Origin of the sequence: Nocardioides albus, from assembly GCF_014648255.1 — a bacterium.
In the GTDB taxonomy this organism is placed as follows: Bacteria; Actinomycetota; Actinomycetes; order Propionibacteriales; family Nocardioidaceae; genus Nocardioides; species Nocardioides albus.
Genome location: NZ_BMQT01000004.1, coordinates 286,632 through 343,010, shown reverse-complemented (window position 1 = coordinate 343,010; position 56,379 = coordinate 286,632). Strand labels below are relative to the sequence as shown.

Below are 56,379 nucleotides of genomic sequence, written 5' to 3'. Positions count from 1 at the left end.
GCACGTCGAACTCGCGGGCGAGGTCGATCGCCACGTCGGCCGTGCGGACCGGGATGTTGCCCTCGACGAGCACACCGCGAGCGCTTTTGACCAGGTCGCGGGCCGCCTCCACGACCAGCGGGGAGAACTCGTCGGTCGCGGCCATGTCGGCCACCGCGACCACCAGCTCACCGGAGGAGTCGAGCACGGCGTTGTAGGTGCCGGTGCGTACGTCTGCTCGGCGGCGGACGTAGGTGCAGTCGACGCCGACGTCCTCGGTGTAGGCGATCACCTCGTCGCCGATCGGGTCGTCGCCGACGACCGAGACCAGCGCCACCGAGTCACCCAGCCGGGCGAGGTTCTCCGCGACGTTGCGGCCCACTCCACCGGGCGAGAGGCCGGCCGATCCGGACATGCTCGAACCCATCACCACCTGCTCGTGCGCCCGAGCGTGGAGATCCATGTTGGAGCCGCCGATCACGACGATGTCTGGCGGTAGGTGCAGGTTCATCACTTGCATCGTAAGCGGGGTGCTCGGATCGCGCCCCCTCATAAAGTATGAACTTGGTGCGCTCAGCCGAGGAGCTCGCGACCGATCTCTTCGACGGAGCGGCAGCCGACCAGCCCCAAGGAGAGGTCGAGCTCGGCGATCATGTGCTCCAGGACTGCCTGGACGCCGGCGGCACCGGCGAGGGCGAGGCCGTAGACGTACGGGCGGCCGAGGAGCACGGCGTCGGCACCCAGAGCCAGGGCCTTGAGGATGTCGGCGCCGGAGCGGATGCCGGAGTCGAAGAGCACCGGGATGCGGCCGTCGACCTCGTCGACGATGCTCGGCAGGGCGTCGATGGAGGCGATGGCGCCGTCGACCTGGCGGCCACCGTGGTTGGAGACGATGATCCCGTCGACGCCGTGCTCGAGCGCGCGCCGGGCGTCCTCGGGCGCCTGGAGGCCCTTCAGCACGATCGGCATATCGGTCATCTCCCGCAGCCGGTCGAGGTCGTCCCAGATCAGGTCGGAGCGGGAGAAGACGTCGAGGAAGGTCTCGACCGCGGCGCGGGCGTGACCGGAGCGAAGGTTGTCGACGAGCTTGCCGGGATGGTGCTGGGCCATCGAGGCGACCGCGGTGAGCGCCGAGGGGATCTCCCGAAGCCCGGGTCGCACGCTCGTACCGCTGCCGCCGGAGAGACGCTGCTCGACGAGGGCACGGAATGCGGGATCGGAGGTGTACTGCGCGATCCCCAGCCCCCGCGCGAAGGGCAGATAGCCCAGATCGAGATCACGCGTACGCCACCCGAGCATGTGCGTGTCGAGCGTGACGACCAGCGCGTCGGAGCCGATGGCCTCGGCGCGGCGTACGAAGGACTCGACGATCGTCTCGTCCTTCGACCAGTAGAGCTGGTAGAGCCGTGGGGTGTCGCCCAGGTCCTTTGCGACCTCCTCCATCGGGACGGAGGCCTGGGTGGAGATCACCATCGGGATGCCCGTCGCGCGGGCCGCCGCGGCGACCTCGTGCTCGGCGCGCGGGTGGGCGAGCTCGAGCACGCCGACCGGGCCGAGCATCAGCGGCGCCGGCATGTCCACACCGAACAGCGTCGTACGCAGGTCGCGGCTCTCGACGTTGGCGAGCATGCGCGGCACCAGCCGGAAGTGGTCGAAGGCGGCGGTGTTGGCGGCGACGGTGCGCTGCTGGCCGGCTCCGCCGTCGACGTACGCCCATGCCTCCTTGCTCATCGCCCGCTGGGCGGCCTCGGCGAGCGCCGCGGGCTCGGTCGGCACCACGGGACGGTGGCCGAACAGGCCCTTGCGGAAGATCGCCGACTGGAGGTCTCTGCCGATGCTCACGCGCGTAGGCTACTGCGTTCCGCCTGCCGCCGGACCCCACCTTCGGCAGGGAGTTCTGCGGGCAGCGCGGCGCCGGAGATCGCGATGATCAGCCGATGACACCGCTCGGTCATCTGGGTCGGCGTGACCCCGGGATGGTCGAGCCACCAGGTGATCAGCGCATCGACCGCACTCATCCAGACCGCGGTCAGTGCGGAGGCGTCGAGGGGATCGTCGTCGCCCACGAGCCTCATCAGCTCGCCGACACCCTCGACAGCGAGACGGGTGATCCGGTCGGTGTAGACGGCGCGGGCCGCGGCCACCTCGCCGTCGTCGGGCGCTGACGGGTCGAAGAGCAGCCGCCACAACCACGGCTGCGGCTCGAGCGTACGGAAGAGACCGTCGAGCGTGTGCAGGCCCCGCTCGACGCCGACCGAGTCGTCGGCGGCGACCCGCTCCATCTCGGCGGCGAGCGTCTCGGCACCGTAGTTGAAGCTGGCCAGGAAGAGGCCCTCCTTGGAGCCGAAGTACTGATAGACCAGCGGTTTCGAGATGCCGGCATCGGCGGCGATCCCGGCGACCGACGCCTTGGCGAACCCCATGGTGCCGAAGACCTCGCAGGCGGCTCGCAGGATCTGCAACTCGCGGTCGGCGCGCGGGACGCCCTTGGTTCCAGCGTTGGCCCGTGACATGTCCAGGAGTCTAGCGGCGGCATATGACCTTGAGGTAACTTACTCAAAGGTCATATCCCTGGAGGTCCCCCGTGAACGACATGCTCGACCCGCTGAAGAACCCGCTGACGTACGCGATCCCGTTCTTCGTGATCGCGATCCTCATCGAGCTGGCTGCGCTGAAGTGGCTCGATCACGACGACAACCTGGCCGGTTACGTCTTCAAGGACGCCCGCACCTCGATCCTGATGGGCTTCGGCTCGATCGTGACGATGACCGTGTTCAAGGTGCTGACCTTCGGGATCTACGCGGCGATCTTCGCCTACGCCTCGCTGTGGCAGATCCCCGGCACATGGTGGGGCCTGGCGGTCTCGGTCCTGGTGGTCGACCTCGCCTATTACTGGAACCACCGGTTCGTGCATCGCACCAGGGTCGGCTGGGCGGCCCACCAGGCGCACCACTCGAGCGAGTACATGACCTTCGCGACCGCGCTACGGCAGAAGTGGAACCCGTGGTTCGAGTTCTTCTTCTTCCTGCCGCTGCCGTTCCTCGGCATCTCCCCGGCGGCGATCTACATCGCCTTCTCGATCAACCTGATCTACCAGTTCTTCGTGCACACCGAGACCATCGGGCGGCTGTGGCGGCCGATCGAGCTCGTCTTCAACACCCCGAGCCACCACCGCGTCCACCACGGCTCCGACCCGGAATACCTCGATAAGAACTACGCCGGCATCCTGATCGTCTGGGACCGCCTCTTCGGCACCTTCCAACCGGAGCGCCAGCGCCCGACGTACGGCCTGACCTACCAGGTCGACACCTACAACCTGCTGCGCCTCGAGTACGGCGCGTTCCGCGAGCTGTGGAACGACGTACGCAGCGCCGACGGCTGGCGGCTCAAGCTGAGCTACGTCTTCCGGCCGCCGGGCTGGGCCCCGGAGCGCGACTGTTCGTCTAGGTATGCAGATCAGTCGTCACAGCCCTAGCGGAACTCCGCTAGGGCTGTGACGGTTCGACTGCATACCTAGACGAACATCCAGGCCGTCAGGCCGAGCGCCGTCGCCCCAGAATCATCACGATGATCAGGCCGAGCAGGCCGACGCCGACGAGTACGACACCCGGGGCCGCGACCTTGACGAGCTTCTGGCCCTCCGGGGATGCGGGCTCACTGAAGCTCACCTGCTGAGGCGCGGGAGCGATCGCCTCCGGGAACTCCTTGGCGATCTCGGCCTGGAGCTTGTCGGTGTATTCCTCCACGCGGGGCAGAGTGCCGGCGGCGAGGATCGTGTCGCCCTTCTTCTGCACGAAGAAGTAGTAGTCCTCGGTCGCGGACAGCGACTTCAGCTGGCACACACCGGGGTTGAGCGTGACCTGGAGCTTGCTCCCACCGGCGACACCCTTGAGCGCCTTGACGACGGTCACCGGATAGACCACCGGACCGTCCTTCTTGCTGGCTTTTCCGGGGCCCGTCACCCGGGCGAGGAAGACCATCGGTTCCTTGACCGCGTCACTGAGCACGAACGCGGGGCACTTCGCGGGGGCGGTCACGGGCTCGGCCGTCGCGGGAGCAGGGCTCATCGTGACGATCGCCAAGGCGACCATTGCGACAGCAAGAAGGAACGGGGGGACGCGGCGCATGGCGAAGATCAAACCAGTCACAGGCCGAAGACTCCAGCCAGGACTCGCGCGACACCGTCATCCTCGTGCCCGGGAGCGACGTGCGAGGCACACGCGGTGACGCTCGGGTGGGCGTCAGCCATCGCGTACGAGGTCCCGGCCCAGGTCAGCATCGGCAGGTCGTTGGGCATGTCGCCGAAGGCGATCACGTCCGCGGCGGAGATGCCGAGCTCGGTGCAGACCAGCTCCAGCGTGGAGGCCTTGGTGACCCCAGGAGCACTGATCTCGAGCAGCGGGAACGACGAGTGGGTCACGTTGACCCGATCCCCGACGACCGCGACGGCGGCAGCGAGCAGCTCGTCGGCGTCATCGTCCTCATGACGACGCCCGAGCAGCTTGATCAGGGACTCCTCGGCGAGCTCCTCGATCGGCGCGACCCGCTTTGCGGGCTCGAGCGTGCCGGACACGTGGGGCGCGAACGCGGGCTCGCCCGACCATCCCTCGAGCGTCTCCGTCGCGAAGACCAGCCCGGGCACGTTCGCCTTCAGCGCCGCCACCACCTCGGCGGTCAGGGTCGGCTCGATCAACCGGGTGAGCCGGGGCTGGTCGGTCGCGACGTCCCAGACCAGTGCTCCGTTGGACACGATCGCCAGCCCGACGCTGCCGATGTGCTCGAAGAGCACGCGGGTCCAGCGCAGCGGTCGACCGGTCACGAAGATGACCGGCACGCCCATCTCCTCGAGCTTCACGAGGACGTCACGGGTGAAGTCGGAGACCGAGCCGTCTGCTCTGACCAGGGTCCCGTCCAGGTCGGTGGCGACGAGCTTCGGCGTACTCATTCTGCCATTCTGCCACCGGGGACCGGCCTGGCCATCACCAGATGCCCGTCCTCGTCGGCGCCACGGAGATCGATGAAACCGCACTTGGCGAGCACCCGGAGGCTGGCGGCGTTGGTGGGCTCGACCGACGCCCGGACGCGTACGCCCTCCTCGTCCGCGCATGCCAGCAGACCCTTGAGCGCCTCGGTCGCGAAACCCCATCCGCGGGCCTCTTCGACCAGGCCGTAGCCGACCTCGGTCTCCGGGGTGCCGTCCGCGGCGGCGTCGGGCGGCCCGAAGAAGCCGATCGACCCGAGCACGGTGTGGTTGCGCACGATGTAGCGCGAGCTCCACAGATCGCCCTCGACCCACATCGTCGCCGCGTCGCGGTCGTCCTCGCGCGGGAACTGCGGGTGCCAGCCCTGCAGGCGGCCGAGCCCGCCGTTCGGATCACGGATGGCCTCGACGTCGGTGCTGGTCCACAGCGGCAGCGTGAGCCGCTCGGTGGTGACGGTGATGGGAAGGGTCACGAGCGCTGAGACTCTCAGAACCAGCGGGAGAGTTCCAGCGCCGCGCCGTCGTCGGCGACGTGGGCCGTCACGGCGTCGGCGATCGCCTGGACCTCGTCGGGGGCGTTGCCCATGGCGACCCCGCGGCCGGCCCACTCGAGCATCTCGATGTCGTTGCGGCCGTCACCGATGGCGAGCACGTCGGCAGGCTCGAGGTCGAGCTCGTCGCAGACGTACGCGAGGCCGGATGCCTTGGAGACGCCGACCGGAGTGAGGTCGAGCCACGCGGTGTAGCCGACGACGTAGTCGATGCCGTGCAGGCCGAGCTCGCGACCGAGCTCGAGGAAGTCTTCCGGGGTGGCATCGGGGTCGCGGATGATCACGCGGGAGACCGGCTCGGCGACCATCTCCTCGACCGTCGCGATGACGTTCTCGCCGCCGCCGAGCTCACCCGCGGGGAAAGGACGGTTCATCCGGTAGCCGATGCCGCGGTTCTCCACCGCGACCAGCACGTTCGGGCGCCGCTCCAGGATCTTTTCCACGGCCGTCCGAGCCTCGAAGGTCTCCTCGTGCACCACGTCGAGCGGTGGGTAGCGGAGCACCACCGCGCCGTTGGAGGCGACGACCCACAACCGCTCCGCGTCCTCAGCCGGAAGACCGAGCAGGTCGGCGATCCCGGTCATCGAGTGGGCAGAGCGGCCGGAGGAGAGCACCACGTGAGCGCCGGCCTCGTAGGCACGGCGGACTGCGTCGCGCACCTTGTCGGAGAGCTCCTCGCCGGGGACGCCGCTGACGCCTTCCGAGCCCGTCGCCGGACTGTCCATCCAACGCAGCAAGGTGCCGTCGATGTCGAGCGCGACGAGCTTCGGTTGCCAGGCTGCCTCGCCAGGCCTGGCGGTGGTGCTCTCCGTCGTGCTCACTTCTGGATCGGCTCCAGGACCTCGCGCCCGAGCCACTTCTGCAGCGCCTTCGGCACCCGCACCGACCCGTCGGCCTGCTGGTGGGTCTCCAGGACGGCGACGATGGCGCGGGTGATCGCGGTCAGGGTGCCGTTGAGCGTGGCGACCGGGGTGGTGCCATTCTCGGTGCGCTGCCGGATGTCGAGGCGACGTGCCTGGAAGGTGGTGCAGTTGGACGCCGAGGTGAGCTCGCGGTACTTCCCCTGGGTGGGGATCCACGCCTCGCAGTCGAACTTCCTCAACGCCGAAGGACCGAGGTCACCGGCGGCGACGTCAATGACCTGGTAGGCGAGCTCGAGCTTGTCCAGGAACGCCTTCTCCCACTCGAGGAGACGCTGGTGCTCTGCGTACGACTCCTCGACGGTGGTGTAGACGAACATCTCCACCTTCTCGAACTGGTGGACCCGGATGATGCCCTTGGTGTCCTTGCCCGCCGAGCCGGCCTCCTTGCGGAAGCACGACGAGAAGGCGGCGTAGCGCAGCGGGAGCTTCTCGGGGTCGAGGATCTCGTCGGAGTGGTAGGCCGCCATCGGCACCTCCGAGGTGCCGACGAGGTAGAGGTCGTCGTCCTCGATCTTGTAGACGCCGTCGTCGACCTGGTCGAGGAACCCGGTGCCCGCCATCGCCTCGGGGCGGACCAGCGCAGGGGCGATGACCTGGGTGAACCCGGCCTCACGGGCCTGCTCCATCGCCAGGTTGATCAGCGCGAACTCGAGCTCTGCGCCGACACCGGTGAGGAAGTAGAAGCGGCTGCCCGAGACCTTGGCGCCTCGCTCGAGGTCGATCGCGCCGAGCATCTTGCCGAGCTCGACGTGGTCGCGCGGCTCGAAGCCCTCGGCCTCGAAATCGCGGGGCTCGCCGACCTTCTCGATCAGGACGAAGTCGTCCTCACCACCGGCCGGCGCGTCGTCGGCGAGGTTGGGGATGGCCCGGAGAGCCTTCTTCCACTCCTCCTCGGCAACACCTTGCGCCGCCTCGGCCTCCTTGACGGCCGCTGCCAGCTCCTTGACCTCGGCGAGCAGCTGCTGCTTCTCCTCGCCCTTGGCCTGCGCGACCTTCTTGCCCATCTGCTTCTGCTCGGCCCGCTTGGCCTCGAAGTCCGCGATCGCCGCGCGCCGGGCGCTGTCCGCGGACAGCGCCCGGTCCACCACGTCAGAGGACGCGCCGCGGCGCTCCTGCGAGGCACGTACGCGGTCGGGGTCTTCGCGGAGGATGCGCGGGTCGATCATGCGGCAAGGCTAGTCGACCGGACCACCAGATCTCACTTCAGTAAACGGAGCTGAGTGGGCGTCGCGCAGGTCAGCCGCGGCGGATGACTCCCTCAGCGGACCCCGAACTACGGAATCCGTACGCGGCGCTCGACCGAGGAGCTGGCGTCCCGGCCAGTCCCTCCGTCGCCGTAGTCGCGGCCGTAGCCACCGATGAGTCGGTCGTTGCCGGAGTTCCCGTAGAGGTAGTCGTTGCCCGACAAACCCTCGAGGCGGTCTGATCCGCCGAGACCGATCAGCTTGTTGACTCCGCCGTTGCCGCGTAGGACGTCGGCGTAGTTCGTGCCGGTCAGCCGCTCGAAGGTCAGCAGGCGATCCGCGCCGGCGCGAGTCGACTGGACCGCGGACGTGTTGAGCGCGACCCTCACGCCGTTGCGTACGTTCGAGTACGAGACGGTGTCGGTGCCCGACCCGCCCTCCGCGCGATCGTTGCCGTGACCGGGGAAGATCGTGTCGTTGCCGCCGCCGCCCAGGAGTACGTTGTTGCCGCCGTCTCCGGCGAGTCGGTCGGAGTAGCTACTGCCGGTCAGGTTCTGCATCCCCGCGAGGGTGTCGCTGCCGCCACCCCCGGTGACCCTGGTCATGGTCGCTGAGACCGCGCCGGTCGCAGTGGCGTATGAAGCCGTGTCCGCCCCTGCGCCGCCGTTCAGGGAGTCGTTGCCGGCGTTGCCCGCCAGGAGGTCGTTGCCATCGTCACCACGCAGGGTGTCAGCGCTGTCGCCGCCCTCCAACGTGTCGTTCCCCGAGCCGCCCTCGAGGCGGTCGGTGCCGGCCTCGCCCTTGAGCCGATCGGTCCCACCGCCACCGAGCAGGCGGTCGGACCCGATGCCACCGAGCACGTAGTCGTCCCCGTCGCCGGCGCTGACGATGTCGTTGCCTGTGTCGCCGTAGACCTTGTCATTGCCGGAGCCGGCGTCGAGCGAATCGTTCTCCGACCCGCCGCGGATCTCGTCACCACCACCGTTCCCCACGATGGTGTCGGCCCCGGCGTCCCCGAAGAGCTTGTCGTAACCCACGTCGCCGATCAGCTTGTCGGCCCCGTTCCCGCCGCGCAGGGTGCCGGCCGCCTCAACGGTACGCAGCGTGTCGTCGCCGTCGCCGCCGGAGGCGATCGCGGGATGTCCCTGGACCTCGATCGTGTCATTGCCGGCACCGCCGTCGACCGGTGCGCCGGCGTACCGCCCACCCACCAGGACGTCGTGACCGTCTCCGCCGTCGGCAATCCCCTCGTCCCCGTAGTGCGAGGCGTGGATCGTGTCGTCGCCAGAGTCGCCGTACAGGCTGTTGCTCTCGATGGAGCCGCCGTGCCCGGACGCGTCGAGGTTGTCGTTGCCAGCGCCTCCGTGGACGACGTCGTAGCCGGAACCGTCGTCGATAGCGTCGTTACCGTCTCCTCCGTCGACCACATCGGCTCCGTATCCGGCGTTGATCCGGTCATCACCAGCACCGCCGACGATCCGATCGTCCCCGTCCTCGCCCCAGATGGTGTCCGCGCCGTCACCCGCGTCGACGGTGTCGTTGCCGTCACCCGCGTCGACGACGTCGGCGCCACCGCTGGCCTCGACGATGTCGTCGCCCTTGCCGACCTCGATCGTGTCAGCCCCGCTCGTGCCGGTGATCGTGTCGGCGTGGTCCGTCGCCGCCACCGACTCGAAGCCGGCAAGGGTGGCTCCCCACCCGGTGACGCCCGCGGCCATGTCGAACGTGATGCCGGCCGAACTCACGATGGAGATGTGGTCCTTCGCGAGGTCGTCCGAACCGCCGTCGACGACGTCGTGATCGGGAGCGACAGAGACCGAGATCGAGTCGCTCCCGAGCCCGGCCCGGACGACGTCGCTGCCGGGACCGGGAGAGAGCAGGTCGTCGCCGCCTTCACCGAAGAGCTGGTCGTCGCCGTCTCCCCCGAACACGTTATCGTCACCGGCGCCGCCGTGGAACGTGTCGTTTCCGGCCTCGCCACGGAAGCCGCCACCGTTGCCGTCCGCGTAGTAGACGTCGTCACCGTCGCCTCCGTAGGTGCTCTCGATCTGCTTGCCGCCGCGGATCAGGTCGTTGCCCGCTCCAGCACGGATGACCGAACTGTCGCCGTTGATGGTGTCGTTCCCGTCGCCGGCGTCTACACGGTTCCCGTACGCCGGGTAGAGGACATCGTTGCCCTGACCAGCAGCGATCGTCGCCATGCCCGGGCCTGCAACGCAGATGGTGTCGTCTCCGCCCAGCGCATCCACGGAGACGCCCGCCGGAACGAAGATCACGTCATCGCCCTCTGTTGGGACCTGACCCTCGACCGAGAGGTCGACGGTGACGGGTTTCCCGCCGCACTCGCCGTCCGCGGCGGCGGCGGAGCCGGCGAGGAGACCACCGACGCCGAGAGCGGCGGCGGGGACGGACAGGAGCCCGAGAAGGGCGTACGACGACACGCGAGCGCGCATGAGAGACCTCACAACAAACGAAGGACCGAGGGGTGCCGGCGCCGACCCGAATCATGCGCGGAGTGCGAACGATAGCGTTCCTCACCATCCGTTGCCCCGGGTTATGACCAGCCCGTTCATTCACTGTGTGGAAGACGTATCGCGCATACTGACTGATCGTGCTTGACCTATCCCGCCGTGCCCTGCTGCTCTGGGCGGCTTCGCTGTTCGCCCTGAGCGCCCTGATCGGGATCGCGGCGGTCAACGCCTGGCCGCTGGTCTCGACGATCGACGAGCTCGGCCGGGACGCGACGGAGGTGACCGCGGAGTACGCCTGGATGCTCGACTTCTGGCACATCGTCGAGGTCGGCACCGACTGGTACGTGATCGTCGGGGTCGCGCTCCTGGTCGCCGCGGGGCTGTTCCGCAAATATCCTCGCGCCGCGGTCTACGTGCTCGGCGTCGTGGTGGTCACCCTGGTCGTACGCCGCGGGGTGGTGCTCCTGGTCGACCGGGACCGGCCCTGGTGGCAGCTGACGCCCTGGTTCCACGACTCGCCGTCCTACCCCTCCGGCCATGCGACCGGGATCGCGGTCCTCGCGGGCGTGATCGCCGTGGTCGTGACGATGTTCGTACGCCGCCGCGGCATCCGCCGCCTCGCCTACGCGGGCCTCACGCTGATGGTGGTGCTCGTCGCCGCCGACCGGGTCTTCCTCGGCCGCCACTACCCCTCCGACGTGCTCGGCGGGATCGTCTTCGCCGCCGGGGCCGTTCTCCTCGGGATGGCCCTCTACACACCGCTGCCCGCCTCCCACGCGCTAGGACGACGGCCCCTGATGGACTCGGTGCGCGGCAACCGCAACATCGCGGTGGTCCTCAACCCGATCAAGGTCGAGTCGGTCGAGCAGTTCAAGACCATGGTGAACGCGATGGCCGAGGAGTCCGGCTGGAGGGCCCCGACCTGGCACCTGACCACGATCGAGGACCCCGGCACGGGGATGGCGCGCGCTGCCCAGGCAGAAGGCGCCGACCTGGTGCTCGTGTGCGGCGGGGATGGCACCGTACGCGAGGTCTGCTCCGCCCTGGCCGGCACCGGCATCGCGGTCGGGATCGTCCCCGGCGGCACCGGCAACCTGCTCGCCCGCAACCTCTCGATCCCCCTCTACATCCGTGCCGCGATCGACGTCGCGCTCACCGGGCAGGACCAGGCCATCGACCTGGTCGAGGTCTCCGGTGACAACCTCGAGGACACCAACTTCCTGGTCATGGCGGGGATGGGCTTCGACGCCGCGATCATGAGCGGCGTCAACGAGGACATCAAGAAGAGGATCGGCTGGATGGCCTACGTCCTGTCCGCGTTCAAGAGCCTGATGTTCCCGGCGATGCGGCTGGAGATCTCCGTCGACGGAGGCGAGTTCACCAGGCACCGGGCGCGCACGGTCGTCGTCGGCAACGTCGGTTACCTCCAGGCGAACATGCCGCTGCTGCCGGCCGCCGCGCTCGACGACGGGCTCGTGGACGTCGTGCTGCTCTATCCGCAGCGGTTCTGGTCCTGGGTCCCGCTCGCGGTCCGGGTGCTGAGCAAGCGGCCGCGCACCGACAACCTGATCAACCGGATGACCGGCGCCAGCGTCGTGATCCGGACCAACCACGACCAGCCGCGTCAGCTCGACGGAGACACGATCTCCGAAGGTCGAGAGCTGCGGATGCAGTGCCTCCCCGGTCGTCTGCTCGTACGCGTGCCACGCTGACCAGAGGTCCCTATTCGGTCCCGAATCTGGACGACACGCAGGGAGGACAAAGTCCCAAGAATACGGGTATAAAGTCCCGATTCAGGCGTGTTTTCAGCGCGTTTGTCGTCGATATCGATGCCTGATCGAAGCGACTCGCTGGCACAGATGCGTTGTTGAGAAGTAAATATTCATAAGGTGTCTGACACGACTCGGCGTGAGCCGAGTCGGCGTCTTCGCGCCCGGGCTCAAGCCAGACTCCGGCCGACGACGTGGCATGACCCACACACTGGTCGGACATCCCCCGCGACCAGTGGTCGACTCCCGGGCCGTCCCACCCGCAGCCCGGGTTTGAAAACCGGCACGCTCGGAACGGTTCCCCCGCCGCACCCGAGCGTGCCGGCGTCGTTTTGCTCGGTATCAGCTGGGTATCAGCTCCCGGGATCAGCTCCGGATCAGCTCCGGATCAGCTCCGGATCAGCTCCGGATCACCGCTGGGGCCTCGCCTGCTGGACGGCCTCGGCTTCTTCGGGCGACATCAGCTGGGACGACTCCCATCCGCTGATGCTCTTCGCGTACGACCTCGCCTCCGTGCGCCCGTGGATCGAGGTCAGCACCACCCCGTCGCCGTTGTCGTCGAGCAGCGCCAGGCACCAGCTCAGGTGGCCGCCGGCATCTCCGAACGCGTCGAAGCGCACCACGGCGAGGTGGCGCAGATCCATCGCCGACTCCGCGCGCAGGGCCGCGACCTCGGCGCGCAGACCGGCGACGTCGGTCGGCAGCGACTCGACGGCGGCAGGGTCGGGGCGGCGTACGTCCTTCGTCTTCTGCCAGGCCGCTCCGGCGAAGACCAGAGAGGCGATTGCTGTCAGCAGACTGAGAATTGCAAGAGCGAGCACATCGGGCGAATCTAGACTGTCGCTGTGTCCGAGCCACATCGCATCGCCTATCAGGGCGAACCAGGGTCCAACTCACACATGGTGTGCCAGCGGTACTACCCCGAGCTGGAGTCGGTGCCGTGCGCGTCGTTCGAGGACGTCTTTGCGGCCGTCGAGGCAGCCAGCGGTGAGCAGAGCGCGTCGCTGGCGATGATCCCGATCGACAACTCTCTCGCCGGGCGAGTGGCCGACATCCACCACTTCCTCCCCGAGTCCAACCTCCACATCATCGCCGAGCACTACCTGCGGATCCGGTTCCACCTGCTCGGCCTTCCCGGCGCGCCTCTCGACGGCATCCGTACGGTCCACTCCCACGTCCACGCGCTGGGCCAGTGCCGCAACATCATCCGGGAGCACGGGTTCACTCCGGTCGTCTCCGGTGACACCGCCGGCGCCGCCCGCGAGGTGGTCGAGGCCGGGGACCCGACGATGGCCGCGATCTCTCCGCCCCTGGCCGCCTCGATCTACGGGCTCGACGTGCTCGCCACCGACATCGAGGACGCCGACCACAACACCACCCGCTTCGTGGTGCTCTCGCCCGACTTCATCCAGGCTCCCGCGGACATGGGTCCGGTGGTGACCTCGTTCATCTTCAACGTACGCAACATCCCGGCAGCCCTCTACAAGGCGCTCGGCGGCTTCGCGACCAACGGCGTGAACATGACCAAGCTCGAGTCCTACATGGTGGATGGGAAGTTCACCGCCACGCAGTTCCTCGCCGAGGTCGACGGTCACCCCGACCAGCCGGGCCTGAAGCGGGCCCTGGAGGAGCTCGCCTTCTTCACCACCGACGTGAAGCTGCTCGGGGTCTACCCCGCCGACCCGGCACGGCTCTGAGCGGTGGCGGACAACGAGCAGACCGCTGATCTCGGGTTCGCTCGCGTCGATCTCGACCGGGAGCGACGCACCGGCGACCCCGAGGTCGTGTACGCCGAGGGCAAGGCGCCCGAGCAGGTCGTCGCGATCCTTCGTCGGCTGCATGAGGAACATCCGACGCGCGCGGTCCTGGCGACCCGGGTCTCCGCCGAAGCAGCAGACCTGGTCGCGACCAAGCTGCCCACGGCGGTCCACCACGCTGATGCCCGGGCGGTCACGCTCGGGCCGCTCCCGACTTCGCAGGGTCGGGTCTGCGTCGTCGCCGCCGGGACCACCGACGGTCCGGTCGCGGCCGAGGCCGCGCTGACGGCCCAGGTCCACGGCGCCGGGGTCGAGCGGATCACCGACGTCGGTGTCGCCGGGATCCACCGGCTGATGGCCGTACGCGACCGGCTCGAGGCCGCCGACTGCCTGATCGTCGTCGCCGGGATGGAGGGCGCGCTGCCCTCGGTCGTCGGCGGGCTGGTCGGGGTGCCGATGATCGGGGTGCCGACCTCGGTGGGCTACGGCGCTTCCTTCGGCGGGCTGGCGGCGCTGCTGGCGATGCTCAACTCGTGTGCTCCCGGGGTGACCGTGGTCAACATCGACAACGGCTACGGGGCCGGGGTCGCGGCGGCTCGGATCGCGCGGCGAGCCCGGGGAGGCGCGCAATGACCCAGTCTGCGAGCTGTCGATGAGGGTCTGGGTCGATGCATCCTCCGGGGCGTCCGGCGACATGCTGCTCGGCGCTCTGGTCGACGCGGGTGTCCCCCTGTCGGTGATCACCTCCGCTGTCGACGCGGTCGCCCCCGAGCCGGTACGCCTTGACGCAGAGCCGGTGACGCGTGGGGCGCTCGCCGCGACCCGGTGCCACGTCGAGATCGCCGACTCGGCCCATCACCGCACCTGGACGGACGTGCGCGCGCTGCTCACCGGGGCTCCGCTCGACTCCTCCGTCCGGGACCTCGCACGTCAGGTCTTCGAGAGGCTCGCGGTCGCCGAGGGCGCCGTCCACGGGATCTCGCCCGAGGAGGTGCACTTCCACGAGGTCGGCGCGCTGGATGCGATCGCGGACGTCGTGGGGGTCTGTGCCGGCTTCGCGCACCTCGGCGCCGACGAGATCGTGGTCTCTCCTGTCGCGGTCGGCTCCGGCTCGGTCCGGGCCGCGCACGGCACCCTGCCGGTGCCGCCGCCGGCGGTGGCGCGGCTGCTCACCGGCGTACCTTCCTTCGCGGGGCCTCCCGGGCATCCCGCGATGGAGCTGTGTACGCCGACCGGTGCCGCGCTGCTCACCGCGGTCGCCACCTCGTGGGGCGACCAGCCGCCGATGACGACCCGAGCGATCGGCGTCGGCGCCGGCAGCAGAAACCCGGAAGGCTGGTCGAACACCCTGCGCCTGCTGATCGGTGATCCTGCGGATCCCGTGGCCGGAGACGGCATCTTCCCGCCACGGCGGGAAAATTCACCGACCGAGCTCGTCATCGAGGCGAACATCGACGATCTCGAGCCGCGACTGATTCCCGGGGCTCTCGACGCACTTCTGGCGGCCGGCGCGCGGGACGCCTGGGTCACGCCGATCCTGATGAAGAAGGGCCGGCCGGCCTACACGCTCCACGCCCTCACCCCCGCCGCTGCCGTCGACGCGGTCCGGCGAGTGTTCTTCCACGAGACGTCGACGATCGGCGTACGCGAGCATGAGGTCCTCAAGCACGCTCTGCCCCGCGAGATGCTGACCGTCGCAGTCGGCGGACACCCGATCGCAGTCAAGGCCGCTCGCCTCGACGGCGAGACCGTCAACCTGCAGCCGGAGTGGGACGACGTCGCCCGCGCCGCCGCCGCGCTCGGTCGTCCGGCGATCGACGTACTGGCCGAGGCCAAGATAGCCGCACTCGCCGAGACGTCAGCCCCGTCGGCCGAGACGTCACGCCCGTCGGCCGAGTAGGCATCATCGTGACGCCTCGGCCAGCGCACGTGACGCCTCGGCCGACGGCAGTGACGCCTCGGCTGGCGGTCGGTGGGACGATAGGGGCCGGACGTAAAGAACTGGAACGGAAACACTGATGGACATCACCGTGGTCGCGCTGGCCTTCGCCGCGATCTTCGTCGTCGAGCTCCCGGACAAGACGTTCCTGGCAACGTTGGTGCTTTCGACGAAGTACCGGCCGTTCTTCGTATGGCTCGGCGTGGGCGCGGCGTTCGCTGTCCAGACGCTCATCGCGGTCGCGGTAGGCGGTGTGGCGACGCTGCTCCCGACCGACCTGATCCACATCATCGCCGCCCTGCTCTTCCTCGGTGGCTCGGTCCTGCTGTTCATCGAGGGGCGTCGCCACCACGGCACCGCGACCGAGGAGGACGGCAGCGAGTTCGCCGAGAAGGCCAAGGACGTACGCGGCTTCCGCCAGGTCCTGGCCAGTTTCATGGTCCTCTTCGCGGCTGAGTGGGGAGACCTCTCCCAGCTGTTGAGCGTCTCGCTCGCGGCCCGCTACCAGGAGCCGGTCTCGGTCTTCATCGGCTCGTGGGCCGCGCTGCTGGCGGTGTCGGGGCTTGCGGTGCTGCTGGGACGTACGCTGCTCCGGTTCATCAAGCTGCACGTCCTGCACTACATCGGCGCCGTGGTCTGCCTCGTCCTGGGCATCTTGACCCTGGTCGAGGTGCTCACCTGAGTCGGGTTCGCCTAGGCTGCCCGGCATGGTTGAACTTGGCGCCGACAGCGAGGTCGGACGACTGCGTACGGTCATGCTCCACCGACCCGGTCGGGAGCTCACCCGCCTGACGCCGCGCAACAACGACAAGCTGCTCTTCGACGGCATCCCGTGGGTGAAGCGGGCGCAGGACGAGCATGACGCCTTCGCGGCCGCGCTGCGGGATCGCGACGTCGAGGTGCTCTACCTGACCGACCTGCTCACCGAGACCCTCGAGGTCCCGGAGGCCAGGCAGCGGGCGCTCGACAACGTGCTGGGTTCCCTCACCCTCGGCGACACCCTGCGGGCGTACCTGGTCAATGCCCTCGCCGACGCCGGGCCCGCCGAGCTGACCGACCACCTGACCGCCGGCATCCGCAACGACGAGGTACGCGGCGGCCACGGCCTGGTCACCAGCCTGCTCGCCCATGACGACTTCCTGATCGACCCGCTCCCCAACCTGCTCTTCACCCGCGACTCGTCGGTGTGGATCCGCGACCGGGCCACGGTCACGTCGCTGGCGATGCCGGCACGCAAGCGCGAGACCGCGCTCACCGAGCTGATCTACCAGTTTCACCCGCGCTTCCGCTCCAGCCCCCGCCTGCACGGCGCCCACCTCGAGCACGTCGAAGGTGGTGACGTGCTCCTGCTGGCTCCCGGCGTCGTCGCGGTCGGGGTCGGGGAGCGTACGACCCCCGCCGGGGCCGAGCGGCTCGCGCGGCAGGTCTTCGCGGAGGGTCTCGCCCACACCGTGCTCGCCGTGCCGATCGCACAGGAGCGCGCGACGATGCACCTGGACACGATCGCCACTCTGGTGAACACCGACAAGATGGTGATCTACCCGAACGCCGTCGACTCGCTGGTGGCGTACGCCGTGACCGCCGCTGACGACGACGGCCGTCTGAACATCGCTTCCCCGCGCCCGTTCCTCGAGGTGGCTGCCGAGGCGATGGGCATCGACAAGCTCCACCACGTCGACACCGGACTCGACCCCGTGGCCGCCGAGCGCGAGCAGTGGGACGACGGCAACAACACCCTGGCGCTGGCGCCGGGCGTGGTCGTCGGCTATGAGCGCAACACCCAGACCAACGAAGCCCTCGAGGCCGCCGGGATCGAGGTCATCGCGATCGCCGGCTCCGAGCTGGGCTCCGGACGCGGCGGGCCGCGGTGCATGAGCTGCCCGATCGCTCGGGACCCGTTGCCTGCATAGGTGACTACACCCGCGGGTAACCCCTGTAGACGAACATCGTTGATCTCTGTAACCGCCGTCACCTAGCGGCAGCCACCCCACAGCCGACCGAAGGAAAACCTCGTGACCGAGTCGTTCTTCTCCACGTTCACGCCCAAGGAGATCGCGCACATCAGCGCCACCGGCACCCGCGTACATCTGCCGGAAGGCTGGTCGCCGATCTGGGAGGACACCCCGCCGGACAAGGCGTACATCATCCTCGACGGCACCGTCTCGGTCCGCCGAGACAAGGAGGAGATCGCCCAGTGCGGTCCCGGTGACATCATCGGCGAGGCGGCGATCCTGCGCGGCTCGCTGCGCACCGCCTCCATCGTCGCGCTCACCCCGCTCGACCTGATCCACCTCAGCGCCGACAAGCTGCAGCAGCTCTCCGTCGAGATGCCGTCGTTCGCGAAGGCGCTGGAGAAGGTCGCCAAGGACAGGTTCGGCTCCTGACCCAGGACGAGCAGGCCGACGAGGGCCGCAGCCGCGAGGCGGACATCGAGCTGACCGAGGCACTCGCCGTGGTCGAGGCGTTCGTCCTCGGCCAGACACCCACGCTGACCCGCACCGAGGTCGCGGCTGCTGCTGGCGTACCCATGGAGGTCACCGAGGACCTGTGGCACCACCTCGGCTTCCCCCATGCGGGCGAGGACGAGATCGCCTTCACCGAGTCCGACGTCGAGGCGTTGCGGATGACGCAGGAGCTCATCCGCCTCGGTGTCCTCAGCGAGGACCGGCAGGCGGCGCTCGTCCGGACCTGGGGACGCTCCTACGCGCGCCTGGCCGAGTGGCAGACCTCGCTGCTGGCCGAGGTGGCCCGCGAGCGCGGCGGCGACGAGGTCGAGGATTTGGTCGCGCTGAGCGCGCAGGTGCTGCCGATCGTCGAGTCGCTGCAGGACTACGTCTGGCGTCGACATCTGGTCAGCGCCGCGCGGCGGATGCTCACCGTCGCCGACGCGTCCGCGGTGCCGTTGGCGGTCGGGTTCCTCGACATCGTCGGCTACACCGCCCGCTCCAAACGACTCACCGACAAGGAGCTCGTCGACTGGGTCGAGGCGTTCGAGGACACCTGCTCCGACGTCGTCGTCGAGCACGGTGGGCGGGTCATCAAATACCTGGGTGACGGGGTGTTCTTCACCTTCGAGGACGTCTCGGCCGCGGCCCGGACGGCGCTGGAGCTCGCCTCGCTGGGCGACGATCGCGACAGTCCGTTTCCGCACGTCAGAGCCGGGATATCGTATGGTGACGTCGTGCTCAGGCTCGGCGACGTCTTCGGTCCGACGGTCAACATCGCCGCCCGGCTCACGACCCTTGCCCGGCCCTCGTCGGTGGTCATCGACGAGAACGCCGCGGCCGCGCTCGAGGACGTCGACGGCTTCCGGGTCGAGAAGATGCGGCGTACGAGCGTGAAGGGCTACTCGCGCCTGCAGGCGTTCCGGCTGCGCTCCCGATCCGACTGAATCGGGCCAGAGTAGTCGGGCCCGGCGAGGTGCTCCCGCGCCAGGCTTGATGGCGAAAGGAGGATCACATGATCGGCACGCTCAACACCCTGGTCGACCTGGTCGAGGCCGAGGTCGGCAACGGCCTCGCCGGCGAGGTGGACGTGGCTCGGGTCGCTCGCGACCACGGCACCACGGAATACCACCTGCGGCGGATGTTCTCGGCCCTGGCCGGGATGCCGCTGTCGGAGTACGTACGCCGCCGCCGGATGACCCTGGCCGCCGCCGACCTGATCGCCGGCGCCCCCGACCTCCTGGAGGTCGCGGTGCGCTACGGCTACGGCTCGACCGAGGCGTTCGGGCGCGCGTTCCGTGCCGTGCACGGCTCGGCTCCGGCCGACGTACGCCGATCCGGTGGTCCGCTACGTACACAACCCACGCTCAGGTTCCGCCTGAGCGTCGAAGGGAGCACCCCGATGGACGTCACCATCAACGACATGCCCGAGCTGCGACTGGTCGGCCACGCTGCCAAGGTCCCGCTGATCCATGAAGGCGTGAACCCGCACATCCAGGCGCACATCGCCTCTCTCCCGGCTGAGGAGCATGTCCGGCTCAAGTCGCTCAACGACACCGAGCCGCGCGGCATCCTTGCCGTCACCGAGTCCCCGTCGCCCGACGCGCCGGAGGGATCGATGATCACCTACCTGCACGGCGTCGCGATGACGGCGTCGGGGTCGGTGCCGGACGGGCTCGACAGCATCACCGTGCCCGCTGGCGCCTGGGCGGTCTTCGCCTCCAGCGGCCCGCACCCGGAGACGCTGCAGCGCCTCTGGGCCGCGACCGCGACCGACTGGTTCCCGTCGAACCCGTGGCGGCTCCGCCCGGGGCCTTCGGTGCTGCGCTACCTCGAGCTCACCGAGACGTACGCGTCCTGTGAGCTCTGGATGCCGGTCGAGCAGTAATCACGACGCTGGTCGAGCCGGATTCGTGAGGTACGAACGAATCCGTGTCGAGACCAACACGGCCCGCCGCGCTCGATAGGACCGTGTTGGTTTCGACACCGCTCGCTAGCGCTCGCGGGCTCAACCAGCGGGGTCAGCGGATGGTCACCTGTCGGTTGGCGAGCCCGGCGCGAGCCGAACGCACCTCGGGGGTGATCTCGGAGTCGTCGGCCAGCGTCTCGTCGAGCAGCTTCTTGAACGCCACCGCCGGCTCCTCGAGCGCCTCGGCGCCGGTGCCGACCGGGACGTCCCAGACGGGGGCGAGCAGTCCGTGGGCGCGGAACATGCCGACGAAACGGGCGTCGGGGACGATCACGTCGTCACCGGCCACGTGCAGACGGGCCAGCGCGGTCAGGAGCGCGTCCTCGGGCTCGGGCATCACCCAGCGGAGGTGCTCCTTGGCGCCGACCGAGGTCCAGTACGCAGCCTCGACCGAGGTCAGCCGCGCGGTCGGCAGCACCGACTCGTTGGCGTGCTCGAGCGCGTGCTCGAAGTCACCCTTGTCCTCGACGTCGCCGAGCCACCAGTCGAATCCCTCGTGGACGGTGACGTCCAGGGACGAGTTGGTGACCAGGTCCTGCAGCCTCGGGCCGTCTCCGGGCGCGGTGGTGAGGCCGAAGACGCCGGACTCACCAGCAGCCCGCGCCTCGAGAGCCAGGAGCAGCGCGGCAGCGATGTCGCGCGACACGTCGCCGTAGTTGTGCTGCACCTGCAGCCCGGCCCAGACCTCACCCGAGTCACGCGACATCGCCGGCGCAGCGCCGGGGAGCAGGGTGCCCAGTGTGACGGGGGTCGACTCGTAGCCCTTCACCGTCAACGACACCGTCGCCGACGGCACCAGCTCACGCAGCGCGACCAGGTCGCACTCGCCGGGCAGCCCCTCGAACGGGCGTCCCACGAAGGCACCTCCGGCCGCACCGTGGCATGCCTTGTAGCGCTTGCCGGACCCGCACGGGCACGCCGCGCGCGGATTGGGACCGTCCGTCGGGGCCGCAGCCGCCTGACGGTTCTTGACTCGGGACTTCTTGGCCACGGCCAAACCCTAACCTGCCGGGGCCGTGCTCCGTGTAACACGTCGTTCGTAGTACTACTCGCCCTATCGGATAGGGCGAGTAGTACTACGAACGACGTGTTACATGTGCGCCTCAGCCGCCGAGCAGCCCCAGCATGAACCCCGGCCGGTCGGTGATGACCGCCTTGACCCCGAGGTCGAGGCAGAGCTTGAGCTGCTCCTCGGTGTTCACGGTGTAGACGTGAAGGTTGCGGCCCTTCGAGGCCAACCGACGGGCGAGCTTGGGGTGGGCGGTGAGCATGTCGATCCCGGCGCCGAGCCACCAGTCGGGGCCGATCGTGTGCTTCAGGAGTGACCAGTTGGGCGCGCGGTCGATGAGCTGGACGACAGGTACGCCCGGCGCCAGCCGCTCGACGCGCTGCAGCGCGGTGAACGAGAAGCTCATCACCCGCGCCGGGCTGTCCGGGCCTGCCCAGCCGAAGTCGTTGAGCACGTCGACGAGCCGACCCTCGGTCAGCCCGCCGTAGCGCGTCGGGTGCTTGGTCTCGATCGCCATCTCGACGCGGCGGTCGTAGTCCCGCACGGTCCGCAGCAGCCGATGGAGCGTGAGCACCCCGCGCTTGTCCAGGTCGGGTGCCTCGTCCTGCCCGTCCCAGAACCCGTTCTTCCAGGCTGCGAAGTCGATCGCCTGCAGTTCGGCGAGCGTCATCTCCGAGACCAGCCCGCGCGCCCCGATGCGACGCAGATGCCGGTCGTGGACACAGACGAGATGTCCGTCCATCGTCAGGCGTACGTCGCACTCCAAGGCGTCCGCACCCGCATCCAGGGCTGCGACGTACGCAGCCAGGGTGTGCTCCGCGATCTCATGACTGGCGCCGCGATGCGCGACCACCTGGGGCCTCATGTGCAGATTGTGGGCCATCCGGCAAAGTCTCGTCGCGCGACACGAGCGAAGCGGCTAGAACGGAACGAGCTCGAGACGGCCGACCGTGACGAAGGCCGCCAGCGACCAGAAGACCAGGTCACCGGCGGCGGAACCCCACTCCTTGCGGATGATGCGGGTGGTGGTCGCGCCGGTCATGAGCAGGACCAGCCCGAGCGCGGCGAGCGGCACCAGCCAGGTGGCGGTGCCGGTCACCGCCGGCAGGATCAGTCCGGCGGCGGCCAGCACCTTCATCACGCCGATGACCTTGAGGAAGCCCGCCGGGAAGTCCTCGGCGTAGTGCCACCCCTCGAAGGCGTTGCGAAACCTCTCCTTCGACAGCAGCAGCATCGACAGCCCGCCGGCGAGGAAGCCGACGGCCAGAAAGATGGTCACGATCCACACGATGATGTTCATGCCATCGAAGACGATGTACGCCGCCCGGCTGTGACATCAGGAGGGCGTCACCGCCCGCCGGCCACCCGCAGCGTCGTCGCGGTGACGTATCCGGCCTTGTCGCTCATCAGCCAGGCGACCGCCTCCGCGACCTCGCCGGGCGAGGATGCCCGGCCGAGCGGGATCTGGGGTGCCATCCGCGCGACTCGGCCGGGGTCGCCGGTGTTGGCGTGCATGTCCGTCTCGGTGAGACCGGGCGCGACCGCGACCACCCGGACCCCCTGGCCCGCGACCTCCAGCCCGAGGCCCTTGGTGAGCGCGTCGATCCCGGCCTTTGCCGCGGCATAGTGGACGTACTCACCCGGGGACCCCAGCGTCGCGGCGCCGGAGGAGATGTTCACGATGACGCCACCGCTGCCGCAGTTCTCGGCGAGCGCCGACACCGCCGCCCGAGCGACCAGCGTGGGACCGACCAGGTTGACGGCGTACGTCTTCCGGATCTCGTCGGCAGGGGTCTCGACCAGGGATGCGTAGCGGTAGGTCGCACCGGCGTTGTTGACCACACCCGTGATCGGGCCGGCGGCCTCGAAGAGCTCGGCGATCCCGGCGTCGGTGGTGATGTCGGCCCGGACGACCTCACAGGAGACCCCGAGGGCCTCGACTGCGTCGCGGGTCGACGTGGCCGCTTCGGCGTCGGACAGGTATCCGAGCACGAGCGAGTGGCCGTCGGCAGCCAGCCGATGAGCGATAGCGGCACCGATTCCGCGGGTGCCTCCGGTGATGAGAGTACGTTTCACACCCGAAGGGTGCCACGCAGCCGCCACGCCACCATCGCCAGTGCCAGGACGCCGGCCAGCGCCCATCCGACGGGGTAGTGGACCGCGGGCTCGTTCCAGCGCTCGTGGAAGTAGACCAGGTGCGAGGAGAGCAGGCCGGCGTCAACCGAGCGGCCCTCCTGGACGAGTACGCCGATGGCCACCAGCACCGTCAACAGGGTCTGCATCGCCCAGCCGAGGATCCAGGCGGGCACCCATGCGACGACATCGACGGCGCGGCGTACCGAGGTCACCAGCACTGTCACCAGCACGACCGCCAGCAGCGCGTCGATGACCGACGACGGCAGCTCGCCGGGGAGCATCCCGTCGAGCCACAGTGGTACGCAGACCGCCGGTGCTGCCAGCATCGGCGCGCGCAGCACGCACGGGCCGAGGCCCGCGGCAAGACCGGCGCCGAGGCCGGCAACCGTCGTGACCGCGGCGACGATGGTCAGATGAGTCGCCATCGACGGGTCGGCCGCCGCCGGACCTGCGGCGAGGGTGAGACCGAGGAAGGCCGCACCCACGACACCTGCTCCCGCGAGCGCGGCACTGAGCAGCCGACGGTCCGGACGCAGCCCGGCCGCGAGCCCACCGAGCGCCGCGGCGAGCAGCGTGAACGAGACCAGCTCGGCGACCATCGGGGCGAGCAGGAGCGGCTGCGGCTGGACGAGCTGCGGGAGGAAACCGAGGCCCCAACCAGCGGCCGCGACCAGCGGAACCATCCACAGACGCGTCCGTTCAGTCATGCCCTCCAGCGTGACAGCCGGAGGGTGAGACCGAGTGGCGACGAGGGGAACACCAACCCAACGTCATGTTTCCCCAACGTTGGTGTCCTTTCGTCACAACGGCTGGATTTCATATTGCCGGGTGCGGGACTGCAATACCTGGGTAGGCTCGGGGTGCAGACACGTACCCCACGCGTGTAAGAAGGTGAGAGCGGCGTGACCAAACGATCCCGAAAGATCTCGGGCAGAAGCATCAGCACCGTGGCGCTGACCAGCCTCGGGCCGAGGGCCGTCGCCGCCGTCGCGCTGACCGCTGCCTTCGCGTTCCTGGCCCCGAACGAGAGCAACCTCGACACCGGTCATCAGCAGCCTGGTCTCCCCGACCCCGGAGTTCTGCAGGACCCGCTGGGCATCTCCGGCGGCCTCGGCGGGGTGAAGAACCTGACCCCGACCGACGCGGTGAAGCTGGCCGCCAACGCCGAGGAGCTGTCGATCCCGCCGGTGGCCCTGGCTGCGTACCAGCGCTCGTCGACCGTGCTCAACGCCGCCGACGGCACCTGCCGCCTCGACTGGGCGCTGGTCGCCGCGATCGGCATGGTCGAGAGCAACCACGGCCGCTTCAGCGGTAGCGCGCTCAACTCGCACGGCCTCGCCATCCCCGCGATCATCGGCCCGCAGCTCAACGGCGCGGGCAACTACGCGGCGATCCGCGACACCGACAACGGTCTCTACGACCACGACACCGTCTACGACCACGCGGTCGGCCCGATGCAGTTCATCCCGTCCACCTGGACCTTCGCGGGCGCCGACGGCGACGGCGACAACCGCCGCGACCCGCAGGACATCGACGACGCCGCCGTCGCCACGGCGGCGTTCCTGTGCGCCGGCACCGACGACGTCAGCACCAGCTCCGGTGCCAACGCCGCCGTCTACCGCTACAACCAGAGCGACACGTACGTCGAGGCCGTGCTGAAGATCGCGGCCCAGTACCGCGCCGGGGAGTTCCCCGGAGCGCCGAGCGTCGACGCCGGGTCCCCCTCTTCGATGAGGCCCAACGCGTCCGCCCTCCCGCGCACCCCGAACACCGTCGCGCCGGCGCCGAAGTCGGAGACCAAGTCCGCCCCCAAGGCCGCTCCTAAGCCTCCGGCGCCTACTCCGACCCCCGCACCTGCTCCGAGCAAGCCCGCGGACGCCGATGACACTGACTCGGACACCGGCACAGACGGGTCGGGAGACGGAACGACGAAGCCGACCCCCACGCCTACACCGACACCGACACCCACCCCGCCCCCCGATGCCGCGACTACTACGACCCTCGCGGAGCCTTGCAAGACGGCAACGATCGCCGTGTATGGAGAGGACTTCGTGACGGCAGGCTCGGCCACCTACGACGCCGTGATCGCCAACTGCATCGCCGAGTTCGAACCTGAGACGACGATGCCAACGGACTTGGCAATCAGGGAACACCTGCGCACCCTCGCCCTCTCGGAAGACCCAGCCTTCAACGACCTTCCAGAGCCGAAGGACGAGGATGCGCAGACTCCACCGGAGGACACTCCGCCGGAGGACACCGCGACCGATGGTGCCGACGAGACGGATCCTGCGACCGCCCCGCCGGCCTCATGATCAGCTGACCTCGATCACCGTCTTACCGAAGTTCTGACCCCGAAGCATCCGGTTGAACGCGGCAGGCGCGTTCTCTAGACCCTTAGTGATGTCCTCGCGGTAGCGGAGCCTGCCGTCGGCCAGCCAGCCGGCAGCTTCGGCGAGGAAGGTCTCCTCGTGGTCACGGACGAACTCGGTCTGGATGAAGCCCCTGATCAGCAGGGACTTGTTGAGCACGTGCCGCATCAGCCCGGGCGCACGGTCGGGCCCCTCGGGCGCGGCGGTGTCGTTGTAGTGGGCGACGATCCCGCAGACCGGCACCCGGGCGAACTTGTTGAGCCGCGGCAGCACCGCGTTCCACACGTGCCCGCCGACGTTCTCGAAGTAGATGTCGATCCCGTCGGGCACGGCCGCCTTCAGCTGGTCCTTGAAGTCGGGCGCGCGGTGGTCGAGCGCGGCGTCGAAGCCGAGCTCGGTCAGGTGCGCGACCTTCTCCGGTCCGCCGGCGATCCCGACAGCACGGCAGCCGAGAATCTTCGCGATCTGCCCGACCGTGGCGCCCACAGGGCCGGTCGCGGCGGCCACCACGACGGTCTCGCCGGGCTTCGGCTGCCCGATCTGCGTCAGCCCCGCGTACGCCGTGAACCCCGGCATCCCCAGGACCCCCAGCGCGGTCGAGACCGGGGCGACGGACGGGTCGAGCCGGCGGGTGTGCGCGGCCGGCGCGACGGAGAACGACTGCCAGCCTCCGTACGCCAGGACCACATCGCCCACGGCACGCGACGGGTCGCGCGACTCCACCACCTCGGCGACCGTCGCGCCGGGCAGCACGTCGCCCAGCGCCGTCGGTGCGGCGTATGACGGCGCGTCGCTCATCCGGCCGCGCATGTAGGGGTCGAGCGAGAGGAACTTCGTACGCAGCAGCACCTCGCCCTCCCCGGGCGTCGGCACCTCGGAGGAGACGATCGAGAAGTCTTCGGCCGCGGGCTCGCCGACCGGGCGGGCGCGGAGCAGGATCTGGGTGTTCGTATCGGTCATCCCGCCATGGTGCCCCATGGGCGGGCAGGCTTGCTTAATCTCAACTAATCTTATTGACTTAGCCCATGAAGCGTCCCGTCGATGTCCACCAGCACCTGTGGCCGCCGGCGCTGGTCGAGGAGCTGCGCCGCCGGAAGCAGGCTCCATGTCTCGACGGCTGGGTGCTCCATCTCGACGGAGAGCCGCCCTACTCCGTCGACCCTGCAGATCACGACCTCACCAGCCGTGCGGCGCGGGAGGACGGCCTCGTACTGCTGTCCCTCTCCAGCCCGCTGGGGATCGAGTCCCTCCCCGCGGACGAGGCACGCCCGCTGCTGGACGCCTGGCACGGCTTCGCCGACGACCTGCCCGCCGAGTACGGGCTGTGGGCAGCGCCGGCGCTCGTCGACCCGGACCTCGACGAGCTCGCGAAGACCCTGGCTCACGACCACGTCCACGGCCTCCAGGTCCCGGCGACGGCGCTGGCGACCCCGGCCGCGCTCGAAACACTCGCTCCGGTGCTCACGACGGCCCAGCAGGCCGGCCTGCCCGTCCTCGTCCACCCGGGCCCCGCGAGCACCGCGGCCAGCCACGCAGGCGCCGTTCCCGGGTGGTGGCCCGCCCTGACCTCGTACGTCGCCCAGCAGAGCGCTGCCTGGCACTCCTGGCACGTCGCCGGCCGGTCACTGCTGCCGACCCTGCGGATCGCGTTCGTAGCCCTGGCCGGTCTGGCGCCACTTCATCACGAGCGCCTCGGGCAGCGCGGCGGTGACCTCGGCGCCGTCGACCGGCATGTCTACTACGAGACCTCGTCCTACGGCACCCAGGCGATCGACGCGATGTCACGCGTCGTCGGTGTCGACCCCCTCGTGAACGGCTCGGACCGCCCGTACGCCGAGCCGACCGATCCCGGCCTCGGCGAGGCCCTGAGCCGGGCGATCTTCGTCGCCAACCCGCACCACCTGCTCACCGGAGGAGACCGATGACGATCACCGAGCCGACCGTGGACACGCTACTGAGCGACGCGGACCTGCCCGATCTACCGGGACGGCAGCTCGCTCCCGGCGAGCTGCGCGCCTGGGTCGACGAGCTCGCCGCACACCCCGAGCGGTGGGCGCACCTGGTCCGCCACGACACCGGCGGGCGCCACTACGCCTCGCTCTACCGCGACAAGGACATCGACGTCTGGCTGCTGTGCTGGAACACGGTCGACGACACCGGCTGGCACGACCACGACATCTCCTCGGGCGCGGTCGCGGTGACCCACGGAGCGGTCTACGAGCAGCAGCCGAGGTTCGGCGGCGAGCCCGTGCAACGGGAGATCGGCTCGGGTCGCAGCTTCGGGTTCGGACCCGACCACATCCACCGGATGAGCGGTGCGGTCGACGGCTCGGTCTCGATCCACGCGTACTCACCGCCGCTGTGGCGGATGGGGCAGTACGCGATCAGCGACGACGGCGTGATGCGCCGCGTCTCGGTCTCCTACGCCGACGAGCTGCGTCCGCTCGAGGACTGAGCCACGCCGCGACATCGCGCCGCCGGGGTCCTGGTTCACCGCCAGGACGGGCCGGATGTGGCAGATTCGCCAACAGAGACCGGGACAGCAGACTCCGTTCGCCTGTGCGCTTAATTCCTTCGGTTCCGTCCAGCGATCTGGCAGGCTGAAGATCTTGCGCAACGGCGTCCGCAGGTGGAGAACGACAGACAGGAGCGGTGGCTGTGATCGAGTTCGAGAGCGTGACCAAGCGCTATCCGGACGGCACCGTTGCGGTGGAAGACCTCTCCTTGAAGGTCGGGACCGGGAAAATCACCGTCTTCGTCGGGCCTTCGGGATGCGGCAAGACGACCGCGCTGCGGATGATCAACCGGATGATCGAGCCGACCTCGGGTCGGGTCCTGATCGACGGCGACGACGTCACCGGCCGCCCTGAGGCGGAGCTGCGACGCGAGATCGGCTACGTGATCCAGGGCGCCGGGCTCTTCCCGCACCGTACGGTCCTGGACAACGTCGCCACGGTCCCGATCCTGCAGGGGGTCACCCGGCGGGACGCACGCACGAGCGCCCTCGGGCTGCTCGAACGCGTCGGGCTCCCGGCCAACCTCGGCGAGCGCTACCCGTCCCAGCTCTCCGGGGGCCAGCAGCAGCGCGTCGGTGTCGCACGCGCCCTCGCGGCCGACCCTCCGGTGCTCCTCATGGACGAACCCTTCTCCGCCGTCGATCCGGTCGTGCGCGACGACCTCCAGCAGGAGCTGCTCAGGCTCCAGAGCGAGCTCGGCAAGACGATCGTCCTGGTCACCCACGACATCGACGAGGCGATCCGGCTCGGGGACGAGGTGGCGGTCTTCGCGCAGGGCGCCCGACTGGCTCAGTTCGCGCCACCGGCCGACCTCCTCGCTGCCCCGGCCGACGACTTCGTCGCCTCGCTCGTGGGTCGTGACCGCGGTTTCCGGGGCCTCGGGTTCGCCGACGGGAGCGAGATCACGCTCAGGTCCATCGACCACGGCGTCGACGGGCTCGCCCTCGAGGTCGACCCCGACGGTCGGCCGCTGGGCTGGCGAGGTGCCGACGGGCTCCTCCCGACCGAGGGAACCTTCCGTGACGGTGCCAACCTGCGTACGGTCACCGACCTGGTCATCCTCTCGCCCGCGGGTGCCGCGGTGCGGGTCGACGCAGAGGGCCGTGCCGACGGACTGGTCCTGCTCGAGGACCTGGCCGGCAGCGTACGTTCCCAGCAGCGGGAGCGGCTCGCCGCGCTGGCCATGGCCGAGGAGGCCCGGTGAGCGAGGTCTGGAGCTACCTCGTCACCAACGGTGACGACGTCCTGACCGCACTCGTCCAGCACATCTGGCTCGCCCTGCTGCCGGTGGCGATCGCGTTCGTCCTCGCGCTGCCGCTGGGTGCCCTGGTCCACCGCTACGGCCCGGTGCGCCACGTGGCGCTCACCGCCGGCAGCGTGATCTACACGGTCCCGTCGCTGGCGCTGCTCCTGCTCCTCCCGGGACTTCTCGGCACCAGCGTCCTCGACCCGATCAACGTGGTCATCGCGCTCACGCTCTACTCGCTCGCGCTACTCGTCCGCACGACCGCGGACGGGCTCGACGCCGTCGACCCGACCGTTCTGCAGGCGGCCTCCGCGATGGGCTATCGGCCCGTACGCCGCTGGTTCACCGTCCAGCTGCCGCTGGCGATGCCGGTGATCCTGACCGGTCTGCGGGTGGCGACCGTGGCCAACGTGAGCATGGTCAGCGTCGCTGCCCTGATCGGCATCGGCGGTCTCGGCCAGCTGTTCACGCGAGGATTCCAGCTCGGCTTCTACCTGCCGCCGATCGTCATCGGGCTGGTCCTCTCGGTCGCGCTCGCGGTCGTCGCCGACCTCCTCATCGTCGCGGTCCAACGCCGGCTGACCCCCTGGGCGAGAGCGGGGGCGCGATGAGTCTCGACTACCTGCTCGACGCCGCGAACTGGTCGCTGACCAACCCTGAGGGGTTTCCCCAGCGCATCCTCGAGCACCTCGGCTACACCGCACTCGCCCTGCTGATCGCTGCCGTGATCGCGTTCCCGATCGGCCTCCTGATCGGCCATACCGGGCGTGGTGCGCTGCTGGCCATCAACCTGGGCAACGCCGGGCGCGCGCTGCCGACCCTGGGCGTCCTCATGCTGGCGCTCGCAGTCGTCGGGATCGGCCTGGTCCCGGTCACGATCGCCCTGGTCGTGCTCGCGATCCCGCCCATCCTCGCCACCACGTACGCCGGGATCCGATCCGTCGCCGACGAGACCGTCGACGCGGCGCGCGGCGTCGGCATGACCGAGCCCCAGATCGCCTGGCGCGTCGAGGTCCCGATCGCGCTGCCGATCATCGTCGGCGGGCTGCGCAACGCCACCCTCCAGGTGATCTCGACCGCGACCATCGCTGCGTACGCCGGTCTCGGCGGCCTCGGCCGCTATCTCTTCGACGGGCTGGCGACGCTCGAGTACGACCAGGTGGTGGCCGGCGCGATCGTGATCGCCGCGCTCGCTGTCGTGGTCGACCTCGCGCTCGCGGGGACACAGCGTCTACTCGTCTCACCGGGCGTCGGCGCCCGCAGCGCCGGCAACCGCCCGACCACCGTCCACCCCGAGCCCAACCCCGAACCCGCAGGCTGAACAGTCCCGCAAACCGAGAGGTATCCCGATGTCCCGCCGAACCCGCACCACTGCGTACCTGTTCGCGACGATCGCCGTGGCAGGCACCCTGACCGCCTGTGGCGGCGACCCGCTCGACTCCGACTCCGGCTCCGGCTCCGAGTCGGACGGCGGCACGATCGTCGTCGGCTCTGCCAACTTCCCGGAGAGCGAGCTGTTGATGGAGATGTACGCCCAGGCTCTCGAGGCCGAGGGCGTCGAGGTCGAGACCAAGCCCAACATCGGCTCGCGCGAGGTCTACATGGAGGCCTTCAAGGGCGGTGACATCGACCTGCTGCCCGAGTACAACGGCGGTCTGCTCTCCTACCTGACCGAGGGCAACATGCCCGAGGGCGTCTCCGCGCCCGAGGACGTCTACACCGCCCTCCAGGACGTTCTCCCGGAAGGCAGCCAGACGCTTCCGCAGTCTGCCGCCGAGGACAAGGACTCGTTGACGGTCACCAAGGAGACGGCCGAGAAGTACTCCCTGACCAGCATCGAGGACCTCGCACCCGTCGCCAAGGACCTCACTCTCGGCGCCAGCCCGGAGTTCAAGAAACGTGCCCAGGGCGTGCCCGGTCTGGAGAAGTCCTACGGCGTCACCTTCAAGGAGCTCACCCCGACCGACCCCGGCGGCCCGCTGACCATCGCGGCGCTGAAGAAGGGTGACGTCGACGTCGCCAACGTCTTCACCACGGACTCGGCGATCCCGACCAACGACTGGGTGGTCCTGGAAGATCCGAAGAACCTCTTCCTCGCCCAGAACGTGGTGCCGCTGATCCGTTCCGAGGTCCTCACCGACGACGCCGAGACCGCCCTCAACTCCGTCTCCGAGGCGCTGACCACCGACAACCTCGCCGACGCGCTCGCCAAGGTGCAGGTCGACAAGGCCGACCCCGCCACAGTCGCCGAGGAGTTCCTGGCCGACAACGGCATCGGGTGAAGGCGCGCGACGGGTCAGCAGTGCGCGGTCCCGTCGCGGCCGTCGAAGTCGACTGCGATGCTGGCTGTGCTCGATCGGCCTATCTGCGTCTGGTGAAACGGATGTCGCCGTTGGGGAGGCGCTCGTGGACGTAGGCGGTGTCGTGGGCGCGGTGGTGGTGATGGGAGCAGAGCAGTGCGGCGTTGTCGATGTCGGTCGCCCCTCCTTGGGCCCAGGCGAGCCAGTGGTGGGCCTCAGCCCAGGTTCCGGGTATGTCACACCCTTCGGCCTCGCACGTCGCCGAGCGTAGGAGCAGGGCGCGGCGCTGGGCGGCGGTGAAGAAGCGTTGCATCCGGCCAAGATCGAGGACCTCGGAGGCGCCGCCGAGGACGGCGGGGATGATGTTGGCGGTGCAGGCCAGCCGTCGGGCTTCGGCTGCGGTGATCGGGCTGCCGCCCACGATCTGGCCGATCCCGGCCTCGGTGCGGAGCTGGTCGAGGTCGATGGTCACGATCATGGTGGTGGCCTCCCCGCCATGGATCGGCAACCGGGCAGGGTCCAGGGTCTCGAGCAGCTGGCAGAACGCGCGACCCAGCCGTCGGTCGTAGGGGAGGTAGTCTCCGGTCTCGGTCCGGGTCCCGTCATCGCGCCGGGGTGAGGCGAAGGCTTCCAGGTTGGTCGCGAGCCGGTCCGCGGCCGCGTCCGGGACGACCGCCGAGATCCGGGTGGTGCCGTCCCCGAGACGCCGCATGGTCAGCCGGGTCTTCTTCCGCGCGTGGGCCTCCTCGGCCGCAAGCCGTTTGGCCTCTTCGGCCTCAGCGATCTCGGGGGCGATCACGTCCAGGATCCGGCGACCGAGGCGCCGCAGCCGGGCCGGGCCGAGCTCGGTGGCATAGCCGACCAGGGCCTCTTCAGCCTTCGCGCGAACCTCGCGGTCGAGATCGGCCGGCAGTTCGTCGAGGGCAGCGACGATCACGGTGGCTTGGGCTGGGTTGCATTCACCTGCGCGCATCGCTGCCGCAACCAGGTGGTAGGTCCGATCCAACGCTGTTGCGAGCCGTAGGTCGGCGCGCAGGTCCTCGGGGCGTTGGTGGGTGTGGTGATGCAACCAGGCCGCCACGTCCCGCGCGCCATCGTCGGCGACAACGTCCTCAGCGGCAGCGATCACCCGTAGCTCGAGCTCAGCCAACTGGGCCTTCGCCCGGGCGATCTCAAGAAGAGCCGCGGCCTTCTGGTCGGTGGCCATGAACGTAGGGTTCGCGTCCGCTACCTGCCCCAGCGCGGCGGTGATCGCGACCACAGTGCCCAGCACAGGATGCTGTGGCTGCTGCAGTGTGGTCATCGATGGTCACCTCCCGACGTACGAACTCTTCACACCCGCACACGCGGATGCGTTCTGGTTCGCTGGTCCCGGAGGCCCGCCACACACGGGCTATTACTTACCCTCACAGCTCGGCGGTCACGCCCCTGGATCCCCTGGATTACTCCCCGTCCGTTGTGTCTCGGACGATAGGAGCACGCCTCAGTTCGAGGTGGTCGGCCATCACGTTTACGCCTGCGCTGAGAATATCATGCACAGCAGACTGAATCTAGCGAAATCGATCGAAAACCCGGTCAGGGACAGGTATCCCAGCGAAAACCAGATCGCTGCTGGAAGCCCGCAAGACAGCCACATGGCACCCAGCCCAGGCACCCTGTCTTTCAATCTCCCAACCCAGACAACGTATTGGCCCCACCCGTGCTGGAACCCAGACACGAGACCAACGGACACACATCCAGCCGACCCACACGGCAGGCGGCAGCGAGCGGCGCCCCCAGCCCCTCCCAGCCCCCTCACACGCACCCACAACCCCGATCCGCGCCGAGTCGGCTCGTCCTGACGGGCCACTCGACGCACATCCTCTACACACGGCCGGGTGGCCTCATCGGCCTGTGCCATGTCCTGCACGCAGGTAGGGTCGACTGACATGACGAGCACCAGCAAGAACCTCACCGTCGACGTCATCATCATCGGCGCCGGCCCGACCGGGGAGAACGTCGCCGACCGCGCGGTGCAGGGCGGTCTGACCGCAGCCATCGTCGAGAGCGAGCTGGTCGGCGGCGAGTGCTCCTACTGGGCATGCATGCCGACGAAGGCACTGCTTCGGGACGCTGCTGCGCTGCGTGCCGCCAAGGCGCTACCGGCCGCCGGCGGTGCGGTCACGGGCACGCTCGACCCTGCGGCCGTGTTCGCCCGACGCGACCAGTTCACGTCCAGCTGGAAGGATGCCGGCCAGGTCGAGTGGCTGACCGGCGCCGGGATCACACTCGTCCGCGGGCATGGGCGGATCACCGGCCCCCGCGCCGTCACGGTCACCGCCTCCGACGGCACGACCACGGACCTTCAGGCACGCCATGCCGTGGTCGTCGCCACCGGCAGCTCTGCCCTCGTCCCGCCGATCCCGGGGCTGGCAGATGCCTCGCCCTGGACGAACCGCGAGGCCGCTGCCGCCACGTCCGTCCCTGGTCGCCTGGCGATCATCGGCGGCGGTGTCGTCGGCGTCGAGATGGCGACCGCGTTCAGCGCTCTCGGGTCGCAGGTCACCCTCGTCTCGCGCACCCGGCTCCTGCCGAGCGTCGAGGAGTTCGCAGGCGAGCAGGTAGCCGATGCGCTGCGGACGTACGGAGTCACGCTTCATCTGGACCTCGACGCAGCCGAAGCCCGCCGCGACGACGCCGGCGAGGTGCACCTGACGCTCTCCAACGGCACCGAGGTGACCGCGGACGAGGTGCTCGTCGCCACCGGCCGCACCCCGAACACCAAGGATCTCGGCCTGGAGCACGTCGGTCTCGAGCCCGGCAGCTGGTTGAAGGTCGATGACGCCCTGGCCGTGGTCGACGACAGCGGTCAGCTCGAGGACGGGTGGCTCTACGCAGCCGGCGACGTCAACCACCGAGCGCTGCTGACCCATCACGGGAAATACCAGGCCCGTGCCCTTGGCGACCTGATCGCGGCACGGGCCAGCGGCCAGGAACCCGACCTGAGCGCCTGGGGGCGGCACGCCGCCACCGCCGACGAGCGCGCCGTCACCCAGGTGATCTTCACCGATCCCGAGGTCGTCGCCGTGGGCCACTCCGCCGCGTCGGCCGAGAAGGCCGGCATCGAGGTCGGTGTGGTCGACTACGACCTCGGCTCGGTCGCGGGCGCATCGCTACATGCGGACGGTTACCGCGGCCAGGCGCGGATGGTCATCGACGAGCAGCGCAAGGTCCTCGTCGGCTTCACCGCCGTCGGACCCGACATCTCCGAGCTCCTGCACGCGGCCACGATCGCGATCGTCGGCGAGGTCCCGTTGGACCGCCTCTGGCACGCCGTCCCCGCCTACCCGACCATCAGCGAGATCTGGCTCCGCCTGCTGGAGAGCGCCGGCCGGGACCGATAGAGCGGGCGATCAGTCCCCAGGAACCACGCCGAGCGGAAACGTGACGATCCCATCGTCGTCGCTCACCAGATAGGCGCCAGGGGTGAACGCGGCACCGCCGAAGGTGACGACTACATCGCGGTGCCCGACACCCTCCTTGCGGCTGCGCCGTGGGTTGCTGCCGAGGGCCTTCACTCCGATGGGCAGATCGGCGAGCGCGGCGGTGTCACGGACGGCTCCGTTGACCACGATGCCGGCCCAGCCGTTCCTCGCGGCGAGCGCAGCCATGTTGTCGCCGAGCATCGCGACACGCATCGAGCCATCGGTGTCGACCACGATCACCTGGCCCTCACCCGGCTCGGCGACGATCTTCTTGAGCTCGAGGTTGTCCTCGAACGCGCGGAAGGTGACGATCGGCCCCTCGAAGTGGCGTACGCCGCCGAGCTGGCGTAGCTGCAGGTCGCAGGATTCCAGCGATTCCTGGTGGATGTCGTAGAGGTCGGAGGTTCCGAGGCGATCGGTCATGAAGGGTTCTCCTCAGCTTGGCGAAGGGTCTCTCGAAGCACGAAGGGCAACAGACCGCCGCAGCGGTAGTAGGTCTGCTCCCGGGCTGTGTCGAGTCGGACCGTGGCGGCGAAGGTCGTGGTCCGCCCACCCACCGGGTCGACGGCGGTCACCCTCACGGTGTCGGGTGACGTCGCCCGGCCGGCGAGCCCCTCGACGGAGAAGATCTCGGTGCCGTCGAGTCCGAGCGAGTCGGCGGACTCCCCAGGCAGGAACTGGAGCGGCAGGATGCCCATGCCGACCAGGTTGGAGCGGTGGATCCGCTCGAATGACTCAGCGAGCACGAACCGCACTCCCAGCAGCGATGTCACCTTGGCGGCCCAGTCCCGCGAGGAACCGGTGCCGTATTCCTTGCCGGCCAGCACGAGAAGCGGGGTGCTGTTGCAGGCGTACCGGTCGGCGACGACATGCACCTCGTCGACGATCGGCTCGGCGTCGGTGAAGCCGAGCGTGCGGCCCCCCGGTCCGCCCGGGACGAGACGGTTGCCAAGGCGCGGGTTGGAGAAGCCGCCAAGGCGCATCACCTGCCAGTTTCCGCGTCGCGAGGCGTAGCTGTTCAGGTCTCGGGGTTCGACGCCACGCTCCTGCAGGTGGCGCCCGGCCGGGCTCTGCGCGGGGATCCGACCGGCAGGGCAGATGTGGTCGGTGGTGACCGAGTCCCCGACGTACTCGAGCACCCGCGCACCATCGATATCCACGAAAGGCGGCGGTTCGGCTCCTGTCACCTCCGCCAGGACACCGTCCAAGAACGGCGGACGGCGCAGATACGTGGACTCGTCGTCCCACGGAAAGGTCGCTTCCGTCGGCGCATCGAGTGCCTGCCAGTTCTCGTCGCCTCCGAAGATCTTCTCGTAGACATCGGAGTACAGGTCCGGCGAGTTGGCTTTGTCGACCGTCGCAGCGATCTCGACGTCGCTGGGCCAGATGTCGGCCAGATGCACCGGCTGCCCCTCACGGTCGACTCCCAGTGGCTTCCGGGTCAGATCCAGCTCGACCGTCCCGGCCAAAGCGTACGCGACCACGAGCGGCGGCGAGGCGAGGTAGTTGAGCGACACCTCGTTGTGGATGCGGCCGTCGAAGTTGCGGTTGCCGGACAGTACCGAGGCCACGACCAAGCCCTCGGTCTCCACCCGCTCGGCGAGTATCGGCAGGAGATCACCCGAGTTGCCGATGCAGGTCATGCAGCCATAGCCGACGACCGAGAATCCGAGCTTGTCCAGGTAAGGCGCCAGCCCAGCCCGTTCCAGATAGCCGGTCACCGCCTTCGAACCCGGCGCCAGGCTCGTCTTGACCCACGGCTTGGCGACCAGGCCGCGCTCGACGGCATTGCGTGCGAGGAGGCCGGCGGCCACCATCACAGCCGGGTTCGAGGTATTGGTGCACGAGGTGATCGAGGCGATCGCGACCGCGCCATCCGTCGGACCGGTGGTCGAGACCGTTCGTCTGCGACCGAGGCCCTCCAGTGCCCGCGCGAGCGACGCCGGGGCCCGGTCGAGGTCGACCCGGTCCTGGGGCCGGCGAGGCCCCGCGAGACTCGGCCGGATCTCGTCCAGATCGACCCGGATCTGCTCGTCGAAGAGCGGCACCACCGACGGGTCGTGCCAGAGACCCTGCATCTTGGCGTACGCCTCGACCACTGCCACGTGCTCGGCAGATCGCCCGGTCAGGAGCAGGTAGTCGAGCGTTAGACCGTCGATCGGGAAGACCGCAGCTGTCGAACCGAACTCCGGACTCATGTTGGCGATGGTGCACCTTGTCGCGATGCTCGTCGCGGCTGCACCCTCGCCGAAGAACTCGATGAACTTGCCCACCACGCCGTGGCGGCGCAGCCTCTCGGTCAGGGTGAGGACCAGGTCGGTCGCAGTGACCCCCGGCCGGAGCTGACCGACCAGCTCGACGCCCACGACTGGCGGGATCAGCATCGAGACCGGCTGGCCGAGCATCGCCGCCTCGGCCTCGATGCCTCCGACGCCCCAGGCGAGCACCGAGAGCCCGTTGACCATGGTGGTGTGCGAGTCGGTGCCGGCGACCGTATCGGGAAAGGCGACGCCGTCGCGGACGGTGATCACGTCCGCCAGGAACTCGACGTTGATCTGGTGCATGATCCCCGCGCCAGGCGGGACCACCTCCAGCCCGGCGAACGCGTGCTTCCCCCACTTGAGGAAGCGATAGCGCTCGGTGTTCCGCTCGTACTCGCGTCGTACGTTGAGCTGGGGCGCGTCGGGACGAGCGAAGTAGTCGGTCACCACCGAGTGATCGACGGTGAGGTGTGCGGGGACGACCGTGTCGAGCGACTCTGCCGCATGGCCCTTCGAGACGACCGCGTCCCGAAGGGCCGCCAGGTCGGTCAGGACCGGGACTCCGTTGGTGTCGTGCAGGAACACCCGGCTGGGATGGAAGGCGATGTCATGCGGACGCCGAGATCGGTCGACGACCGCGCGGATGTCGTCGCTGGTGACGGTCTCGCCATCCTCATGACGCAGCAGGTTCTCCAGCACGATCTTGTGGCAGAACGGCAGTCTTTCCGCTCCCGGGACCGCATCGAGCCTGCGCACTCCCACCCGTCCACCGGCTGTGTCGAGCCACCCGCCGCTGTCGAAGCTGTCCATCTGATCCCTTCCTGATTGAACCTATAGGCTACAGGATGTCACCTGTCCGTACAATCCAGTAACCTGACGTCGTGGAGTCATTGAGCTCGGGCCCCGCTCGGCCGTTTCAGAGCAAGAGCGAGTACGCCTACGAGGAGATCAAGCGCCGGATCCTGTCCGAAGAGCTCCGCCCCGGTGCTGTCGTCAGCCAGGAGCGCATCGCTGCCGAGATCGGTCTGAGCACGACGCCGCTGCGCGAGGCACTCAAGCGCCTGGCGACCGAGGGAATGGTCAACCTCTCCTCCCATCGGGACGCCCGGGTCGTCGAGCTGACCGCCGAAGAGGCTCGCAGCCTCTACGAGGTGCGCGCCAGCGTCGACCCGCTGGCGGCCTCCCTTGCGGCGCAACGGCGCACCGACGGCGAGGCGAGCCGGATCGAGGCCGCCCTCGCCGCCTTGGAGCCATTGTCCGGTCACGCAAGCATGGAGAGCCTGGTCGCCCATCGCGCATTCCATCGCGCCATCTATCGCGCCTCCCACAACGAGCCGCTCATCGGCGTGCTCGAGGGGCTGTGGGACAAGGCCGACCGCTATCGGCAGGTGGGTCTGCGCGCTCAGGCCGACAGCCGCTCGGACATCGAGCGGGTCCGCGCCGAGCACCAGGCGCTGGCCGCCGCCGTGCTCGACCAGGACGCCGACCGGGCCGAGCAGGTCATGCGCGATCACATCAGTGGCAGCCTGGGCCGGCGAGCCATCGAAGCGCTCGGGGAGACTTCGAAGAGCTGACGGCCCAGGCCACAAGCTGGTCACACGTCGCGCGCTGCTCGCGCTCGCAGGCCTCGGTAGGCGACGAAGACCAGCACCAGCACCAGCGCCGCATAGATCGTCACCGAGATCCCGCTGTCGACGAGGACGCCGTAGTCACCGCCCGAGGAGAGCAGGGCGTTACGCAGACTAGTCTCGGCCAGCGGGCCGAGGACGACACCGATCATGATCGGCGCAAGCGGGAAGTCGTACCGCCTGAGCAGGAACCCGAGGAACCCGATGCCGAGCACGAGGATCAAGTCTGTGACCGCTGCCGAGGTGGCGTAGACACCCAGCCCGCAGAAGACCGCGATCCCTGCGTACAGGTAGTGCCTCGGGATCTTGGTCAGCTTGGCCCAGAGCGGGGCGAAGGGCAGGTTGAGGACGAGAAGCACGACCAGGCCGATGAAGAGGCTGGCGATCAGGGTCCACACCAGGTCGGCGCTGCGGGTGAAGAGCAGCGGGCCCGGCTGGAGCCCGTACTGCCGGAACGCAGCCAGCATGATCGCCGCTGTCGCGGAGGTCGGCAGGCCCATCGCGAGGAGCGCCCCGATGGCGGTGCCCGCGGTGGCGTTGCCCGCCGCCTCAGGAGCAGCCAGACCGCGGATGGCTCCCTTGCCGAACTGAGGGTGCTTGCGTCGGCGGTCGAGGGCGCGCTCACCGCCGTACGCCAGGAACGTCGGGATCTCGGCTCCACCGACCGGGATGACGCCGAACGGCGCGCCGATGAGGGCTCCACGTCCCCAGGCCGGCGCCGCCTCACGCACCTCGGCGCGGGAAAGGTAGGGCCGTCCGGTGATCTTGTGAAGCCTTCCAGGCCGCGTTCGCCGCACTCGGGAGGCGACGTGGAAGACCTCGCCCAGCGCGAGCACACCGACCGTGATGACGATGATGCTGATGCCGTCGAAGAGCTGCGGTGCACCGAAGGTGAAGCGCTGGGCGCCTGAGATGCCGTCGATCCCGATCACAGCGAAGGTCAGACCGAAGACCAGGCTGGCGAGCCCCTTGGCGAGCGAGGTGCTGACGACCGTCGCGGTTGCGACGAAGGCGAGAACCGAGAGGGCCAGATACTCGGGCGGCCCGAAGTTGACCGCAAGATCGGCGAGCTTCGGGGCAAAGAGCACGACGATCACGGAGGCCAGCAGACCGCCGACGAAGGCACCGATGGCGGCCGTCGCGAGCGCCTGGGGACCGCGACCGGTCAGCGTCATCCGGTGACCCTCGAAGGTCGAGGCGATCGCGGTCGACCCACCTGGTGTGTTCACCAGGATCGCCATCGTGGAGTCACCGAAGAGACCACCGAAGTAGACCCCCGCAAACATGATGAACGCCGCGGTCGGGTCGAGCGTGAACGTCACCGGGAGCAGCAGTGCGACGGCCATCGAGGATCCCAGGCCAGGAAGTACACCGACCGCGGTCCCGAGGAACGCCCCGATGAACACCCAGAGCAAGTTCATCGGGGTGAGCGCGTCGGCGAGTCCACCGGCGAGCAGGTTGAGTGATTCCATCAGAGCACTCCGTCCAGGATGCCGGCGGGAAGGTGGAGTCCGAGGCCCGCAGAGAATGCGACCTGGACCGCGCAGGAGAGCACCAGCGCCACCGCCACGTCTTTGAGCGGCGATCCCGAGCCCATGGCCCACGCGATCACCCAGAACATCAGTGCAGCCGCAAGGATCCATCCGATCGGGTCGAGGAGGAGCGCGAAGGCGAGGAACCCGGCCATCGTCAGGCCCAGGGTCCGCCAGTCGGTGAACGACTTGTGGCGTACGCCCTCTGGCTCTTCGATCGTCTCGACACCATCGGTATCGGCAGGTGCCTCAGGCCGACGTACGTAGTGAACCGTGAGCATGACGGCCAGCGCATAGCAGGCGACCGCCAAGATGATCGGGAAGAACTTGGGCCCTGGCGGCTCCGCCCCGTCGGGAACGGTCATCGTGATGATGCCGACGGTGAGGTAGATCGCGAAAGCGAGGATCAGACCGGCGAGGACCAGCCCGCTTCGCCCGGTGCCCCAGTGCGAGGGCGCTGGAGCGACAGTTGCTTGGCTCATGCGTCGGCCCCCGAAGCCTTGACCGACAGCACCGGGACGTCCGCGCCCAAGATGATGCTCTGGGCCTGTGAACCCAGGATGAGCTTGCCGACAGGACTGCGTCGACGGATGCCCACGACGATCAGAGCCACGTCGATCTCGCGGGCCGTGTCGAGCAGGTCCTCGACCGGAGCCGGGGCCGTGTGGGCGGGGCCGAGCCAGCGCTCGCCTTTCTGCGCATCTTCCGGCAGGGCGATCCGACGGTCCGCCGACTTGCTCGGGCTCTCCAGGTCGAAGACGACGACGGGCGCCTGCAAGCGATCGGCTGCGTCCCGCGCCTTCTCCAGTGCGACCATGCCCTCGTCCGTGTGGCTGTACGCGACCATGACGGTCATCAGGTGTCTCCTTGCTTCGTAAGAGAATGAGGGCTCAGTAGCCCAGGTCGGTCCAGATCTGATTGACCGTCTCGGTCTGCTGCGCGAGGTTCGTCTGGAACTCCTCGCCGACCATGAAGGTGTCGGTCCACTGGTTTCGCTCGAGGGTCTCGTCCCAGGCGGGTGACTCAACGACCTCGGTGACGATCTGCTCCAGCTCGCGACGTGTGGCGTCGCTGATGCCTGGCGGCGCGACGATCCCCCGCCAGTTCGTCAGGACGACGTTGTAGCCCTCTTCCTTGAGCGTGGGGACGTCGATGAACTCGACCGGCTCCGCCGCGGACACGGCCAGGGCCTTGAGGCGCCCTGCCTCGACCTGGTCGGCGAAGTCTGCCCAGCCGCTTACCGACGCCTTGATCGTGCCCGACAGCAGCGACGTGGCGAGCTCGCCACCGCCGGAATAGGCGATGTAGTTGACGTCGAGGGGATCGATGCCGGCTGCCTGCCCGAGCTGGGCGATGATCATCTGGTCGACGCTGCCGAGCGAGCCGCCACCGAAAGCGAAGTCGTTCGGATCCGCCGCCCAGTCCTTGACCAGGTCATCGACCGAGTCGTAGGGCGAGTCAGCCGGCACCACCAGGACGTCGTAGTCGTCGGTCAGCCGGGCGATCGGGGTGACGTCGTCGAGCGTACGGGTCGAGCTGTTGACCCTGATCGCGCCGAGCATCGTGATCCCCATCATCATGAGGGTCTGGCTCTCCCCGTCCATCTGGGCAACCTCATTGAGCCCGATCACCCCGCCGGCACCGGGGATGTTGAGAACCTGGGTGTTGTTGACGATCCCTTCCGACCGCGTGACCTGCTGGATCTCGCGGGCCGCACCGTCCCATCCGCCACCCGCCGACGCGGGCGCGATCAGCGTGAGTTGAGAGCGGGCTGTGGCGCCGCTGCTTCCTGACGCGGCATCCCAGACGCCCGCAGCCACCAGCACGAGACCGACTGCTCCGGCCACGATCTTGACCACGCGCGGGGTATCCCGGACGGAACGTTCCTCTGATGGATCGGTCGCGGGATCGCTCGGATTATCGGTCGGCATGGGTACTCCTCATCGATCGCTCCACATAGCCTATAGGTTGTATAGTGATGGCGATCACGTCCCAAGGTCAAGTGCACCTCGAGCGGCCAGGATTCAACGGCCCGCCCACTGAACGACGTGGCGACAGACCGACGGAAGGTCGGCGTACGCGTCAGGTACCGGCAGTCAGCCCTGCTGGCGCAGGTAGCGCCCGAAGTGGGGGACGGTGAACGCGATCCGGCCGCGTTCACCGGAGTAGATGAGGCCCTTCTTCATCAATGCGTCCCGCGCGGGCGAGAGCGACTGCGGCTTCTTGTTGAGGAACGCGGCGACGTCGGCGGTGGCGACGGTGCCGATGTCGTCGGCGCCGAGCTCGACGGCGGCGTCGGCCATCGCGCGCAGATAGTCCCGCTCGGCGGGGGTGGCGCGCTCGTAGCGGGAGCCGAAGAAGCCGACCGCCAGCTCGCGCTCGGCCTCGGGAGCGGCGACCTTCACGTCCTCCTCGGTGATCGGGGAGCGCGGCGCCTGGTCCCACACGGTCTTGCCGTAGGCCTGGATGAAGTAGGGGTAGCCGCCGGTGGCGGCGTACATCTCGTCCAGGGCGGCGGGCTCGAACTCGGCCTCCTCCTCGCCCGCGGGAGCGGCGAGGGCGCGGTCGGCAGCCTCCCGCTCGAGACGGTCGATGCGCTGATAGGAGAAGAGCCGCTCGGAGTAGGACTTGCTCGCCGAGAGCACGGCCGGCAGATGCGGCAGGCCGGCGCCGACGACGATCACCGGGAGCCCCGACTGGCTGATCTCGTGACAGGCCGCGCACATCGCCGAGATGTCGTCGGGGCCGAGGTCCTGCATCTCGTCGATGAAGACCCCGACTCCCTTGCCGACGTCTGCAGCGAGTCCACCGACGTCGGTGAGCAGCTCGACCAGGTCGATCTCGATGTCTCCGGAGTCCGCACGTCCCCGAACCGCCGGCGCCTCGATACCCGGCGACCACTGCTCGCGCAGCTTGGCGTTGGGCCCGGCCTCCCGCTGAGCGAACGAACGGATCACACCGAGCACGTGGTCGACGTCGTCGGCGCTCGGATGCCCCAGCTCGCGTACGGCCTGGTGCAGCGCGCTCGACAACGGGCGGCGCAGCGACTGGTCGGGACGCGCCTCCATCTTCCCGGTGCCCCAGCCCTTACGGACGGCCGCGGACCGCAGGGTGTTGAGCAGCACCGTCTTGCCGACGCCACGGAGCCCGGTGAGCACCAGCGACCGCTCCGGACGACCCCGCGCCACCCGCTCCAGCACGACGTCGAACTGCCCGAGCTGCTCGTTCCGGCCAGCGAGCTCGGGGGGCCGTTGGCCCGCTCCGGGAGCGTACGGATTGCGGATGGGGTCCATGATCAGACGATATCCACATCTATAGGACACGTCTTAGATTTCGCTAGCGAGCCACATCTTTCACGAGCGTAGGTCTCTATCTGCCTTTCTAGGATTCATCCTAGAAAGGCGCAGACTCTCCGATCGATCGCTACCCTCGAACGTGTGTTCGATGATAGCGGGATTTCCATCCCCTTCGCAAGCGTGACGATCTAGACTCGCGAACATGCCGGAACTCCCCGAGGTGGAAGCGCTCGCCGAGGACCTGCGCGGGCGCCTCGACGGCCGCGCGATCACGAAGGTGCACGTCGCGCAGTTCAGCGCCCTGAAGACGTACGATCCGCCGCTGTCCGCGGTCGAGGGCACGCTGGTCGACAACGTGACCCGCCACGGCAAGTTCATCGACATCGAGGCCAGCGGGGTCCATCTCGTGCTGCATCTGGCCCGTGGCGGGTGGATCCGGTGGCGCGACGAGCTCCCGGCGACACCACCGCGCCCGGGCTCCAAGAGCGGCCTCGCGATCCGGGTCGTCCTCGACGACGACACCGGGCTGGACATCACCGAGGGCGGCACCAAGAAGCGCCTGGCGCTCTACGTCGTCCACGACCCGCAGGACGTCCCGGGGGTCGCCTCGCTGGGCCCCGACCCGCTCGCCTACGACTTCACCCTCGCCCGCTTCCGCGAGATCCTCGCCGGCCAGGGCCGCAAGCAGATCAAGGGCGTCCTGCGGATGCAGTCGATCATCGCCGGCATCGGCAACGCCTACTCCGACGAGATCCTGTGGGCGGCCAAGATGTCGCCGTTCAAGCCGGCCGAGATGACCGACGAGGAGTCGGAGAGTCTCTACACAGCCCTCCGCGCCACCCTGAAGGACGCCGTCGAGCGCGACTCCGGACTGGCGATGAGCGAGCTCAAGGGCGAGAAGAAGACCAACCTCGCCGTGCACGGCAAGGCGGGAAAGAAGTGCCCGACCTGCGGCGACACGATCCTCGAGGTCAGCTTCGCCGACTCGAGCCTCCAATACTGCCCCCGGTGTCAGACCGGCGGGAAGCCACTGGCCGATCGCCGGATGTCCAGGCTCCTCAAGTAGTCTTGACAGGTGACCATCCCCACCGTCGAGATCACCGGAGTGCCGGATCCTCTGCCCGTGGCCGTCCTCGATGTCCGCGAGGACGACGAGTGGGCCGCGGGGCACATCGAGGGTGCGACCCACATCCCGCTCCAGGAGCTCCCGGTGCGCCTCGGCGACCTCCCCGAGGGCCAGACCCTGGTGGTCTGCAAGGTCGGCGGACGCAGCGCCCAGGCGGTCAACTACCTCGCCCAGCAGGGCTTCGAGGTCGTCAACCTCGCCGGCGGCATGCTCGACTGGGCCGCCGCCGGGCGGCCGATGGTCAGCGAGACCGGCTCCGAGGCGTACGTCCTCTAGAGCAGCTGGTTCGACGGACCGCCGAACACCTCCGGGAGCGGCAGTCTGAGCGCCTTCTCCAGGCGGTCGAGATAGTCGTTGCGAGCCATCTCGACGACGCCGAGCGAGGCGAGATGGTCGGTGCGCCACTGCACGTCCAGGATCCGCTGGTCGATCGAGCCCGCCTCGCGGAGCGCGGAGACCAGACCGACCAGGGCCACCTTCGACGCGTCGCGGACGCGGTGGAACATCGACTCCCCGGCGAAGAGCCCGCCGATGGCGACTCCATAGAGCCCGCCGACCAGACGGTCGTCCTGCCAGGCCTCGACCGAGTGCGCCCAGCCCAGCCGATGCAGGTTCCCGTACGCCCGGCGGATCCGCTTGTCGATCCAGCCGTGCGGCCGGCGCGGGTCGGCACACGAGGCCACCACCTCGTCGAAGCTGGTGTCGACCCGGATCTCGAAGTCCCGCACCGACCGACGCAGGGACCGCGAGACCACGAGCCCGTCCAAGGGGAGTACGCCACGCCTCACCGGGGAGAACCACATCATCGGATCTCGGGGGGACTCCCCGGGCATGGGGAAGATCCCGTGACGGTAGGCAGCCAGCAGGGTGCCTGGCGCGACGTCCGCGCCCATCCCCACCAGATCGTCCAGGTCAGCCCCATCACCGGCGCCCTCTCCTGGGTCCCGAAGGTCCGCAAAAGCCCACGGCGACGGCTCCGGTTCGATCGGACCCCGAAGATTCGCCACGACGAAACGTTATCGCCCCGCGCCAGCCCCAACCACCACACGCTTAAGATTTGCTCATGATCGGTCCCAAGTCAGTGCTCACCAGTGCGGCTGGCCGGCTCGCACCCAAGGTCATCGACTCCGCCCCGGGCGTGACCACCACGGTGGTCCGGCAGGCGCTGCACCACGCGATCGCGGGCATCGGTCCGCTCCCGGGAGCGGCGGCGGCCGCCGAGAAGCACTTGGAGAAGCACGACAACGACATCGAGGCGGCCGTGAAGCATGCCATCGACAACCACGTACGGATGGCCGGCGTGGGTGGTTTCGCGACCAACATCGGTGGTCTGGTCACCCAGGCGGTGACCCTCCCTGCCAACATCACCGGCATCGCGATCATCCAGTGCCGCATGGTGGCCGTGATCGCTCACCTTCGCGGCTACGACCTGACCGACCCCCGCGTACGCAACGCCATCCTGCTCACCCTCCTGAGCGAGGAGAAGGTCGGCAAGCAGATCCAGGCCAAGAAGATCCCGGCGCCGCCGATGGCGATCGCGACTGCCCCGACCTATGATCGCGCGATCGACAACAAGGTCGCCAGCGAGGTGGCCCAGGAGCTGCTCAGCCGGGTGACCGGCAGGGGCATGATCTCGATGGCTGCCAAGCGGGTGCCGATCCTCGGCGGCGTCGTCGGCGGCGGCGCCGACGGATGGATGACCTACCAGATCGGCCGCTACGCCTCACGCGAGCTGCTGCCGCGGCGCGCCGAAGAAGGCTGAGGCCTCACAGGAACCACACAGGTTCCTCACACGTTCCTCCGAATACCGGACTTCACACTGATGTAGTCCGCTCAGGAGGAGCAGCAGATGACCCCCGATGCGAGCCTCACCCCCGCCACCCCCGCCTGCCCCCCAGCAGGGGTTGGGGAGAGGCCACATCTGCTCCTTCTGGGCGGCGTGCCCGGCGCCGGCAAGAGCACGCTGATCCGACAGGTCGCTGAGCGGAACCCGGCGGTACACACCCTCGATCCCGAGACCTCCGCACGCTGGCTCGCGGCACGGGCGCCGCGGATTCCCTACCGTCTCTACCGGCCGGTCGTGCACCTGTGGCATGCGCTCGCGACCTTGGTGCTCGTCCTGCTCGGCCCGACCCGCGAGCGGCGTACGATCCTCGTCCACGACCCCGCCACCCGGGCCCGCCGCCGCGCGTTGCTCGGGCGGATCGCCCGGGCCCGCGGCTGGCGTACGTCGCTGGTCATGATCGATGTGCCTCGCGCTGTGGCGATCGACGGCCAGCAGGCACGCGGGCGAATGGTGCGCTCGACGTCGTTCGACCGCCACTGGCACCGGTGGACCGACGATCAGCCGCGGCTGGTGGGCGTAGCGGCCTTCGGAGGCACCGACGGCCCCTGGGACCGGGTCCACGTGGTCGACCGCGCCCGCGCCGGCGGTCGGCTCGAGACGCTCCTGGTGGCCTAGCGGCGCACCAGGCGGTAGAGCCTCAGCACCGCCCGGCCCCACCAGCGCCGCTCGAGCCCCTCGCGAGCCCGCTGCTTCGGCACCAGTGACCGGGTGTGCTCGAGCTCGGCGCGCAGCTCGACGACCTCGTCCTCCAGCCGGGCCTCGGACTTGCGCAGCCGGATGGCCTCCTGGAGCAGGGCCTCGATGGTGGCGACCCCGGCGTCGAGCACCTCGCGTGAGGAGATCGTGTCGGGGTCGACGAACGGCTTGCCCGCGAGATCGGCAGGAACCAGCAGCTCCTCCAGCCCGCCGACCACGTCGTAGCCACGTCCGGTCAGCGCCTCGACCCAGCTCTCGGAGAGCGACTCGACCCACGGCAGGATCGAAGGCGAGAGCGCCAGGCGCGCGGAGTCACGGCGCTTGGCCAGCGTGCGGTGGGCCAGGAACTCGCGTACGAACGGCCGGTAGTCGGCCGGCTCGAGGACCGGCACGACCGCCAGGTTGATCTCGCGCAGCAGGGCGGCCTCGGGCACCCCGAGGGACGGGTTGCCGCGGTCGATCCCCTCGAAGTCGATGGTCAGGTCGTCGAGACCGAAGGCGGTCGAGAACCGCTCCCACAGCAGCGTCGACGGCGAACCCGGCGGCGGCACGGTGATCAGGTGGACGCGCTCGGGCGCGATGCCCTGGGTCCACCGGTCGAGGATGTCGGGCAGCTCCTGGACGCCCCAGAACCACGATCCGATCCGTCCCGCACGATCGAGGTCGCGGATCTCCTCGAGGAACTCCGAGTAGGTCACCACGGAGCGGTGCTTGACGTTCTCCTGCCACTCGGCCGGGATCTGCCGGGCCAGGTCGCGCGCGGAGAGCATGATGTGGATCTCGGAGTCGCCCAGCGAGTCGAGGGCGTGCTTGGCCTGCTGCCAGGAGGCGCTCGCCAGGATCTCGTGGGAGATGATCACGGTGCCGTTCTCGACGGCGCGCACCTTCTCGGCGAGTGCGTCCCAGGTGCCGGTCGCCTCTTCCTCGATGCCGCCCCAGGGCAGGTCCATCAGGTCGAGGGCCGCCAGGAAGTGGGCGTCGAAGCGGTCGGCGAAGTAGTGGACGCCCTGCTCGGCGAGGGTCTCCCGGTTGTGGAAGAGAACATCTTGAAGATAGGACGTGCCCGTCTTCGGGGTGCCGACATGAAGCAGCACGCGCCGCCCAGTCTCCAACGTTCTACTCCTCTAAGGACGCCCCGCCAGCAATGACAACGCGAGCGCCAGCGCCCGGCGCTCGTCGGGACCCTGAGTCGCCGTCCCGGAGGGGAGCAGCCGGTCAGGATCTCCGTGGAGAGCGTATCCGGCTTCCACCAGCGCATCACGTTGGGCCCGCGCCTGTGTTTCGACCCAGGCAAAACTTTCTGCCGGGACGCCGACCTCCCGAGCCCCCGGATGGAGGGGCTCGAGCTTCTCCAACCGCGGTCGCAGCTCGTCGATGAGCAGCTTCCGCTGAGCCTCGAGCTCGGTTCGTACGCAGAGAACCTGGCCGATCACCCGCGCGACCTCGTTCGCCTCGGCCGAGATCGCCCAGGGGCCCGGCAGACTGTCGACGCCGAGGAGGCCGGGCAGCAGAGCGGGGTCGGTGACGATCTCGACCCGGTCCTTCCCGACTCGATCCGCCCACCAGCGAGCGATCCGGGGCAGGTCGGCGCGGGGACCGAACCAGCCGCGCCACTGGGCGTCGCGTATCCAGATGTGCCAGGGGTTGACCCGGTTGGTGAAGGTGCGGAACTTCCATGCCCCGGCGGCGACCTCGTCCAGCGGACCACCGAGGACGTAGACGGTGTAGCCATCGCCACCGGGCAGCCTGCCCTGCCGCTCCAGCTCCTCGCGGATGGGCAGCGTGAGCCACGGCGACCCGACCAGACGATAGGGGAAGCTCTGCTGCTCCTTCGTCGACCTCGTCCGTCGGCGCGGCCACCACCGACGCCGCACCGGCACGGTCTCCGCGGTGTCGAGCAGGTCCTCGGCCAGCAGCACGCTCGCCGCCCGCAGCAGCTCCCGCGACGACAGCGTCGACGGATCGACGGGCAGCGGACCGTACGTCCTGATCTCGGTGTCCCCGACCAGCGGCAGGTCGCGGCGGCCGCGGCCAGGTGGGCTCGTGCGCAGCAGGGCTTCGACGCGGGAGGGCTCCACCGGGCCGGTCGCGTTGAGCCGCCGCAGCAGCTCGAGCACCTCGGCGCCCGGCAGGTGAGCGGTCATGAACGGCTCAGCGGGCTCGGACCAGGATGTCCACGGCGTCGTACCGCCCTCGCGCAGATGCGCTGCCCACCCCCAACCGCGGGACGCTGGCATCAGGAGCGTCGCCCCTTGACCCGCCGCATCACACCGGCAGCGCGGGATGCGACCGAACGCGGGGGCGGGGTGCTGCGGGCGGCCTCGACGACGACAGCGACCAGGGCGTCGATCGCCGCGTCGGCGACGTCCTTGGCGCGCGGCGTGTCCGGGTCGATCCATTCGACGTCGGCCTCGGGTCGCTGCGGGCGGAGGTCGTCGAGGTCACCGGAGATGTCGACCTTGGCGAGCTCGGCCCACTCGATCCACGACTCGGCGACCTGGTCGGACCAGTCGAAGGCGGACGGCGGCATGGTGACCCGCTCGCGACCGTCGCGGTGGGCGAGGGTGCGCTTGGCGATCACGTCGGTGACCAGGTGGCGGTAGTCCTCCCGAGGGAGCTCCTGCGCCTCGAGCCGCGCGTTGAGCCGGCGCAGCAGCGTCGCTTCCGCGCGACCCAGCGACTGGTTGTGCCGGTCGCTGTCGATCGGCGTCCAGGACTCCTCGATCCCGACGACCTCGCAGAACCGACGCCAGAGCACCTCGCTCGGCGCCCCGTCGGGCGGCACGGTGACCAGGTGCACGCGCTCCGGTGGCAGGTTGCGACCCCACCGGCTGAGGACGTCGGGCAGGCCGTGCGTACGCCAGAACCAGGCGGCCGAGCGCGACTGCTTCGCCATCTGCATCCGCTCGAGATAGCGCGCGAAGGTGACCTTGCGCTCGCGCTGCACCTGGTCCTGCCACTCGGCCGCCAGCACGCGCGCGATGTCACGAGCGGTGTAGACGATGTGCACCTCGGTGCGGCCGCCCTCACCGAGGTCGGTCATCGCCTTCTCGACCCGGTCGGGCCTGGCCCCGGCGAAGAGGTGGTGACTGATCAGGATGGTGTCGGCCTCGCTGCGGCGTACGCGTTTGACCAGGGTGTCCCACTCGCCGTGGACGGTCTTCCGCATCCCGCCCCATGGCCGGTCGATCAGATCGAGCGCCGGCTTGAAGAAGTCGGGCTGACCGCCGACCGGGTAGAAGACGCCGTGCTTCTCCAGGGACACCCGATTGTGGAACAACCGGTCCTGGAGGTACGTCGTGCCCGTCTTCGGAGCGCCGACGTGGAGAAAGACTTTGCGCGCCATGATCCCGCTATTCTGTACCAAGTTAGTAGAGATTGTCGCGGCGGTCCGTCGATTGTCACCCGGCCGTCACTGTTGGGTGCAGTCTAGGGCTTGTCGTCAGGTTCTACGGCAGTGCTCGCACGACGGCCGAGGGGCTCGGCCTGCCGAGGTGGTCGGCGAGCCAACGGCTCGTGTCGACGACCTTGTCGAGATCGACGCCGTGCTCGATCCCGAGGCCCTCGAGCATCCAGAGCAGGTCCTCGGTGGCGAGGTTTCCGGTGGCGCTCTTGGCGTAGGGGCAGCCACCCAGGCCGCCGGCGCTGGCGTCGTACGTGGTGACCCCACACTGGAGCCCGGCGAGGGTGTTGGCCAACGCCTGACCGTACGTGTCGTGGAAGTGCAGCGCGAGGCGGTCGGTCGTGACCCCGGCATCACCGAACGCCTGGACCAGCGCCTTCACGTGGCCGGCGGTCGCGACGCCGATCGTGTCGCCGAGGCTGAGCTCGTCAGCCCCGAGATCGAGGAGCCGCTTGCCCGCCTCGACCACCTTCGCGATCTCGACCTGGCCCTCCCAGGGATCCCCGAAGCACATCGACAGGTAACCACGGACGGTCATTCCGGCCTCTCGGGCACGGTTCATCGTCGGCTCGAACATCGCCCACTGACCGTCGAAGGTCTGGTTGAGATTCTTGTTGGCGAACGTCTCGGTCGCGCTGCCGAAGATCGCGATGTGACGCAGCTCCAGCTCGAGCGCGCGGTCGAGCCCCTTCTCGTTGGGGACGAGCACCGGGAGCTCACGCGCCCGGTCCCCCAGCCTGTCGACGAGCTCCGTCATCAGCTCCTTGGCGTCGGCCAGCTGCGGCACCCACTTCGGGTGCACGAAGCTCGTCGCCTCCACCGGGCTCAGCCCCGCATCGAGCAGCCGGGTGATCAGGTCCGCCTTGACGCCGGTGTCGATCGCCGTCTTCTCGTTCTGGAGGCCGTCACGGGCACCGACCTCGTAGATCGTCACCTTCCGCGGCAGATCGGACTGGGGCACGACAGCGGGGAGAGCACTCACCACTCAACCCTAGTCGAGCCGTGACGGGTTGGGCAGGGCTCGGGCAGCACCGACGCTGCCGAGCCCGACACGGCGCAAATGCGCTCGATCCGAGGGGTGCGGCAACAGACTGACCCGAGAGCGAGTCATAGACACCGACCGATTTCAACGGTAGAACGTCGTGACAAGCATCACAGATCGGGGGGTCGTGGTTTGAAGTACGCGAAGCGAGGGCGCGGATCTACGAACGCGCCAGGACAAAGACGTCGACCTCAGGGCCGACACATGATCGCGCAGGTCGCGGTGGCCGCGCTGGCCGCCGGCGGGCTGGCTGCCTGCGGGGGATCCAATGATGCCGTCCTCAACTGGTACGTCAATCCCGACGGGGTCGAGGTCTTCGAGAAGTACGCCGACCAGTGCAGCACCGACGACTACGACATCGAGGTCCAGCTGCTGCCGACGGGTGCCACCGATCAGCGCACCCAGCTCGCCCGACGACTGGCGGCCGAGGACTCCTCCACGGACCTGATGAACCTCGACCCGGTCTTCGTGGCCGAGTTCGCCAACGCGGGCTGGCTGAAGGAGGTCGAGGGCGACCTCGGCGACCGGATCATCACCAGCACGGAGGGCGAGGGTGACTACCTGTCCGGCGCCGCCGACACGGTGGTCTGGGAGGACAAGGCCTACGCGATCCCGTTGTGGGCCAACACGCAGATCCTCTGGTACCGCGAGTCTCTCGCCAAGGCCGCCGGTCTCGACATGACGAAACCGGTCACCTGGGAGCAGGTGATCAAGGCCGCCGCCGACCAGGGCGGGTCGGTCGGCGTCCAGGCCGACAAGTACGAGGCGTACGTCGTCTGGATCAACGCTCTCGTCCAGGGCGCCGGCGGTGCGATCGTCTCCAACACCGAGGCCGGCCGGGACGCGAAGGTCGAGATCGACTCCGAGGCTGGACGTCAGGCCGCGACCGTCATCCAGATGCTCGCCGACTCCAGCGCGGCCCAGCCCGACCTCAGCGTCTCGCGCGAAGGGACCAGCCTCGGCCAGATGTTCCCGGCGAGCGGCCCCGGTGAGTTCATGACCAACTGGACCTTCGTCTACAAGAACTACGAGGGTGCCATCGACCAGGCGGGCGGACCGACCAAGGAGCAGTTCGGCGACCTGGCCTGGGCGCGCTACCCCGCGACGGTGGAGGGCGAGGTGTCCAAGCCGCCGGTCGGCGGCATCGACATCGGCGTCGGCGCCTACTCGGAGCACCCGGAATGGGCCGCCGCGGCAGCCGAGTGCATCACCTCCGAGCAGGCGCAGGTCGACCTGGCGCTCGAGGCCGGGCTGATGCCCTCGACCAACGCGGCGTACGACGAGGTCGCCGCCAGCGGCGACTACCCGGAGGATCTGATCGAGCTCTACCGCACCAGCGTCGACGAAGGCGGCCCTCGACCCAAGAGCGCTTACTACTCGATGATCTCCGGTGCGATCCAGTCGACGTGGCACTCGCCGGAGTCGGTCGATCCTGACACCACACCCGAGGAGTCCGCGACCTACCTGGAGGACGTGCTGGAAGGGAAGTCGCTGCTATGAGCGCTGTTGCTGCCCCTGCCAAGCGTCGCTCGGGTATGAGCGAGCGGGCCCGCGCCGAGAACCGGCTCGGGCAGAAGCTGGTCGCACCGGCCATCGTGCTGATGCTGCTCGTCACTGCCTTCCCGATGCTGCGAGCCATCTACCTGTCGACCTTCGACTACGCGCTGACTGCGCCCGAGGAGCGCCAGTTCATCGGGCTGAGCAACTATCTCACCGCGCTCACCGACCCGCTGTTCTGGCAGACCACCGGCGTCACCGTGCTCTACATGGTGGTCACGGTGACGATCGAGCTGGTCATCGGGTTCATCTTCGCCATGGTGATGCACCGGGTGGTCTTCGCCCGGGGCGTGATCCGCACCTCGATCCTGGTGCCCTACGGCATCATCACCGTCGTCTCCGGCTTCGCCTGGCAGTTCGCGTTCTCGTTCCAGAACGGCTTCGTCAACGGTTGGCTGCCGTTCGTGGGCGACGACTTCAACTGGTTCGGCCAGACCGGGTCGGCGGTCGTGGCGATCATGGTCTCCGAGATCTGGAAGACCACCCCGTTCATGTCGCTGCTGCTGCTCGCCGGTCTGGCGCAGGTCAGCGACGACATGATCGAGGCGGCGAAGGTCGACGGAGCGACCTGGACCCAACGGCTGACCAAGGTGATCCTGCCGAACATGCGCGCGGCCATCATGGTCGCCGTCCTGTTCCGTGCACTCGATGCGTACCGGATCTTCGACAACATCTTCGTGATGACCTCCGGGGCGGTGCGGACCGAGTCGATCAGCTTCCTCACCTATCGCCAGACCATCGAGCAGTTCCAGCTCGGCATGGGCTCGGCGTTGTCCGTGCTCCTCTTCCTATCCGTCCTGGTGGTCGCCTTCTTGATCGTCAGACTCTTCCGCGTCGATCTGGCGCAGGCACGACAGGGGTGATCGGCATGATGAAGAACCGTGTGGGCACGATCATCGGCTGCCTCCTGATCCTCGTCTGGTGCCTCCTTCCGGTGGCCTGGATCATCTCGCTGTCCTTCAAGTCCGAGGCTGCGATCACCAACGGAAGCCCCGGCTTCTTCCCCGCCGACGGTGGCGGGGCGGGCTGGGACAACTACGTGGCCGTGTGGGACAACGAACAGTTCCGGCGCGCGATCTTCAACTCGATCGGGATCAGCCTGATCGCGACGTTGCTGTCGGTCATCGTGGCCACTCTGGCGGCGTACGCGATCGCTCGGCTGGAGTTCCGTGGCAAGAAGGCTGTGCTGACCATCGCGTTGGCGATCGCGATGTTCCCGGTGGTCTCGCTCGTCGGACCGCTCTTCGACATGTGGCGGGCCATCGGGCTCTACGACACCTGGCCAGGGCTGATCATCCCCTACATGTCCTTCACGCTTCCGCTGGCGATCTGGACGCTGTCGGCCTTCTTCCGCGAGATCCCGTGGGAGCTCGAGCAGGCCGCACAGGTCGATGGCGCCACCTCGTGGCAAGCCTTCCGCAAGGTGATCGTGCCGTTGGCCGCACCGGGCGTCTTCACGGCGGCGATCCTGACGTTCTTCTTCGCGTGGAACGACTTCGTCTTCGGCATCTCGCTCACCTCGACCGAGAACGCCCGACCGATCCCGGCATCGCTGTCCTTCTTCGTCGGCGCCGACCCGTTCAACCGGCCGGCCTCCCTGCTGGCCGCGGGAGCGGTCATCGCCACGATCCCGATCATCGTCATCGTCCTGATTTTCCAGCGCAAGATCGTCGCCGGGCTCACGTCCGGCGCAGTGAAGGGATAGGTGCTGCTGCCATGGCCGCTATCACCATGAATCACATCGTCAAGCAGTACGGCGACGGCTTCCCGGCCGTCAACGACATCTCCATCGACGTCGCCGACGGGGAGTTCATGATCCTCGTCGGACCTTCCGGCTGCGGTAAGTCCACCCTGCTGCGCATGATCGTCGGTCTCGAGGACATCACCTCAGGCGACATGATGATCGGCGACCGCCGGGTCAACGACCTCGCCCCGCGCGATCGCAACCTGGCGATGGTCTTCCAGAACTACGCGCTCTACCCGCACCTCACCGTCTACGAGAACATCGCCTTCCCGCTGCGGCTCGCCAAGACGCCCGAGGCCGAGCTCGACAAGCTGGTGCGGGACGCGTCAGCGACCCTCGAGCTCGACGAGCACCTGGATCGCAAGCCCGGCAACCTGTCCGGCGGCCAGCGACAGCGGGTCGCCATGGGGCGGGCCATCGTCCGGCAGTCCGATGCCTTCCTCTTCGACGAGCCGCTGTCGAACCTCGACGCCAAGCTCCGCGGCCAGATGCGCACCGAGATCGCCCGGCTGCAGAAGCGGCTGGGCATCACCACCGTCTACGTCACCCACGACCAGACCGAGGCCATGACGCTGGGCGACCGGGTCGCCGTGCTCAAGCGCGGCATCCTGCAGCAGCTGGCCACTCCGCGCGAGCTCTACGAGAACCCGGGCAACCTGTTCGTCGCCGGCTTCATCGGCTCCCCGCCGATGAACTTCCTGCCGGCCACGGTCAAGGGCTCCACGGTCGAGCTGCCCTTCGGCAGCGTGGAGATCCCGGCCGAGAGGGCCGAGCGTGCCGCCGGACGGGGCCTGCTCATCGCCGGTATCCGCCCTGAGCACTTCGAGGACGCATCTCTGGCCTCGGACTCCGTGCGCACCGGCTCGACCTTCTCCGCCAAGGTCGACGCCGTCGAGTGGCTGGGCAACGAGACCTACGCCTACCTCCCCTTCGAGGCACCAGCCGAGGTCAGGGCCCAGCTCGAACAGCTCGAGAAGGACCTGGACGGAGAAGGCCTGCGCACCCAGCTCGTCGTCTCGCTCGACGGCTCCAGCCGGATCGCCGAAGGCCAGGACGCCGAGATCTGGGTCGACGGCCGTCGGATCCACCTCTTCGACCCGTCGACCGGCGAGAACCTCACCGTCGACCATGAGCACGCCGGCCGAATCCTCGGTGCCGAGGTCAACTCGGGCAAGGCCTGACCCGGCACCGTACAAGATCGAGCGCCCCTGACTCGCGCAGTCAGGGGCGCTTGTCATCGC

General features: G+C 68.9%; 56 protein-coding genes (1 of these 56 cut by a window edge). 27 read left to right on the top strand and 29 right to left on the bottom strand.

Features of this window, described 5'->3' with window-relative positions:
• The 3 genes from IEY84_RS10505 to IEY84_RS10495 all read right to left on the bottom strand — a co-directional run.
• On the bottom strand, window positions 1–490 hold the 5' portion of the coding sequence (locus tag IEY84_RS10505; RefSeq protein ID WP_229788577.1) for a carbohydrate kinase family protein. 488 nt of this gene lie to the left of the window's left edge; only the first 490 of its 978 coding nucleotides appear in the window; the start codon lies at window positions 488–490; the stop codon falls past the left edge of the window.
• A gap of 62 nt (window positions 491–552) precedes the next feature.
• Window positions 553–1,821, bottom strand: a complete 1,269-nt coding sequence (locus IEY84_RS10500) for an alpha-hydroxy-acid oxidizing protein (RefSeq protein ID WP_183542803.1) — start codon at window positions 1,819–1,821, stop codon at window positions 553–555.
• Window positions 1,818–2,492 (bottom strand): TetR/AcrR family transcriptional regulator, encoded by a 675-nt coding sequence (locus IEY84_RS10495; protein ID WP_189129298.1) that lies wholly within the window; start codon window positions 2,490–2,492, stop codon window positions 1,818–1,820. Before IEY84_RS10495 ends, IEY84_RS10500 begins: the two co-directional genes overlap by 4 nt.
• 80 nt (window positions 2,493–2,572) lie before the next feature.
• Between IEY84_RS10495 and IEY84_RS10490 the strand changes: the two genes are divergently transcribed.
• Window positions 2,573–3,454, top strand: a complete 882-nt coding sequence (locus tag IEY84_RS10490; protein WP_221208588.1) for a sterol desaturase family protein — start codon at window positions 2,573–2,575, stop codon at window positions 3,452–3,454.
• A 58-nt stretch (window positions 3,455–3,512) separates the two neighbouring features.
• Here IEY84_RS10490 and IEY84_RS10485 read toward each other — a convergent pair whose 3' ends face one another.
• From IEY84_RS10485 to IEY84_RS10460, 6 genes are all read right to left on the bottom strand, one after another.
• On the bottom strand, window positions 3,513–4,106 hold the full coding sequence (locus IEY84_RS10485; RefSeq protein WP_189129297.1) for a hypothetical protein: 594 nt from the start codon (window positions 4,104–4,106) through the stop codon (window positions 3,513–3,515).
• 17 nt (window positions 4,107–4,123) lie between these two features.
• Window positions 4,124–4,924 (bottom strand): Cof-type HAD-IIB family hydrolase, encoded by an 801-nt coding sequence (locus tag IEY84_RS10480; protein WP_183542797.1) that lies wholly within the window; start codon window positions 4,922–4,924, stop codon window positions 4,124–4,126.
• On the bottom strand, window positions 4,921–5,433 hold the full coding sequence (locus IEY84_RS10475) for a GNAT family N-acetyltransferase (protein WP_183542795.1): 513 nt from the start codon (window positions 5,431–5,433) through the stop codon (window positions 4,921–4,923). Before IEY84_RS10475 ends, IEY84_RS10480 begins: the two co-directional genes overlap by 4 nt.
• A gap of 14 nt (window positions 5,434–5,447) precedes the next feature.
• Window positions 5,448–6,332, bottom strand: a complete 885-nt coding sequence (locus IEY84_RS10470) for an HAD family hydrolase (protein ID WP_183542793.1) — start codon at window positions 6,330–6,332, stop codon at window positions 5,448–5,450.
• Entirely contained in the window at window positions 6,329–7,600 is a 1,272-nt protein-coding gene (serS, locus tag IEY84_RS10465; RefSeq protein ID WP_183542791.1) for a serine--tRNA ligase, read from the bottom strand. Before serS ends, IEY84_RS10470 begins: the two co-directional genes overlap by 4 nt.
• Before the next feature lie 107 nt (window positions 7,601–7,707).
• On the bottom strand, window positions 7,708–10,071 hold the full coding sequence (locus IEY84_RS10460; protein WP_183542789.1) for a calcium-binding protein: 2,364 nt from the start codon (window positions 10,069–10,071) through the stop codon (window positions 7,708–7,710).
• A 158-nt stretch (window positions 10,072–10,229) separates the two neighbouring features.
• On the opposite strand from IEY84_RS10460, the gene IEY84_RS10455 reads away from it, so the two are divergent.
• Window positions 10,230–11,801: a bifunctional phosphatase PAP2/diacylglycerol kinase family protein gene (locus tag IEY84_RS10455; RefSeq protein ID WP_183542787.1), complete on the top strand. Its 1,572-nt coding sequence runs from the start codon at window positions 10,230–10,232 to the stop codon at window positions 11,799–11,801.
• Window positions 11,802–12,268: 467 nt separating this feature from the next.
• Here the strand turns inward: IEY84_RS10455 and IEY84_RS10450 are convergent, their stop codons facing one another.
• Entirely contained in the window at window positions 12,269–12,679 is a 411-nt protein-coding gene (locus tag IEY84_RS10450; protein ID WP_229788576.1) for a DUF4446 family protein, read from the bottom strand.
• 24 nt (window positions 12,680–12,703) lie between these two features.
• Here IEY84_RS10450 and IEY84_RS10445 point away from each other — a divergent pair, with 24 nt between their 5' ends.
• From IEY84_RS10445 to IEY84_RS10410, 8 genes are all read left to right on the top strand, one after another.
• Window positions 12,704–13,555, top strand: coding sequence for a prephenate dehydratase (locus IEY84_RS10445; RefSeq protein ID WP_183542783.1), 852 nt, complete (start codon window positions 12,704–12,706; stop codon window positions 13,553–13,555).
• A gap of 3 nt (window positions 13,556–13,558) precedes the next feature.
• Entirely contained in the window at window positions 13,559–14,248 is a 690-nt protein-coding gene (gene larB, locus IEY84_RS10440) for a nickel pincer cofactor biosynthesis protein LarB (RefSeq protein ID WP_183542781.1), read from the top strand.
• Between the two features lie 19 nt (window positions 14,249–14,267).
• Window positions 14,268–15,515: a nickel pincer cofactor biosynthesis protein LarC gene (gene larC / locus IEY84_RS10435; RefSeq protein ID WP_183542779.1), complete on the top strand. Its 1,248-nt coding sequence runs from the start codon at window positions 14,268–14,270 to the stop codon at window positions 15,513–15,515.
• 118 nt (window positions 15,516–15,633) lie between these two features.
• The gene (locus IEY84_RS10430) at window positions 15,634–16,236 is read left to right on the top strand and encodes a TMEM165/GDT1 family protein (protein WP_183542777.1); all 603 of its coding nucleotides are present in this window, start codon (window positions 15,634–15,636) and stop codon (window positions 16,234–16,236) included.
• Window positions 16,237–16,261: 25 nt separating this feature from the next.
• A complete protein-coding gene (locus tag IEY84_RS10425) occupies window positions 16,262–17,464 on the top strand; it encodes an arginine deiminase (RefSeq protein ID WP_183542775.1) in 1,203 nt (400 codons plus the stop codon).
• 102 nt (window positions 17,465–17,566) lie between these two features.
• Complete coding sequence (locus IEY84_RS10420; protein ID WP_183542773.1) at window positions 17,567–17,938, top strand: Crp/Fnr family transcriptional regulator; 372 nt, start codon at window positions 17,567–17,569, stop codon at window positions 17,936–17,938.
• A gap of 68 nt (window positions 17,939–18,006) precedes the next feature.
• Window positions 18,007–18,945 (top strand): adenylate/guanylate cyclase domain-containing protein, encoded by a 939-nt coding sequence (locus IEY84_RS10415; protein ID WP_183542771.1) that lies wholly within the window; start codon window positions 18,007–18,009, stop codon window positions 18,943–18,945.
• 68 nt (window positions 18,946–19,013) lie between these two features.
• Window positions 19,014–19,886: an AraC family transcriptional regulator gene (locus IEY84_RS10410; RefSeq protein ID WP_183542769.1), complete on the top strand. Its 873-nt coding sequence runs from the start codon at window positions 19,014–19,016 to the stop codon at window positions 19,884–19,886.
• Between the two features lie 133 nt (window positions 19,887–20,019).
• Here IEY84_RS10410 and IEY84_RS10405 read toward each other — a convergent pair whose 3' ends face one another.
• The 5 genes from IEY84_RS10405 to IEY84_RS10385 form a co-directional block, all read right to left on the bottom strand.
• Window positions 20,020–20,958, bottom strand: coding sequence for a DUF5926 family protein (locus IEY84_RS10405; RefSeq protein WP_183542768.1), 939 nt, complete (start codon window positions 20,956–20,958; stop codon window positions 20,020–20,022).
• Window positions 20,959–21,070: 112 nt separating this feature from the next.
• Window positions 21,071–21,841: a glycerophosphodiester phosphodiesterase gene (locus IEY84_RS10400; protein ID WP_229788575.1), complete on the bottom strand. Its 771-nt coding sequence runs from the start codon at window positions 21,839–21,841 to the stop codon at window positions 21,071–21,073.
• A gap of 54 nt (window positions 21,842–21,895) precedes the next feature.
• Window positions 21,896–22,276, bottom strand: a complete 381-nt coding sequence (locus IEY84_RS10395; protein WP_183542764.1) for a DoxX family protein — start codon at window positions 22,274–22,276, stop codon at window positions 21,896–21,898.
• Between the two features lie 47 nt (window positions 22,277–22,323).
• Window positions 22,324–23,052: an SDR family oxidoreductase gene (locus IEY84_RS10390; protein ID WP_183542762.1), complete on the bottom strand. Its 729-nt coding sequence runs from the start codon at window positions 23,050–23,052 to the stop codon at window positions 22,324–22,326.
• Window positions 23,049–23,819 carry a hypothetical protein gene (locus IEY84_RS10385; protein ID WP_183542760.1) on the bottom strand — a complete coding sequence of 257 codons (771 nt, stop codon included), beginning with the start codon at window positions 23,817–23,819 and terminating at the stop codon, window positions 23,049–23,051. The genes IEY84_RS10390 and IEY84_RS10385 overlap by 4 nt, the downstream gene beginning before the upstream one ends.
• Window positions 23,820–24,014: 195 nt before the next feature.
• On the opposite strand from IEY84_RS10385, the gene IEY84_RS26910 reads away from it, so the two are divergent.
• Window positions 24,015–25,424, top strand: a complete 1,410-nt coding sequence (locus tag IEY84_RS26910; RefSeq protein WP_183542758.1) for a lytic transglycosylase domain-containing protein — start codon at window positions 24,015–24,017, stop codon at window positions 25,422–25,424.
• On the opposite strand, the gene curA is transcribed toward IEY84_RS26910, so the two are convergent.
• Entirely contained in the window at window positions 25,425–26,441 is a 1,017-nt protein-coding gene (curA, locus tag IEY84_RS10375; protein WP_183542755.1) for an NADPH-dependent curcumin/dihydrocurcumin reductase, read from the bottom strand.
• Window positions 26,442–26,506: 65 nt separating this feature from the next.
• On the opposite strand from curA, the gene IEY84_RS10370 reads away from it, so the two are divergent.
• The 6 genes from IEY84_RS10370 to IEY84_RS10345 all read left to right on the top strand — a co-directional run bounded on the left by IEY84_RS10370 (window position 26,507) and on the right by IEY84_RS10345 (window position 31,525).
• Entirely contained in the window at window positions 26,507–27,406 is a 900-nt protein-coding gene (locus tag IEY84_RS10370) for an amidohydrolase family protein (RefSeq protein ID WP_183542753.1), read from the top strand.
• A complete protein-coding gene (locus tag IEY84_RS10365; RefSeq protein WP_183542751.1) occupies window positions 27,403–27,936 on the top strand; it encodes a cysteine dioxygenase in 534 nt (177 codons plus the stop codon). Before IEY84_RS10370 ends, IEY84_RS10365 begins: the two co-directional genes overlap by 4 nt.
• 203 nt (window positions 27,937–28,139) lie before the next feature.
• Window positions 28,140–29,201: an ABC transporter ATP-binding protein gene (locus IEY84_RS10360; RefSeq protein WP_183542749.1), complete on the top strand. Its 1,062-nt coding sequence runs from the start codon at window positions 28,140–28,142 to the stop codon at window positions 29,199–29,201.
• Complete coding sequence (locus tag IEY84_RS10355; protein WP_183542747.1) at window positions 29,198–29,854, top strand: ABC transporter permease; 657 nt, start codon at window positions 29,198–29,200, stop codon at window positions 29,852–29,854. Before IEY84_RS10360 ends, IEY84_RS10355 begins: the two co-directional genes overlap by 4 nt.
• Entirely contained in the window at window positions 29,851–30,564 is a 714-nt protein-coding gene (locus IEY84_RS10350) for an ABC transporter permease (RefSeq protein WP_183542745.1), read from the top strand. Before IEY84_RS10355 ends, IEY84_RS10350 begins: the two co-directional genes overlap by 4 nt.
• 28 nt (window positions 30,565–30,592) lie before the next feature.
• Entirely contained in the window at window positions 30,593–31,525 is a 933-nt protein-coding gene (locus IEY84_RS10345) for an ABC transporter substrate-binding protein (RefSeq protein ID WP_183542744.1), read from the top strand.
• A gap of 79 nt (window positions 31,526–31,604) precedes the next feature.
• Here IEY84_RS10345 and IEY84_RS10340 read toward each other — a convergent pair whose 3' ends face one another.
• Window positions 31,605–32,846 (bottom strand): HNH endonuclease signature motif containing protein, encoded by a 1,242-nt coding sequence (locus IEY84_RS10340; protein WP_183542742.1) that lies wholly within the window; start codon window positions 32,844–32,846, stop codon window positions 31,605–31,607.
• Between the two features lie 625 nt (window positions 32,847–33,471).
• Between IEY84_RS10340 and IEY84_RS10335 the strand changes: the two genes are divergently transcribed.
• Window positions 33,472–34,926 (top strand): dihydrolipoyl dehydrogenase family protein, encoded by a 1,455-nt coding sequence (locus tag IEY84_RS10335; protein WP_183542740.1) that lies wholly within the window; start codon window positions 33,472–33,474, stop codon window positions 34,924–34,926.
• A gap of 9 nt (window positions 34,927–34,935) precedes the next feature.
• Here the strand turns inward: IEY84_RS10335 and rraA are convergent, their stop codons facing one another.
• The gene (rraA, locus tag IEY84_RS10330) at window positions 34,936–35,430 is read right to left on the bottom strand and encodes a ribonuclease E activity regulator RraA (protein WP_183542738.1); all 495 of its coding nucleotides are present in this window, start codon (window positions 35,428–35,430) and stop codon (window positions 34,936–34,938) included.
• Window positions 35,427–38,078: an aconitate hydratase AcnA gene (gene acnA / locus IEY84_RS10325; RefSeq protein ID WP_183542736.1), complete on the bottom strand. Its 2,652-nt coding sequence runs from the start codon at window positions 38,076–38,078 to the stop codon at window positions 35,427–35,429. Before acnA ends, rraA begins: the two co-directional genes overlap by 4 nt.
• Window positions 38,079–38,149: 71 nt before the next feature.
• Here acnA and IEY84_RS10320 point away from each other — a divergent pair, with 71 nt between their 5' ends.
• Entirely contained in the window at window positions 38,150–38,842 is a 693-nt protein-coding gene (locus IEY84_RS10320) for a GntR family transcriptional regulator (protein ID WP_221208542.1), read from the top strand.
• A 20-nt stretch (window positions 38,843–38,862) separates the two neighbouring features.
• Here the strand turns inward: IEY84_RS10320 and IEY84_RS10315 are convergent, their stop codons facing one another.
• The 5 genes from IEY84_RS10315 to IEY84_RS10295 form a co-directional block, all read right to left on the bottom strand.
• Window positions 38,863–40,368, bottom strand: coding sequence for a tripartite tricarboxylate transporter permease (locus tag IEY84_RS10315; RefSeq protein ID WP_183542734.1), 1,506 nt, complete (start codon window positions 40,366–40,368; stop codon window positions 38,863–38,865).
• The gene (locus IEY84_RS10310; protein WP_183542732.1) at window positions 40,368–40,910 is read right to left on the bottom strand and encodes a tripartite tricarboxylate transporter TctB family protein; all 543 of its coding nucleotides are present in this window, start codon (window positions 40,908–40,910) and stop codon (window positions 40,368–40,370) included. Before IEY84_RS10310 ends, IEY84_RS10315 begins: the two co-directional genes overlap by 1 nt.
• Complete coding sequence (locus tag IEY84_RS10305) at window positions 40,907–41,284, bottom strand: universal stress protein (protein WP_183542730.1); 378 nt, start codon at window positions 41,282–41,284, stop codon at window positions 40,907–40,909. Before IEY84_RS10305 ends, IEY84_RS10310 begins: the two co-directional genes overlap by 4 nt.
• A gap of 34 nt (window positions 41,285–41,318) precedes the next feature.
• Entirely contained in the window at window positions 41,319–42,287 is a 969-nt protein-coding gene (locus IEY84_RS10300; RefSeq protein WP_221208541.1) for a Bug family tripartite tricarboxylate transporter substrate binding protein, read from the bottom strand.
• Between the two features lie 237 nt (window positions 42,288–42,524).
• Complete coding sequence (locus IEY84_RS10295; protein WP_183542726.1) at window positions 42,525–43,721, bottom strand: ATP-binding protein; 1,197 nt, start codon at window positions 43,719–43,721, stop codon at window positions 42,525–42,527.
• Between the two features lie 205 nt (window positions 43,722–43,926).
• On the opposite strand from IEY84_RS10295, the gene IEY84_RS10290 reads away from it, so the two are divergent.
• A complete protein-coding gene (locus tag IEY84_RS10290; protein ID WP_183542725.1) occupies window positions 43,927–44,790 on the top strand; it encodes an Fpg/Nei family DNA glycosylase in 864 nt (287 codons plus the stop codon).
• A gap of 9 nt (window positions 44,791–44,799) precedes the next feature.
• Window positions 44,800–45,126: a rhodanese-like domain-containing protein gene (locus IEY84_RS10285; RefSeq protein WP_183542723.1), complete on the top strand. Its 327-nt coding sequence runs from the start codon at window positions 44,800–44,802 to the stop codon at window positions 45,124–45,126.
• Here the strand turns inward: IEY84_RS10285 and aat are convergent.
• Window positions 45,123–45,857 carry a leucyl/phenylalanyl-tRNA--protein transferase gene (aat, locus tag IEY84_RS10280; RefSeq protein ID WP_183542721.1) on the bottom strand — a complete coding sequence of 245 codons (735 nt, stop codon included), beginning with the start codon at window positions 45,855–45,857 and terminating at the stop codon, window positions 45,123–45,125. The two genes, IEY84_RS10285 and aat, sit on opposite strands and share 4 nt — an antisense overlap.
• Before the next feature lie 56 nt (window positions 45,858–45,913).
• Here aat and IEY84_RS10275 point away from each other — a divergent pair, with 56 nt between their 5' ends.
• Together IEY84_RS10275 and IEY84_RS10270 are read left to right on the top strand one after the other, a co-directional pair.
• Complete coding sequence (locus IEY84_RS10275) at window positions 45,914–46,612, top strand: EcsC family protein (protein WP_221208540.1); 699 nt, start codon at window positions 45,914–45,916, stop codon at window positions 46,610–46,612.
• 87 nt (window positions 46,613–46,699) lie between these two features.
• The gene (locus IEY84_RS10270) at window positions 46,700–47,311 is read left to right on the top strand and encodes an AAA family ATPase (protein ID WP_183542719.1); all 612 of its coding nucleotides are present in this window, start codon (window positions 46,700–46,702) and stop codon (window positions 47,309–47,311) included.
• Here IEY84_RS10270 and IEY84_RS10265 read toward each other — a convergent pair.
• From IEY84_RS10265 to IEY84_RS10250, 4 genes are all read right to left on the bottom strand, one after another.
• Window positions 47,308–48,504, bottom strand: coding sequence for a hypothetical protein (locus IEY84_RS10265; RefSeq protein ID WP_221208539.1), 1,197 nt, complete (start codon window positions 48,502–48,504; stop codon window positions 47,308–47,310). The two genes, IEY84_RS10270 and IEY84_RS10265, sit on opposite strands and share 4 nt — an antisense overlap.
• Before the next feature lie 12 nt (window positions 48,505–48,516).
• On the bottom strand, window positions 48,517–49,629 hold the full coding sequence (locus tag IEY84_RS10260; protein ID WP_183542717.1) for a hypothetical protein: 1,113 nt from the start codon (window positions 49,627–49,629) through the stop codon (window positions 48,517–48,519).
• Complete coding sequence (locus tag IEY84_RS10255; RefSeq protein ID WP_183542715.1) at window positions 49,629–50,738, bottom strand: hypothetical protein; 1,110 nt, start codon at window positions 50,736–50,738, stop codon at window positions 49,629–49,631. The genes IEY84_RS10260 and IEY84_RS10255 overlap by 1 nt, the downstream gene beginning before the upstream one ends.
• Before the next feature lie 103 nt (window positions 50,739–50,841).
• Window positions 50,842–51,777 (bottom strand): hydroxymethylglutaryl-CoA lyase, encoded by a 936-nt coding sequence (locus IEY84_RS10250; RefSeq protein ID WP_183542713.1) that lies wholly within the window; start codon window positions 51,775–51,777, stop codon window positions 50,842–50,844.
• Window positions 51,778–52,041: 264 nt separating this feature from the next.
• On the opposite strand from IEY84_RS10250, the gene IEY84_RS10245 reads away from it, so the two are divergent.
• Genes IEY84_RS10245 through IEY84_RS10230 form a run of 4 tightly spaced genes read left to right on the top strand, consistent with a single transcriptional unit; the run spans window position 52,042 to window position 56,319 of the window.
• Window positions 52,042–53,337, top strand: a complete 1,296-nt coding sequence (locus IEY84_RS10245; RefSeq protein ID WP_183542711.1) for an extracellular solute-binding protein — start codon at window positions 52,042–52,044, stop codon at window positions 53,335–53,337.
• Window positions 53,334–54,257 carry a carbohydrate ABC transporter permease gene (locus IEY84_RS10240; protein WP_183542709.1) on the top strand — a complete coding sequence of 308 codons (924 nt, stop codon included), beginning with the start codon at window positions 53,334–53,336 and terminating at the stop codon, window positions 54,255–54,257. Before IEY84_RS10245 ends, IEY84_RS10240 begins: the two co-directional genes overlap by 4 nt.
• Window positions 54,258–54,262: 5 nt before the next feature.
• Window positions 54,263–55,099 carry a carbohydrate ABC transporter permease gene (locus IEY84_RS10235; protein ID WP_183542707.1) on the top strand — a complete coding sequence of 279 codons (837 nt, stop codon included), beginning with the start codon at window positions 54,263–54,265 and terminating at the stop codon, window positions 55,097–55,099.
• Between the two features lie 11 nt (window positions 55,100–55,110).
• On the top strand, window positions 55,111–56,319 hold the full coding sequence (locus tag IEY84_RS10230) for an ABC transporter ATP-binding protein (protein WP_183542705.1): 1,209 nt from the start codon (window positions 55,111–55,113) through the stop codon (window positions 56,317–56,319).
• Window positions 56,320–56,379: the final 60 nt, after the last annotated feature.

What these genes read in the sequence shown, in the direction of transcription:
- IEY84_RS10425 (WP_183542775.1), top strand. Translation starts at nt 16,262, where the DNA reads ATGGTTGAACTTGGCGCCGACAGCGAGGTCGGACGACTGCGTACGGTC.
- larC (WP_183542779.1), top strand. Translation starts at nt 14,268, where the DNA reads ATGAGGGTCTGGGTCGATGCATCCTCCGGGGCGTCCGGCGACATGCTG.
- IEY84_RS10345 (WP_183542744.1), top strand. Translation starts at nt 30,593, where the DNA reads ATGTCCCGCCGAACCCGCACCACTGCGTACCTGTTCGCGACGATCGCC.
- IEY84_RS10295 (WP_183542726.1), bottom strand. Translation starts at nt 43,721, where the DNA reads ATGGACCCCATCCGCAATCCGTACGCTCCCGGAGCGGGCCAACGGCCC.
- IEY84_RS10480 (WP_183542797.1), bottom strand. Translation starts at nt 4,924, where the DNA reads ATGAGTACGCCGAAGCTCGTCGCCACCGACCTGGACGGGACCCTGGTC.
- IEY84_RS10315 (WP_183542734.1), bottom strand. Translation starts at nt 40,368, where the DNA reads ATGGAATCACTCAACCTGCTCGCCGGTGGACTCGCCGACGCGCTCACC.
- curA (WP_183542755.1), bottom strand. Translation starts at nt 26,441, where the DNA reads ATGACCGATACGAACACCCAGATCCTGCTCCGCGCCCGCCCGGTCGGC.
- rraA (WP_183542738.1), bottom strand. Translation starts at nt 35,430, where the DNA reads ATGACCGATCGCCTCGGAACCTCCGACCTCTACGACATCCACCAGGAA.
- IEY84_RS10290 (WP_183542725.1), top strand. Translation starts at nt 43,927, where the DNA reads ATGCCGGAACTCCCCGAGGTGGAAGCGCTCGCCGAGGACCTGCGCGGG.
- IEY84_RS10240 (WP_183542709.1), top strand. Translation starts at nt 53,334, where the DNA reads ATGAGCGCTGTTGCTGCCCCTGCCAAGCGTCGCTCGGGTATGAGCGAG.
- serS (WP_183542791.1), bottom strand. Translation starts at nt 7,600, where the DNA reads ATGATCGACCCGCGCATCCTCCGCGAAGACCCCGACCGCGTACGTGCC.
- IEY84_RS10400 (WP_229788575.1), bottom strand. Translation starts at nt 21,841, where the DNA reads ATGAGGCCCCAGGTGGTCGCGCATCGCGGCGCCAGTCATGAGATCGCG.
- IEY84_RS10310 (WP_183542732.1), bottom strand. Translation starts at nt 40,910, where the DNA reads ATGAGCCAAGCAACTGTCGCTCCAGCGCCCTCGCACTGGGGCACCGGG.
- IEY84_RS10235 (WP_183542707.1), top strand. Translation starts at nt 54,263, where the DNA reads ATGATGAAGAACCGTGTGGGCACGATCATCGGCTGCCTCCTGATCCTC.
- IEY84_RS10335 (WP_183542740.1), top strand. Translation starts at nt 33,472, where the DNA reads ATGACGAGCACCAGCAAGAACCTCACCGTCGACGTCATCATCATCGGC.
- IEY84_RS10485 (WP_189129297.1), bottom strand. Translation starts at nt 4,106, where the DNA reads ATGCGCCGCGTCCCCCCGTTCCTTCTTGCTGTCGCAATGGTCGCCTTG.
- IEY84_RS10245 (WP_183542711.1), top strand. Translation starts at nt 52,042, where the DNA reads ATGATCGCGCAGGTCGCGGTGGCCGCGCTGGCCGCCGGCGGGCTGGCT.
- IEY84_RS10350 (WP_183542745.1), top strand. Translation starts at nt 29,851, where the DNA reads ATGAGTCTCGACTACCTGCTCGACGCCGCGAACTGGTCGCTGACCAAC.
- IEY84_RS10395 (WP_183542764.1), bottom strand. Translation starts at nt 22,276, where the DNA reads ATGAACATCATCGTGTGGATCGTGACCATCTTTCTGGCCGTCGGCTTC.
- acnA (WP_183542736.1), bottom strand. Translation starts at nt 38,078, where the DNA reads ATGGACAGCTTCGACAGCGGCGGGTGGCTCGACACAGCCGGTGGACGG.
- IEY84_RS10385 (WP_183542760.1), bottom strand. Translation starts at nt 23,819, where the DNA reads ATGACTGAACGGACGCGTCTGTGGATGGTTCCGCTGGTCGCGGCCGCT.
- IEY84_RS10230 (WP_183542705.1), top strand. Translation starts at nt 55,111, where the DNA reads ATGGCCGCTATCACCATGAATCACATCGTCAAGCAGTACGGCGACGGC.
- IEY84_RS10460 (WP_183542789.1), bottom strand. Translation starts at nt 10,071, where the DNA reads ATGCGCGCTCGCGTGTCGTCGTACGCCCTTCTCGGGCTCCTGTCCGTC.
- IEY84_RS10410 (WP_183542769.1), top strand. Translation starts at nt 19,014, where the DNA reads ATGATCGGCACGCTCAACACCCTGGTCGACCTGGTCGAGGCCGAGGTC.
- IEY84_RS10430 (WP_183542777.1), top strand. Translation starts at nt 15,634, where the DNA reads ATGGACATCACCGTGGTCGCGCTGGCCTTCGCCGCGATCTTCGTCGTC.
- IEY84_RS10365 (WP_183542751.1), top strand. Translation starts at nt 27,403, where the DNA reads ATGACGATCACCGAGCCGACCGTGGACACGCTACTGAGCGACGCGGAC.
- IEY84_RS10370 (WP_183542753.1), top strand. Translation starts at nt 26,507, where the DNA reads ATGAAGCGTCCCGTCGATGTCCACCAGCACCTGTGGCCGCCGGCGCTG.
- IEY84_RS10495 (WP_189129298.1), bottom strand. Translation starts at nt 2,492, where the DNA reads ATGTCACGGGCCAACGCTGGAACCAAGGGCGTCCCGCGCGCCGACCGC.
- IEY84_RS10270 (WP_183542719.1), top strand. Translation starts at nt 46,700, where the DNA reads ATGACCCCCGATGCGAGCCTCACCCCCGCCACCCCCGCCTGCCCCCCA.
- IEY84_RS10305 (WP_183542730.1), bottom strand. Translation starts at nt 41,284, where the DNA reads ATGACCGTCATGGTCGCGTACAGCCACACGGACGAGGGCATGGTCGCA.
- IEY84_RS10490 (WP_221208588.1), top strand. Translation starts at nt 2,573, where the DNA reads ATGCTCGACCCGCTGAAGAACCCGCTGACGTACGCGATCCCGTTCTTC.
- IEY84_RS10275 (WP_221208540.1), top strand. Translation starts at nt 45,914, where the DNA reads ATGATCGGTCCCAAGTCAGTGCTCACCAGTGCGGCTGGCCGGCTCGCA.
- IEY84_RS10255 (WP_183542715.1), bottom strand. Translation starts at nt 50,738, where the DNA reads ATGGCGCGCAAAGTCTTTCTCCACGTCGGCGCTCCGAAGACGGGCACG.
- IEY84_RS10340 (WP_183542742.1), bottom strand. Translation starts at nt 32,846, where the DNA reads ATGACCACACTGCAGCAGCCACAGCATCCTGTGCTGGGCACTGTGGTC.
- IEY84_RS10260 (WP_183542717.1), bottom strand. Translation starts at nt 49,629, where the DNA reads ATGCCAGCGTCCCGCGGTTGGGGGTGGGCAGCGCATCTGCGCGAGGGC.